This window comes from Streptomyces sp. NPDC091412 (genome assembly GCF_044756885.1).
Taxonomy (GTDB): domain Bacteria; phylum Actinomycetota; class Actinomycetes; order Streptomycetales; family Streptomycetaceae; genus Streptomyces.
The window spans coordinates 363,407-403,811 of sequence record NZ_JBIVTV010000006.1; the positions used below are offsets into that span (position 1 = coordinate 363,407).

39 protein-coding genes, 1 tRNA gene and 1 riboswitch (1 of these 41 only partly in view) are annotated in these 40,405 nt (G+C 72.2%); of the genes, 12 read left to right on the plus strand and 28 right to left on the minus strand.

Features of this window, described 5'->3' with window-relative positions; all coding sequences use genetic code 11:
* The 20 genes from ACIQMV_RS18830 to ACIQMV_RS18925 all read right to left on the minus strand — a co-directional run.
* On the minus strand, positions 1 to 1,800 hold the 5' portion of the coding sequence (locus tag ACIQMV_RS18830; RefSeq protein WP_402593937.1) for an FtsK/SpoIIIE domain-containing protein. The gene continues 327 nt to the left of window position 1, outside the view; the window shows 1,800 of its 2,127 coding nt (coding positions 1–1,800); its start codon is at positions 1,798 to 1,800; the stop codon falls past the left edge of the window.
* 85 nt (positions 1,801 to 1,885) lie between these two features.
* Positions 1,886 to 2,053 (minus strand): DUF6257 family protein, encoded by a 168-nt coding sequence (locus ACIQMV_RS18835; protein ID WP_402593939.1) that lies wholly within the window; start codon positions 2,051 to 2,053, stop codon positions 1,886 to 1,888.
* A 14-nt stretch (positions 2,054 to 2,067) separates the two neighbouring features.
* Positions 2,068 to 2,373 (minus strand): hypothetical protein, encoded by a 306-nt coding sequence (locus ACIQMV_RS18840; RefSeq protein WP_402593940.1) that lies wholly within the window; start codon positions 2,371 to 2,373, stop codon positions 2,068 to 2,070.
* Complete coding sequence (locus tag ACIQMV_RS18845) at positions 2,370 to 2,540, minus strand: hypothetical protein (protein ID WP_402593942.1); 171 nt, start codon at positions 2,538 to 2,540, stop codon at positions 2,370 to 2,372. Before ACIQMV_RS18845 ends, ACIQMV_RS18840 begins: the two co-directional genes overlap by 4 nt.
* On the minus strand, positions 2,540 to 3,670 hold the full coding sequence (locus ACIQMV_RS18850; RefSeq protein WP_402593943.1) for a hypothetical protein: 1,131 nt from the start codon (positions 3,668 to 3,670) through the stop codon (positions 2,540 to 2,542). Before ACIQMV_RS18850 ends, ACIQMV_RS18845 begins: the two co-directional genes overlap by 1 nt.
* Positions 3,667 to 3,888 carry a hypothetical protein gene (locus tag ACIQMV_RS18855; RefSeq protein ID WP_402593944.1) on the minus strand — a complete coding sequence of 74 codons (222 nt, stop codon included), beginning with the start codon at positions 3,886 to 3,888 and terminating at the stop codon, positions 3,667 to 3,669. Before ACIQMV_RS18855 ends, ACIQMV_RS18850 begins: the two co-directional genes overlap by 4 nt.
* Positions 3,885 to 4,427, minus strand: a complete 543-nt coding sequence (locus ACIQMV_RS18860) for a hypothetical protein (protein WP_402593945.1) — start codon at positions 4,425 to 4,427, stop codon at positions 3,885 to 3,887. Before ACIQMV_RS18860 ends, ACIQMV_RS18855 begins: the two co-directional genes overlap by 4 nt.
* Positions 4,428 to 4,585: 158 nt before the next feature.
* A complete protein-coding gene (locus tag ACIQMV_RS18865; protein WP_402593946.1) occupies positions 4,586 to 5,203 on the minus strand; it encodes a hypothetical protein in 618 nt (205 codons plus the stop codon).
* Positions 5,200 to 5,637: a hypothetical protein gene (locus ACIQMV_RS18870; RefSeq protein ID WP_402593948.1), complete on the minus strand. Its 438-nt coding sequence runs from the start codon at positions 5,635 to 5,637 to the stop codon at positions 5,200 to 5,202. The genes ACIQMV_RS18865 and ACIQMV_RS18870 overlap by 4 nt, the downstream gene beginning before the upstream one ends.
* On the minus strand, positions 5,634 to 5,975 hold the full coding sequence (locus ACIQMV_RS18875) for a hypothetical protein (protein WP_402593950.1): 342 nt from the start codon (positions 5,973 to 5,975) through the stop codon (positions 5,634 to 5,636). The genes ACIQMV_RS18870 and ACIQMV_RS18875 overlap by 4 nt, the downstream gene beginning before the upstream one ends.
* Positions 5,972 to 6,136 (minus strand): hypothetical protein, encoded by a 165-nt coding sequence (locus ACIQMV_RS18880; RefSeq protein WP_402593952.1) that lies wholly within the window; start codon positions 6,134 to 6,136, stop codon positions 5,972 to 5,974. Before ACIQMV_RS18880 ends, ACIQMV_RS18875 begins: the two co-directional genes overlap by 4 nt.
* Positions 6,137 to 6,141: 5 nt before the next feature.
* A complete protein-coding gene (locus ACIQMV_RS18885; protein ID WP_402593953.1) occupies positions 6,142 to 6,525 on the minus strand; it encodes a hypothetical protein in 384 nt (127 codons plus the stop codon).
* Between the two features lie 73 nt (positions 6,526 to 6,598).
* Positions 6,599 to 7,150: a hypothetical protein gene (locus ACIQMV_RS18890; protein WP_402593955.1), complete on the minus strand. Its 552-nt coding sequence runs from the start codon at positions 7,148 to 7,150 to the stop codon at positions 6,599 to 6,601.
* Entirely contained in the window at positions 7,147 to 7,494 is a 348-nt protein-coding gene (locus tag ACIQMV_RS18895) for a hypothetical protein (protein WP_402593957.1), read from the minus strand. The genes ACIQMV_RS18890 and ACIQMV_RS18895 overlap by 4 nt, the downstream gene beginning before the upstream one ends.
* A gap of 59 nt (positions 7,495 to 7,553) precedes the next feature.
* Positions 7,554 to 9,194, minus strand: a complete 1,641-nt coding sequence (locus ACIQMV_RS18900) for a DEAD/DEAH box helicase (protein ID WP_402593959.1) — start codon at positions 9,192 to 9,194, stop codon at positions 7,554 to 7,556.
* A 359-nt stretch (positions 9,195 to 9,553) separates the two neighbouring features.
* Positions 9,554 to 12,217, minus strand: coding sequence for a bifunctional DNA primase/polymerase (locus ACIQMV_RS18905; RefSeq protein WP_402593961.1), 2,664 nt, complete (start codon positions 12,215 to 12,217; stop codon positions 9,554 to 9,556).
* Entirely contained in the window at positions 12,214 to 12,444 is a 231-nt protein-coding gene (locus tag ACIQMV_RS18910) for a hypothetical protein (RefSeq protein ID WP_402593963.1), read from the minus strand. The genes ACIQMV_RS18905 and ACIQMV_RS18910 overlap by 4 nt, the downstream gene beginning before the upstream one ends.
* On the minus strand, positions 12,441 to 12,872 hold the full coding sequence (locus tag ACIQMV_RS18915; protein ID WP_402593964.1) for a hypothetical protein: 432 nt from the start codon (positions 12,870 to 12,872) through the stop codon (positions 12,441 to 12,443). The genes ACIQMV_RS18910 and ACIQMV_RS18915 overlap by 4 nt, the downstream gene beginning before the upstream one ends.
* Before the next feature lie 14 nt (positions 12,873 to 12,886).
* A complete protein-coding gene (locus ACIQMV_RS18920) occupies positions 12,887 to 13,213 on the minus strand; it encodes a hypothetical protein (protein WP_402593966.1) in 327 nt (108 codons plus the stop codon).
* Entirely contained in the window at positions 13,210 to 13,509 is a 300-nt protein-coding gene (locus tag ACIQMV_RS18925; protein WP_402593968.1) for a helix-turn-helix domain-containing protein, read from the minus strand. Before ACIQMV_RS18925 ends, ACIQMV_RS18920 begins: the two co-directional genes overlap by 4 nt.
* A 282-nt stretch (positions 13,510 to 13,791) precedes the next feature.
* On the opposite strand from ACIQMV_RS18925, the gene ACIQMV_RS18930 reads away from it, so the two are divergent.
* The 3 genes from ACIQMV_RS18930 (at position 13,792) to xerC (ending at position 16,213) form a co-directional block, all read left to right on the plus strand.
* Positions 13,792 to 14,217: a helix-turn-helix domain-containing protein gene (locus ACIQMV_RS18930; RefSeq protein ID WP_402593970.1), complete on the plus strand. Its 426-nt coding sequence runs from the start codon at positions 13,792 to 13,794 to the stop codon at positions 14,215 to 14,217.
* Positions 14,218 to 14,375: 158 nt separating this feature from the next.
* A complete protein-coding gene (locus tag ACIQMV_RS18935) occupies positions 14,376 to 14,597 on the plus strand; it encodes a hypothetical protein (RefSeq protein WP_402593972.1) in 222 nt (73 codons plus the stop codon).
* A gap of 5 nt (positions 14,598 to 14,602) precedes the next feature.
* Positions 14,603 to 16,213, plus strand: a complete 1,611-nt coding sequence (gene xerC / locus ACIQMV_RS18940) for a tyrosine recombinase XerC (protein WP_402593974.1) — start codon at positions 14,603 to 14,605, stop codon at positions 16,211 to 16,213.
* Positions 16,214 to 16,634: 421 nt separating this feature from the next.
* Here the strand turns inward: xerC and ACIQMV_RS18945 are convergent, their stop codons facing one another.
* Complete coding sequence (locus tag ACIQMV_RS18945; protein ID WP_402593975.1) at positions 16,635 to 17,390, minus strand: DUF4118 domain-containing protein; 756 nt, start codon at positions 17,388 to 17,390, stop codon at positions 16,635 to 16,637.
* A gap of 197 nt (positions 17,391 to 17,587) precedes the next feature.
* Between ACIQMV_RS18945 and ACIQMV_RS18950 the strand changes: the two genes are divergently transcribed.
* The 5 genes from ACIQMV_RS18950 to ACIQMV_RS18970 all read left to right on the plus strand — a co-directional run bounded on the left by ACIQMV_RS18950 (position 17,588) and on the right by ACIQMV_RS18970 (position 23,321).
* A complete protein-coding gene (locus ACIQMV_RS18950) occupies positions 17,588 to 19,375 on the plus strand; it encodes an APC family permease (protein WP_402593977.1) in 1,788 nt (595 codons plus the stop codon).
* Between the two features lie 124 nt (positions 19,376 to 19,499).
* Positions 19,500 to 20,630 (plus strand): dihydrofolate reductase family protein, encoded by a 1,131-nt coding sequence (locus ACIQMV_RS18955; RefSeq protein WP_402593979.1) that lies wholly within the window; start codon positions 19,500 to 19,502, stop codon positions 20,628 to 20,630.
* 99 nt (positions 20,631 to 20,729) lie between these two features.
* A tRNA-Met gene (locus ACIQMV_RS18960) sits at positions 20,730 to 20,803 on the plus strand.
* Positions 20,804 to 21,033: 230 nt separating this feature from the next.
* A riboswitch (cyclic di-AMP (ydaO/yuaA leader) is annotated at positions 21,034 to 21,190 on the plus strand.
* Between the two features lie 11 nt (positions 21,191 to 21,201).
* Positions 21,202 to 22,260, plus strand: coding sequence for a M23 family metallopeptidase (locus ACIQMV_RS18965; RefSeq protein ID WP_402593981.1), 1,059 nt, complete (start codon positions 21,202 to 21,204; stop codon positions 22,258 to 22,260).
* A 116-nt stretch (positions 22,261 to 22,376) separates the two neighbouring features.
* A complete protein-coding gene (locus tag ACIQMV_RS18970) occupies positions 22,377 to 23,321 on the plus strand; it encodes an aldo/keto reductase (protein WP_402593983.1) in 945 nt (314 codons plus the stop codon).
* An 18-nt stretch (positions 23,322 to 23,339) separates the two neighbouring features.
* On the opposite strand, the gene ACIQMV_RS18975 is transcribed toward ACIQMV_RS18970, so the two are convergent.
* From ACIQMV_RS18975 to ACIQMV_RS18990, 4 genes are all read right to left on the minus strand, one after another.
* Positions 23,340 to 24,674 (minus strand): PrsW family intramembrane metalloprotease, encoded by a 1,335-nt coding sequence (locus ACIQMV_RS18975; protein WP_402594012.1) that lies wholly within the window; start codon positions 24,672 to 24,674, stop codon positions 23,340 to 23,342.
* A gap of 19 nt (positions 24,675 to 24,693) precedes the next feature.
* Positions 24,694 to 25,518, minus strand: a complete 825-nt coding sequence (gene trmB, locus ACIQMV_RS18980; protein ID WP_141360014.1) for a tRNA (guanosine(46)-N7)-methyltransferase TrmB — start codon at positions 25,516 to 25,518, stop codon at positions 24,694 to 24,696.
* Between the two features lie 68 nt (positions 25,519 to 25,586).
* Positions 25,587 to 26,807: an L-2-hydroxyglutarate oxidase gene (gene lhgO / locus ACIQMV_RS18985; RefSeq protein WP_402593985.1), complete on the minus strand. Its 1,221-nt coding sequence runs from the start codon at positions 26,805 to 26,807 to the stop codon at positions 25,587 to 25,589.
* An 85-nt stretch (positions 26,808 to 26,892) separates the two neighbouring features.
* The gene (locus tag ACIQMV_RS18990; RefSeq protein WP_398229075.1) at positions 26,893 to 28,317 is read right to left on the minus strand and encodes an MFS transporter; all 1,425 of its coding nucleotides are present in this window, start codon (positions 28,315 to 28,317) and stop codon (positions 26,893 to 26,895) included.
* Positions 28,318 to 29,000: 683 nt separating this feature from the next.
* Between ACIQMV_RS18990 and ACIQMV_RS18995 the strand changes: the two genes are divergently transcribed.
* Entirely contained in the window at positions 29,001 to 31,100 is a 2,100-nt protein-coding gene (locus ACIQMV_RS18995) for an asparagine synthase-related protein (RefSeq protein WP_402593988.1), read from the plus strand.
* Here the strand turns inward: ACIQMV_RS18995 and ACIQMV_RS19000 are convergent.
* Positions 31,087 to 33,189, minus strand: a complete 2,103-nt coding sequence (locus ACIQMV_RS19000; protein ID WP_402593990.1) for a sigma-70 family RNA polymerase sigma factor — start codon at positions 33,187 to 33,189, stop codon at positions 31,087 to 31,089. The two genes, ACIQMV_RS18995 and ACIQMV_RS19000, sit on opposite strands and share 14 nt — an antisense overlap.
* A gap of 183 nt (positions 33,190 to 33,372) precedes the next feature.
* Positions 33,373 to 34,140, minus strand: a complete 768-nt coding sequence (locus tag ACIQMV_RS19005; RefSeq protein ID WP_402593992.1) for a TetR/AcrR family transcriptional regulator — start codon at positions 34,138 to 34,140, stop codon at positions 33,373 to 33,375.
* 396 nt (positions 34,141 to 34,536) lie between these two features.
* Here ACIQMV_RS19005 and ACIQMV_RS19010 point away from each other — a divergent pair, with 396 nt between their 5' ends.
* Together ACIQMV_RS19010 and ACIQMV_RS19015 are read left to right on the plus strand one after the other, a co-directional pair.
* A complete protein-coding gene (locus ACIQMV_RS19010; protein ID WP_402593994.1) occupies positions 34,537 to 35,913 on the plus strand; it encodes an NAD(P)/FAD-dependent oxidoreductase in 1,377 nt (458 codons plus the stop codon).
* Between the two features lie 234 nt (positions 35,914 to 36,147).
* Positions 36,148 to 37,824 carry a SpoIIE family protein phosphatase gene (locus ACIQMV_RS19015; RefSeq protein WP_141360021.1) on the plus strand — a complete coding sequence of 559 codons (1,677 nt, stop codon included), beginning with the start codon at positions 36,148 to 36,150 and terminating at the stop codon, positions 37,822 to 37,824.
* Between the two features lie 66 nt (positions 37,825 to 37,890).
* On the opposite strand, the gene ACIQMV_RS19020 is transcribed toward ACIQMV_RS19015, so the two are convergent.
* Positions 37,891 to 39,162, minus strand: coding sequence for an MFS transporter (locus ACIQMV_RS19020; RefSeq protein ID WP_402594013.1), 1,272 nt, complete (start codon positions 39,160 to 39,162; stop codon positions 37,891 to 37,893).
* 176 nt (positions 39,163 to 39,338) lie between these two features.
* Here ACIQMV_RS19020 and ACIQMV_RS19025 point away from each other — a divergent pair, with 176 nt between their 5' ends.
* A complete protein-coding gene (locus tag ACIQMV_RS19025; protein WP_402593996.1) occupies positions 39,339 to 39,902 on the plus strand; it encodes a MarR family winged helix-turn-helix transcriptional regulator in 564 nt (187 codons plus the stop codon).
* Positions 39,903 to 40,405: the final 503 nt, after the last annotated feature.

A 40,405-nucleotide genomic window follows, 5' to 3' on the forward strand; every position in this document is an offset into this window, starting at 1 on the left:
CTGCCGCAGGGCGCGTCCGCGCTGGCACAGCTCGGAGAACGCGGGCCCGTCGAGGAAGTCGGCCCGCACGGTCACGAAGCTGGCGGGCCCGGTGACCAGGACGCCGGTGCCCTTGTGCTCCTCGGAGAGCACGGAGGCGTCGGCGCCCTGGGCGGCCTTGCCCTTGCCGAGGACCATGTCGCTGGACGTCTGGTCGACGACCTGCGTCGAATACCGCAGGGTGATGATCTCCCGCAGCTTGGTGGGCACGCTGTCGGCGTCGGGGCGCTGCGAGGCGTAGTTGCTGATGAACCCGGCGGCGGGGCCGCGGCGGGCGATCCTGCAGAGGTCGTTGATGACCTGCTCGCGGTCGTCCTTCTCCATCGCGGTGAAGTACTCCTGCAGCTCGTCGATGGTCACGAAGATGACGGGCAGGTTGTACTTCTCCACGATCGCCGGGGTGAGCTTGCCTTCCGGGCAGACGGAGACGGGCAGGCCGCGCAGCAGGGCGAAGCGGCGTTCCATCTCGGCCAGGAGTTCCTTCAGCATCGCCTTGAGCGCTTCGACGGCGTCGTCTTCGGCGCCCATGACCAGGCGGTGCGCGACGGCCTTGGCGGGCATCCAGTCGGCGCCGCCCTTGCCGTCGGCGACGTAGTGCCGCACGTAGGGGTCGAGGAGGCCGGCCGCTGTGAGCAGGCGCTGCGTGAACGTCTTGCCGCGGCGGGGGAGGCCGCCGAAGAACAGGGACTGCCACATGACGGGCACAGTGATGCGGTTGCCGCGGGCGTCCTGCCCGAACGGGATCGGGTCCCACACGGAGAATGTCTCCAGCTTCTCCAGCGGCGACTTCACCGGTTCGCCCAGGTAGGGGTCATCGTCGGCGACCCACATGGAGACGCGTCCGGCGTGGCCGCCGCCGGCCGCGCGGACGCGGGAGGCGATGACTTGGATTTCGTCGACGCCGAGCTCGGCGGCGATGGCTGTGCGCTTGGCGAGGACGTCGGCGGCGGTCTTCCCGCCGCCGCGGGGCAGGTCGAAGACGACGGCCCAGCCGCGGCCGTCGCGCACGGGGCCCATGACGCAGGTGATGCGCGGTCCGTCGTCGTCCTTCCCGGCCTTGAGCAGGCCGACGGCGCGCAGGGCATCGTTGAGCTGCTGCGCGTTCATGTCGACCCGCAGCGGCGGCGTGGGGTTGTCGAGCAGCTGGACGTCTTCGCCGCGCCCCAGGTGAGCGAGCGGTACCGCGGCGGCGGCGACCATGCCGGCCTGCAGCAGCGGCGGGGCGAGGTACCAGCCGACCGCGGCGGCCGCGACGGCGGTAGCGGCGGCTCCCCACCGCCAGCGGCGGGCCAGGGTGCGCTCCCGGTGCAGCAGCGCGTAGCGGACGGCAAGGTCGACATCCTCGGGCTGCTGCCGGGTCTGCGCCCGCAGGGCCTTGACGGCGGCGCTGCGGTCGGAGGCGACCAGGGTGGGCCACAGGCCCCGGGCAGCTCGCCACAGGCCCTTAACTGCCAGCCACGCCATGCGCACCGCGTACTTCGGCACGCGGAGCGAGTGGTAATAGGCGTGCCACACGCACAGCCTGCCGAGGGCCGTGGTGTTGGCGGTGAGGGACCGCCAGGACCGGGCCCACGGCGGGAGGATCGGCACGTCAGGCACGGTGAGCCAGTCCGCCAGGGGGTTGTCGGGCCGGTCGACGGCCTCGACCTCGGTGGACTCGGGCTCGGGGGCGGGGTCGGCCGACGGTTCGGGCGCGAACTTCAGCAGCTTCACCTGCGGTTCGGCGTGCCCGTTGACGGCCCCGATGAGGGTCTCGGTCATGATGGGGTGCTCCTGCTGTCTGTGAGGCGGTCAGGGGCCCGGGGCGGCCGGTCGCGTGGCCGTGGACGGCCGCCCCGGGGCGCGGCTATTTGTCGCCGTTGGCGCGCTTGCGGGCGCGTTCCTTGATGCGCTCGATGCCGCGGTCGATGTCGGGCTGGTGGGTGATGCCGGCGGCCGCGCGGCGCACGCCGCGGACCTCAAGGCGGACGATCTGCGCCTTCTCCCAGCCCGTCAGCTTCGGTTCCTTGGCCATGGTGTTCCTCCTGGTCAGCGGTGCTTGAGGTAGTCGCGCCAGAGGCTGCGCAGGATGAGCACGCAGATGGTGGCGCACGGTGCGGCGATGGCGATGGCGAGGAAGCCGACCGCCAGGCCGATGGAGCCGGCGCACACGGCGAAGCCGAGGCCGACCCACTTGCCGACGTTCGCGGGCTCCTTGTGCGGGTGCTGGCAGGCCTGCGGCTGCTGCTGGTTGAGCAGCTGTTGCGCCTGCAGGACGGCGGCGATGAGTTCGATCTGCCGCGTGTTGTCGGCGGCTTCGACGGCGTCGCGGGCGGCCTTTTCCAGGTTGCTCATGCCGTCCACCTCCGGGTGATGACGGGACGCGCGAGGACGCCGAGGACGAACGCGAGGACGGCGGGCTGCGCGGCCAGGTGCGCCAGTGTTGCGGCGGCGAGCGGCAGCGCGGCCGGCCAGCAGGCGAGCAGGAGCCCGAGGAGGGCGCCGAGGATGAGCCAGCGCATCACGCGTATCCCCCGTTCCCCTCGTCGCGCGTCACCGGCGCCTGGGGCTGCTGCTGCGCCTTCTTCTCGGCCCGGGACAGGGCGGTGCGCACGTAGGGCTCGTCGACGACCAGGCGTCGGTGCCGGGCGATGTGCTCGACGATGTCCTTCGCCTTGGCGTCGCGTCCGAGGGCTGATGCGGCTTCCTCGATGGCGCCCTGCAGATTCACGGGCGGCAGCGCGTTGACCTGCTGATGCGCGGGCGCATCACCGCGCTGCACCTCGTACTCGGGGGGCCGGGTGCCGAGGACGAGCGCGACCTGGACGGTGTCGACGACGACCCCGTAGGAGACGAGCAGGGAGGCCAGTTCGGCGGGGGGCGCATCAGGTCGCGCATCATGGGCGAGGCGGATCGCATCGACCGTGTCCATCTCGGCGAACTCGCGGCGCAGCGCCTCGGTGGCGGTGGCCGGTCGGGACTGGGCGGGCGGCTCCTCGACGGCGGCCGGGGTGGCCGCGCCGTACATGGCGGCGAGGGCCGCATCAGCTCCGTCCCGAACGCGGTGGCGCTGGACGTCGACCAGGCCCGCGCCGAGCTCGGTGTCGCCGACGCCGACGTACTTGGCGAGCCGCCAGTACCGGCGGACGGCCAGCTTGCGCTTCCATGCGCCGGGGTGGCCGTCGGCGACGGCGCGTTGGAAAGCGAGCTGCCGGGCGGCGTCCGCGTTGTGGCGCTGCACCTCGGCGTCCACGCCGGTGGTGTAGACGACGATGCTGCGGGCGATGAAGCCGAGGCCTTCGGCTGCGCCGGACATGGCGAGCGGGGTCACGGCGTAGACGGCGGCTTCGCGGGTGCTGCTGGCGATGGTGAGGCCGATGCAGCTGGCGGACGCGGGGGCGAGCCACATTCCGCCGCGGACGACGGCGGGGGAGGGCTGTCCGAGCATGGTTCGGCCCAGCATGATCAGGGCGAGGATGAGGGTGAGGCCTTCGCCGGCGGCGACGACGCCGGCCGCGGTGGCCTGTCGGTGGAACTCGGCGGCGGCGTTGGTGTAGGTGCCCCAGGCGCCGAAGCCGCCGACGGCGACCATGATGACGGCGGCCGCGCCAAGGACGGTGGCCTGGCCGCGGGTGAGGGTTCGGGTGCTCACTGGCTCTCACCCCGTTCGGCGTCCAGCGCGGTGACGAGCTGGCGCAGCGCGAAGTCGAGGTCGACGGCGGCGGTCATCATCGCGCCGTACGAGTGGATGTTCTGGGGCGCGCAGCGGTCCAGGGACTCGCGGGCCATGCGCAGCGCCAGGTCGACCGTGTGGACGTCCGGCTCGCGGTCCTTGCCCGGGGTGAACAGCGCGTCGTAGGGGGTGCTCATCGGCGGCCTGCCTCTCCAGCGGCGCGGAAGACGCGGGTGGCGGTGCCTTCGGGCGCGTGGGGGAGGTCGACCGGGTAGGTGCCGGGGGCCACGACCATCAGGCGGGCGGCGTGGTGCTCGCAGCCAGCCACGCCAGCGTTCGTGAGGGCGAGGACGGTCACGACGACCGGTCCGCCGCAGGGGCTCGTGTCGTCGGGGAGCGCGGCCGGGCACTGGAGCGCGGGCGGCGTGGTGTCGGCCGGCCTGGCGGTCGGCTCGGAGCCGAGGGCGCGCAGCAGCAGGCGCAGGGACTCGCGCAGGGACAGAGCGCTGTCGCTGTCGAGCAGCTGCTGGGCGACGTTGATGGCCACGTCCAGGTCGCTGGGCTCGGTGGCCGGTGCGGGTTCGGGGGCCACGGCCAGGAAGGCGGAGACGTGGTGGTGCTGCTGCTGGCGGTTGGGGGCCGCGTTGATGTAGTCCTCGCGGCACAGCGCGAGCAGCTCGGTAACGCGCTCCGGGGAGCTTGCGCGCGCACTGAGGCGCGGGAAATGATCGGTCATGCCGACTCCTGCTCTGATCAGGTGTTCGGTGCGAAGGGTCGGGCGGTGCGCGCGCCGGGGGTTGCAGCCCCCGAGCTGCCGCCCGGCCCTTCTTGCTTGCCCTCAGTATTCAACAGCCTGAACAGATTGTCCAGGCTAGTGAACGCATCGGGTGTGCATCACGCCGAATCAGCAGGCTGGAAGTGGTGCAGCATCAAGTAGTCCTCGGGCCCGTAGACCGTCCCGCACCACCGGCATATCAGCCTCGTCTCGCCCGGCAGGCGGGAGATCACCGCCCCGCACACCACGCCTTCGCCGACCAGCGCGACGCACGCCCCGATCCGCTGCGGCTGCGGCTCCGGATCCCCGACGATCGAGCGGGCCTGCCCGTTCAGCTCCGCCACCTCGCGAGCGAGGTCACCAGCCGCCGGGTACTGCGCCACGATCCAGTCCAGCTCTTGCGCCAGCCACCGGCAGTCAGCCTCCAGGCGGGCGGGCGGGGGCGCCCCGCGGTGCGGCCACCGCAGCCGCCGGACGTCGGCCCGCCACGAGTGGATCACCTCGGTGGCACGGCCGAGGTGCACCGTGTCGAGGACGTCCTCATTGATCGGGGAGCGGGGGCCGGCCGCGGACTTGGTCGCGACGATCTCGCCCCAGCCGGAGCGGCGGGGCACCAGGCACTCGCCGACCTCGCGGTACAGGGCGGGGAGTTCGAGCAGCCGCGCGGCCAGCTGCTCCCGGTGCCGGTTGCACAGGTAGCCGCTGGCCGCGCGGTCGCACAGTTCGCACGTGCTCACGGGGTGGTGCTCTCCTTGGACTCGCCCTCGTTGCCGGCCGGGGCCTCGACACCGAGGATGTGCACCGGATCTATGGGCGGCCGGCGCATGTCGGCGGGGTACTGGGTGCAGCCGCCGCAGATGCCGCCGATGACGGGCGCGGTCGGGTGCTGCGTGCAAGGACGGTCGGGCCCCGGTTCGGCGAGAGCGTTCCGGACCCGCGCAGCGGGAACCTGCGCATGCGTCCAGCCGTACGGGGCGATGGACGCGCGGACGCGCTCGATGGTGGCCTGCGCCTGCTCCAGCTCCTCGGCGAGGCGGTCGCGGTCGGCCTCGATCTCCTGCGCCTTGGCCTTCCAGATGTCGCCGCGCCGCCACCCGCGGCTGGCGTTCTCGTACAGCTCGTCCAGTGCCTGGTCGTTGATGGTGCTCGCGGTGTAGCGCACGGGGCTCATGCCGTCCTCCGCTGGTGCTCGTAGTTCGTGCAGGTGTGGTCATGGGCGGTGCCGGTGGACGTCCACCAGCGTTCGCAGCAGCCGTCTTCCAGGTCGGCCCTCGCTTGGCTCGACCAGGCGCGGAGGCGGGCGGCCCGCTCGGCGCGCACGGCGGCCGCGCGGCGTTCGTGGGCGGCGGCGTACTCGCGGGCGACGGCGACGGCCAGGAGCAGGACGACGCCGAACAGGGCGATGGCGTACCACCAGGCGTCTGCACGGGCGCTGGTGACGGAGCAGTGGGCGGTGAAGGAGGCGGCGGCCAGGTACAGCCACCGCAGGACGCGGTCGGAGAGGGTCACGGCTGGCCTCCGTCTCGGGGCGGGAGGGGCCGGCCTTCCCGCCGCGCTTTCTCTTCGAGCGCCTCGGCGATCACGTAGGCGGGCACCAGGCCGCCGTAGCTGACGCGGAGCAGGGCGAGGGAGCGCTGGTTGACGTACTTGGGCTGCGGCTGACGCCGCACCCCGCTCACCGGGCACCGCCGGGCGCCTCGTCGGCCATGCGGCGCAGCAACGGGACGATCTCGCAGTGACAGCCGTCCTCCCACTCGGGCTCGACACAGCCGTGGTCGGGGCAGTGTTCGATGAGCTTGTCGGTGAGCGCGAGGGCGGCCGCCCGGTCGACGGGCGGCTGCTCGTCGGCCCACACGATCCGCGTGGCGCCGTCGTGCCCGTGGATGGCCACCGCGTCGCTCAGGCGCTCCCAGTGGACGGTGGACGGCCGGTCGCCTATCCAGCGCAGGGCCACGGTCCCGTCGGGCCACAGGACGCCGTCGGCGATGCGGCCGGTGCCGGAGACGCCGCTGATGTCGTGGTCTCGCTGGAGGTGAAAGAGGCGGGGCTGAGTGGTCATCGTCTGTGTCCCTCCGTGGTGTGATGGGCGGGCGGCCGCCCCTGATTCGCGCAGGGGCGACCGTCGCGCGTGGTCATCCGGCCTGCGGCAGAGAGGCACGCCAGGCCTCGACGACCTTCTTCGGAACGCGACCGACGGGCGGGCAGTCGACACCGTTCGCCGCGGCCCAGGCCCGGACTTCGGCCGCCGGGTAGCCGACGGGCTTCCGGGTCTTCTTCGGCTTGGCCGGCACCAGCTCGGCCTCACGCGTGCGGAGTTCGGCGAGGCGCTTCTCCAACTGCTCGGCCTCGGTCGTGATGGCAGTCAGCTCCTGGTCGGTGGCGTACCTCTTGCGGAGGCCTCCGAGGGCAGCGCGGGCGCGGGCGGCCTGGTCCTGAACCTCGGGGTCGGGGTGTTCGTCGCCCCACTTGAGGAGCTGGCCGACGGGGAGCGGCTGCGGTTCGTTGGTCGGGCGTGCCTTGAGGGGCAGGTCGGGGATGGAGGAGAGCTGCGGTACGGGCTGGGCCATGGGTTCGGGTCCTTCCTGGGTGTCATCGGTGAGGCGGAGGCGCCCTTGGCGGGCGGCTTCGGGGCCGCCTTGGGTGTCGATCTCGTCGAGCAGGCGGTGTAGGGCGGCGATGGTCATCGGCTCGCGGGGCAGCAGCCGACGTGCACGGTCGTGCCGGTCAGGCCGTGGCCGTACTCGCCGACGCCCGGGCAGGCGTCGTTCTGCGCCTTGTGCTCCGGGCAGTAGTCGCCGGACCGGTCGCACTGCCATCCCTGGGCGCGCAGGTGTGCGCGGGCGACCTCCAGCCGCTCAAGGCTGTTCTGCTCGGCGGACACCATGTACTCGCCGGTGGCCTCGGTACCGCAGTCGTCGCAGAAGACGGTGATGCGGGACGGGTAGAGCGGGCTGTCCGGGTCCCGCAGGATCGCCGAGACGACCTCGGGTGTGAGCGGGGTTCGGTTGGGGGTGGGCTGGTTCTCCATGGGTTCCTCCGTGGTGTGATGAGTGGAGGTCCGGGCCTGTTACCGGCAGGCCCGGACCGCTACGCGGCGGCGGGAAGGATGAGCTGGCCCAGGACCCGGCCGACGCGGTCCTGGTCGATGAGGTCGGCGACGTCACCCGCGGACGCACCGCGCGGCACAGCGAGGCCAATGCGCCGGCAGAGCCCGAGTTGCTTCGCGGTCGGCTTCCCGGACCGCCAGCGGGCCTGACGCACGACGAACGCGTGCGGGGCGAGGACCTTGGCCTGCTGCTCCAGCCAGGCCAGCGCCTCCGGAAGCGGGCGGGCGGTGTCGTCCTTGGGCGGCTGCACCCCGGCGGCCTCCGTCCAGCGGCGCATCCGGTACAGCCGGGTCCCGGGGTCCCGGACGAGAAACAGGAACATGGCGCCCGTCAGCCGGATGAACCACGTGCCGTCGGCGGTGCGCAGCCACCGGATCGCCGACGAGCCGAACAGGTTGATCTCCTCGGCCTCGACCCGGGCGGTCAGGACCCTGCGCTTCTCGGCGGCCGCGGCCTCCTCGGCGACCTGACGGAGCGTCTTGCCCTCCTCGGCCTGGCCGATCTCCCGCGCGGTCAGGTCGACCATCGAAGCGAGCTTGTGCCGGGTCGACGCGCCCATGACGTCCAGCAGCAGCGCATCGCTCTTGCCCGCCGCCGGGCGCAGCGCGCGGCCGGCCATCTGCACGTACAGGCCCGCCGACTTGGTGGGGCGGGCGATGACGGCACAGGACGTGTGCGGGGCGTCGAACCCTTCGGTGAGCACCATGCAGTTGGTGAGCACCTGCACGTCCCCGGCGGTGTAGCGGGCGAGGGTGGCCCGGCGGTCGTCCCGGCTCATGTCGCCCCACACCGGGGCCGCGGAAATGCCGACGGCCTCCAGCGCGGCGGCAGCGGCCTGGGCTGTTGCCACGGTCGGGGTGAAGACCACGCCGGGCCGGTCCGCCGCGTGGTCCAAGTACGCCTTGGCGATGGCGTCCAGCGCGCCGGAGTCCTCCAGGGCCTGGCCGAGTTGGCCGTCGACCAGGTCGCCGCCGCGGGTGCGGACTTTGTCGAGGTCGAGGGTGTCGACGGTGATGCGCTTGCCGCGGACGTCGCACAGGTAGCCGTCCGAGATCATGTCGAGGATGTCCAGGCGGAACACGACGTCCTCCCAGACCTCGGCCAGGCCGCCGTCCTCGCGGTGCATGGTCGCTGTGAACCCGGCGACGGGCACGCCGTCCCAGGCGCCGAAGTGCGCGAGGACCTCCATGTAGGTGCGGGCCGCGGCGTGGTGGCACTCGTCCACGATGACCATGCCGATGTTGCGGATGGCCTCGCGCCGCTTCGGTACGGCCAGGGTCTGGACGCTGGCCACGATCACGTCGGCGTCGTGGTGGTCGTCGCGCTGCGCCTTGACGATGCCGACGCGCAGCATCGGGTCGACGGCCAGGAGCTTGGCGGCGGCCTGCTCGAGCAGCTCCTCGCGGTGCGCGATCACGAGGACGCGGCGGCCGTTGAGGGTGTCGAGCATCTGGTGCGCCAGGTGGGAGAAGACGACGGTCTTTCCTGCTCCGGTGGGGAGGACGACGGCCAGCCGGTTGGTGCCAGCGGCCCAGCCCTTGCGCAGGGCCTCGATGGCGTCGACCTGGTAGGGCCGCGGGGTGAATGCCTGCGGTTCGGCGGTAGCGGTTGCGGTGCTCACGGTTCACCTCGGTTCGGTTGCTGGGCTGTTGCGGGGAGTGCGGGGACTTGGCGGGAGTCCTGCGGGGACTCCCGTGCGGTCCTTTGGTGGCGCTGATCAGCGGTTTTGCGGGGATGCGGGGACTTGCGGGGAGTTGGGGAATCCCTTGATGCCGGAGGCCTTCAGAAACGCTGTGCGATGACGTGCGGCACATGTGATGCGCGATGTATGTGGGATGCGCGCGCTATACAGGGGAGTGGGGCAGGCCCCCGCAAGTCCCCGCATCCCCGCATCCGTGCAGGTCGGCCCCTGTGCGGGGACCTGCGGGAGTCCCCGCAGAGGTCCCCGCCGAGTCCCCGCACTCCCCGCAGGACGGCCGGTCACGACTCGTGCCCGCCGGTGCCGCGGTCGGCGTGGACCTCGACACGCCACAGGTTCTGCTTCCTGTGGCTGTCGACGACCATCACGACCTTGTGGGTGCCGAAGTAGCGGCCAGCCCGGGCCTTCAGCCAGATGCCCAGCTGGTTCGCGCTCGGTGGCTCGTCGCCCTTGCGCGGCACGTGGTTGGGCAGGCCCTTGATGACGGCCCCGGTGGCCAGGGGTTCGCCGCCGTAGGTCTCCCGCCACATCTCCAGGAAGAGAGCCCACTCCTGGAGCTCGTCGTCCTGGTCCCGCGCTTCGTTGCGGTCGGCCATCCATCCCTCGACTCCGAGGAAGTCGAGCAGGCCGGCCATGAGGCTGGCCCACTCGCTGTAGTCGCCTTTGCGGACGCGGACCTGGGGCGTCCCCGCGGCGACCCAGGCCCGGACGAGGGTGACGAGGGCGGCGACCAAGGTGGACGCGTTGTGGCGCAGCCAGGGCCGGAGGTCGCCGACGGTGAAGTTGTCGCGCTGGTCAGGGTCGGGGCAGTCGGGGTCCAGGCGGACCCAGAGGACGCGGCGGCCGTTGTCCCCGCCGGTGCGGAGGGCGTTGCCGGTGACGATCCAGAGCCGATCGTTCGGCATGGTCACCTTGGACGTGGCACCCAGGACTCGGTCGCCCCAGACCTCGGAGGTCAGCAGGGCGGACAGGACCGGGCTCTTGATGATGCAGCCGTTCGGCAGGTTGTCGAGGACGACGACGGGCTGTCCGGTGCCGTACAGCTGCGTTGTGATCGACTTCCGTAGCTCGGTGTCGTTCTCGGGCCAGGCCGTGTCCGCGATGCCGTAGCAGTGCCGGAAGATGTCCTTCAACAGGGACTTGCCGGACCCGGCGGCCGTCGCGGTGAGTACGAACATCGGCGTCGGCCCGTGGAAGTACGGCCGCAGGATCGGCGTCAGCAGCGCGCCCAGGAAGTGCGCGCGGTCGCTGGCCGCGACCCAGGGGAAGTCCTTCAGCACCTGGTCGAGGACGATGCCCTTGGCCCTGTCGAGGCTGTCCCGCGTCACCTGGGGGGCGAGGCGGCGCAGCGGCACCCGGGGCTCCAGGTACAGGCCGGTTGCCCGGTCGTAGCCGAGGGAGTCGAGCAGCGTGCCGTCGGGGCGGATGACCGGCGAGGTGACGATGCCTCGAAGAACGGGCAGGGGCCAGTCCTTCCGGCCGAGGATCGTGGAGCAGCTCTTGGGCATGAGCAGCTCGCGCTCTTCCTCCAGCTGCTCGGTGGCCGGGTTCCGCTTCACGGTGAAGCTGGTGACGTGGTCGGCGAGGTAGGCGCGCAGGTTGTCGGTGCCCAGCTGCTGCACCACCGGGTCGTCGTTGTCGTCCCGGTACACCCAGCACGGCCCGCCGGACCGCTTGTACAGGTCGGGCAGACGGCCGTCGCCCATGAGCGCCAGGACCCCGTCGATGCCGTCGGCCTCGTTGGTGATGTCCAGCTCCGGACGAGACGGCACAGACCGCAGGTGCGGGCCACCCTCGAACCCCTCCTGGGCGTCCGGCGCGTGGTCGGGGTCGAGCGCCGACGATCCGTCGGCGAAGTGCTGCGCGGGCACGGAGGACAGGCGCCGGCGGGTCGGCTCGGTGCCGTAGCCGCGTCCACGCAGCTCGGCGGCGGCACGCTTGAAGTGTTCGGCTTTGGTGCCGCCCTGTGTCAGGTGGGTGTACGCGGCGAACTTGTCGTAGGGCGTCTCGGAGTCGAACGTCGTCGAGGTAGTGAAGACGTACAGGCGGTCGCGATCCGCGGCGTGGCCTGTGGTCGCAGAGATGCCTTGGGTCTTGCCCTTGCGCCTCCAGTACGTCGTCGAGCCGCGCGTGAAGATGGGGTCGAACTCGTCGCCGATGATGTCCGGCCAGTCGGTGCGGGCCTCGAAGTCATCACCGGGCCGGACGGCGCCAGCGGGCAAGTCACGCTTCGGCCGCGGGGCGGTCTTGGCCTTCTCCTCGGTGGGCATCGCGTCGACCGCGCGGCAGAGAGCGTAGATCGCCTCAAGGTCTTCCGGCCCTACGACGGCCATGGTGGTGGGGCCGCCGGCCAACCGAACGTAGGGCTTGCCGCTGGGATGTGTAGAACCGTGTGACGGAGCGATGACAACGAAGCCGCCCTCGCCGCGCGTCTCGATCAGGACCCGCACGATCTGCGTGCCGGGCTTCTCTGCGACGCGCTGACGTTCTTCCGGTGTGTACTCATCCTCACGGGCCAGGCGCCGCGCGAGCTTGGTGTTCGGGGCGGCGGGCCTTCCCTCGACGACGACCTTGTAGTGGACGCCGCCCGATGGGGACTCGTCTGCCCAGCCGGTCGTGACTGCCTGCCAGAGGTCGCCGAGCCCGCTGTTATTGGCAAGCTCGGTGACCTCCTCGAGGAGGCCCTCCCTGACGGCCAGGCCTTCGAACTCGATCAGTTCGATGTTCCCGGAGACGGCGCCGGTGACGACGCCGATGCCGGTACGCCGAACGTTTCCGAACCACTGGTCGTGGTCTTCGGAGGTAGACCGCGTGACCTTGTACTGGGTCCAGCTACGGACGTCAGGGGCCTTGGTTCCGTCGGACCTGACGGGAAGGACGCACAGGCCAGCGTCGTGCAACTCGCGGGCGGCGGCCCGGAGATCGGCGGTCTGTGGGTCGGTCAAGGGGTGCCCCCGTGGTGCTTGATCAGATGCTGGGTCTTGATGCCGTCGACGAACGGCTTCACGTCGTCGCCGAAGACGGGGCCTTCCTTCGGCTGCGGGCAGCCGGGGCGGGTGCACTCGTAGCGGGCGCGGACGTTGTCCATGTCCACGAACAGGGCGCCGTGGACGCGCTGGGGTTCGGCCGTGCGGCCCGGGGTGTCCCGGGCGTGCACGGCGGTGCTGTTCAACGCGCCGCCCGGGGGGCGACGGTGGCCTGGAACTCGGCGGCCAGGCGCACCTCTTCGTCGCGCTCGGTGATGGCAGCGCGCAGCTGGGCGAGGCTGTCGGCGGGGTCCTGGCCGTGAGGGAGGATCGCGAAGCTGGGCCAGAAGGCCACGAGCTCGCGCACCGTGCCCTCGGTGACCGCCTGCTGGCTGGAGTAGTAGAGGCGCAGCCCATTGACGGCAGCCAGCGCCTGAAGGCTTTCGCGGCGCAGGCCGGCCAGGATCCGGTCGAAGACGACGTCCGGGTCCCGATAGGTCTTCACCATGTCGGCGACGAGGTCGAGGCACTCGGCCACGTCCTGGGCGGCGTCGCGCTTGGCGGCCTCGATGGCGGCCAGTGCGCGCGCCGTCTTGGAGTCGGCGGTGGCCGCCGACGTGGGAAGCTGCTGCATGAGCTGCTCCGTTCCTACTTGCTGGCGCGGGTGGGGCTGTGCTGCTCAGACGGCGTCTCCGGCTGGACCCCGGGGGCGCCGTCGTCATAGGTGGCTGCTGCCGACTGGACCTCGACAGCAGCGGGGGCGGAGAGACCGAGGAAGGCGATCAGGTCGACCTTCCGCACGCGGAGCGCGCGGCCGAAGGGGACGACCTCGATGGGGAACTGCTCCTGGCGGATGAGCTGGTAGCCGGTGCCCTCGCTGATGTTCAGGGCGCCGAAGGCCTGCTTCGCGGTGGGCATCGCGGGCAGGTCCAGGACCTGCTCGGGGGAGAGAGGATTGACCTTCTTCACGCTCATGCGGTCTCGGCCTCCTTGTGCGAGGCGATCGAGATGAAGGCTCGGCCGGCGCGCTCCATGGGGATGAAGAGGACCAGGCGGTCGACGCCAAGGACATCGACGATGGCCTGGGCCTTGTCCTCCGGGACCAGGCGCTGCGCGCCGGACATGAGGGCGCCGACGGTGCCGTGGGCTACTCCGGCGGCGGCGGCCAGTTCGCGGCTGGTGATGGACTCACCAGTGCCGGTTCGCTCCATGAGCGTCTTGAGTCGGTCGCCGCTGACGACCGCGTACATGGTGGGTTGGGATTCGCTCACGTTCACCTCGCGGGACGATCCGTTCATCGCGCTGAACGGCGCGATGGGGTGAGCATTCCATGGGGTGAACGCTTTGTCCAGCTAGCTGAATACGCCGGGGGCGCAGGTAAGTAATCGGTCAATGACTCAGTGCGACCTAGCGCCATCGCCCAACGTGCTGAACAATCCGTGCAGCGCGCTAAATGAACGGTTCAACTGACCTGCCCGTACGCCTCAATGGCAGGCGCAGACCCTGAACGGCCCGAACGCACCAATGACCGCAGGAGTGGCAGGATGACCCCCATGGCCCCCAACGACACGACGACCAGCCGAAACGCCCCCACGCCTGAACGGCGAGCCGAGTTCGCAGACCTCATCAAGAGCCGTCGCGCAGAGTTGCGAATGGGGCTGGACGCGTTCGCAGCGCGGGCGGTCGACCCGGTCACGGGGGTGCGCGTAAAGCGTGGGTGGATCTACCGCCTGGAGAGCGGTGAGCCAGTCATCCCCCCGCAGGTCGAGGAGTTGCGCGCGCTCGCGGAGGCCTGCGAGCTCGCCCTGGAGGTGTTGCAGGACGCGGCCAGCTCGCAGTTCTTCGGTGTCGACCCGCTCCGCAGCGGATCCAGCGAGGCCACGGCCTATGTGCGCAAGCTGGACAGCATCCCAGCCGACCAGCGTGAACGCCTCTTGCGGCTCATCGACACACTCGTTCCACCGGGTGACGACGCGTGACCTGAAACCTTCCGAGGTGCATCACTCTGAGTGAGTTTAAAGAGCTGCCTGTAGACCAGTGAGGTCTCTGGTGCGATCATGTCCGGACACCTTTTTGACCGTAAGGGTGCTGGCAGGCGTACAAACTCGAACACACGAACGAGGATGGGGGAGGCCGCATGCGACCCCGGGTTTGGTACTTCTTTTCGGACGATCTGCCCGACGGTGAACTTATCGTTCCGATCGTCTCTGATCATGGCCTGGCCTTTGCCGTGCGTCCCGATGCAGGGATGGACAAAGACATGCTCGCCCGGCTGAACGAGGCAGCGGACCATGTAATGAGCGTGGGGCTTGCCCACCTGGACGTCCGTCAGGGCAAGCCTCCTGAGCGAAGGGAGTAGACCTCATGCCGTCAGCACGTCGGGCAGGGAGCATCTATCGACGCTGCGAGTGCCGCGGCGGCGACGGCAAGCTGCTGGGCAGCGCATGCCCGCAGATGAAGAAGAAGAGCCACGGCTCTGTCGGTCTCCGCCAGGAGCTCCCGCCGGATGCCGAGGGCAAGCGCCGGACCTTCCGGCGCACCGGGTACGACGGAGTCACCAAGGCCCAGGGCGACCTCTCCCGCCTCCAGGCCATCCTCGAACTGCCCGGCGATGACGAGACCGAGCAGCAGCGCGTAGGTGACTTCCTCGCCGACATCGCCAGCCGCCGCGTCGATATCCCTCAGGTCGACGAGGTGAAGCGGCGCCTGGGCGTAGGCGTCCCACTTGACGGTAAGGCCACCGTGGGGGAGTGGCTCGACCGGTGGATGGCCGCCAAGAAGACGCGCAGTACGACGAACGCGGGCTACCGATCCCACATCAAGGTCCACCTGAAGCCGCACATCGGGCACTACCGCCTCGACCGGCTCAACGTCGGCCACGTCCAGGAGATGTTCGACGCCATCGCGGACGAGTCCGACGTGATCCGCGCAGAGAACCAGGCACGCCGAGAGCAGGAGCAGCGGGCGAAGTGGTCCCGGCCCGGGCGGCCGCCGGCCAAGGAACGCGAGCGGCTCGCCGCCGAGCGAGCGAAGCTGGCCGAGATGAAGCCGTACCGCAAGGCGAACGGCGTGGCGACGCGGCACGCGATCCGCCGGACCCTGCGCTCGGCCCTCAATAAGGCGATCGGCGAGCAGCTCATCACCTTCAACGCGGCCAAGCATGTCGAGCTGGGTAGCTCCGCACGGCCCAAGGGCCTGCTGTGGACCGCCGAACGCGTACAGCGCTGGGGGGAGACCGGCGCTGTACCCAGCCCGGTCATGGTGTGGACCCCGGAGCAGCTCGGGCACTTCCTGGACACCGCTGAGGACGAGTCCACCCTGTACGCCTTCTACCACCTGGTCGCTCACCACGGCCTGCGCCGCGGCGAGGGCGTGGGCGCCGACTGGGCGCACGTCCACCTCGACATCGACCCGCCCCGGATCGACGTGCTCACCGAGATCGTGGTGGACGGCTGGACGCCCATCGAGACGGCACCCAAGACGGACAGCTCCATGTCCGCGGTGATGCTCGACCGGGAGACCGTGCGCGTGCTGCGGGAGCACCGGGCCCATCAGGAAGCGCGGAAGGCCGAGCGGCTGAAGGCCGGCAAGAAGTGGACGGAGACGGGCAAGGTCTTCGTGGACGAGGACGGCAGCTGGCTGCACCCCGACGCCGTGTCCAAGGAGTTCAAGAGGCTGGTGGAGCTGGGGAACCTGCCGCCAATCAACCTGCGCGACCTCCGGCACGGAGCGGCCGCGCTCGTGAAGGCCGGCGGCGGCGACATCGATGACGCCAGCAAGAAGTTGAGGCACTCCACGATCGTCCTGACCGCCGACACGTACATGTCCCTGTTCCAGGAGTACGAGCAAGACCTGACCGAGCGTGCCGCAGCTGCTGTGCCGCGCGCTCGCCGGGAACGTGGATCGGCCCCTGCCGAGGGCTCTGTACCGCGGCAGGGGCCGAGAGCAGCGTCGCAGCCAGCAGACACTGAATAGGACCCCTTCACGGTACGGGCCAGCGCTGACAATCGGTAGGCCTAGGCGTAGAATCAACGGACAGGCAAAGGGCCTCTGACCTGCGGGTCGGGGGCCCTTCCTGCTGGCCCGATGCTGGCCCGAACGCCACGCAACAGCGTGATGCGCGGTGGGGTGAGATGGGGTGAGAGGCGTCCAGCGCGGGGGCTGGAACAGCCGTTGACCTGCACTCCTTGGGGTGAGACGGGGTGAGGCCAACGCGGTGGGGTGAGACGCTTCCAGAGATCATCAGACTTTTAATCCATTGGTTGTGGGTTCGAGTCCCACAGGGCCTACGGCCGCAGGAGGAGGGCAGTCCCCTCCGACCTGCTTCGCAGCGCCCGGTTCGGCTTCGGTCGGTCCGGGCGCTGCGGTGTTTTCGCGGCCCGGGGCGCGGCGTGGGTCAGGCTGTGGTCCTTGGGGTTCTCCAGGTGGTCTGGAGGGCGGCGCCCACTTGGTCGGCCAGGGTGACGGCGACCAGGCGGGCCTCCAGCGGCGGGGTGTGACCGGGGGTCGGGCGGAGGAGGAAGCGGCCGTGGAAGTGGCCGCCGGCGAGGACGCGCAGTTCGATGTCCTGGTCGGGCATGCCGAGTCGGTCGACGTCCCACGTTCTGCGCCCGAGGGTGAGGGAGCCGTCGGATTCCAGGCGGGGGGCGTGGCCGAGCAGGGTGCCGTACTCGAAGCGGCAGCCGCTCAGGTGGAGCAGGCCGACGAGTTGCGCGCGCACGGCCTCCACCACCGCGTCGGGTGAGGTCGCCTCCCTGGCCAGCTGGGCCGCGTGGTGGATCTGGGCGAGGTAGTCGGCGTCGGTGATGGTGACGACTTCCAGGCGCCGGGCGCGGGCCGCCAGCTGGGAGATGGTCAGGGCGACGGCGAGCAGCACGACGGCGGTGGTGACGTCGGCGGTGCTCGTGATCGTGAGCCGCTGGTAGGGGACGGTGAAGAAGAAGTCGAACCAGACGGCCGCGGACACGGCGGCGAGGACTCCGGCCGTCCGGTTGCCGAGGGCCGCCGCCGCGACGACGACCACGACGAGGACGAGGGCGACGACGGTGTTGGCCAGGCCGGCGCGGAAGGGCAGCAGCACCGCGCTGACCGCGAGCGGTGCCACGAGGGCGGCGACGATCGCGAGGGGCCCTCTGACGAGGTGGACGGACATCGTGGGCACCTCCTGCCTGCCTCTTCCGGTGTAGCAGGACGAGAGTGACCTGGGACGACCTTTAACGCCTCTCTTGCGCCATATTCGGTGGTTTGCGCGGGATCCTGCCTCTGAGGTTCCGAAGGCGACGTGAGGGCGGTGGAGCCGTGGGCGCGAGGGCCGAGGACGCGGGTCGGCGGCGTACCGCCGGGCGGGCCGTGGGGAGACGGCAGGAGCGGGACCGGCTGACGGTGCCGCAGGGGCTGGCCGCGCTGTCCCTGGACGCGCTCGCCTCGGTGGCCTACGGGCCGGAGGCGATCGTGGTGGTGCTGGCGGTGGCCGGCAGCCAGGGCCTGGGTTTCACCCTGCCGGTCACGCTGGCGATCGTAGTGCTGCTGGCGGCGCTGACGTTCTCCTACCGGCAGGTGATCGCCGCGTTCCCGAACGGGGGCGGCGCGTACGCGGTCGCGGGGCGCCATCTGGGCCGGCGGCTCAGCCTGGTCGCCGCGGCCTCGCTGATCATCGACTATGTGCTGAACGTGGCGGTGTCGGTCTCCGCCGGCGTGGCCGCGCTCACCTCCGCCTTCCCCGCCCTGTACGGCGACCGGGTGCCGCTGTGCGTGATCGTGCTGGGGCTGATCACGGCGGTCAACCTCTACGGGGTCGCCGAGTCCGCCAAGGTGATGATCGCTCCCACCGTGGTGTTCGTCGCGGCGATCGCCGCCGTCGTCGTGGCCGGGCTGGTGCGCCGGACACCGGTGGTCCCGCCCGTCCATCCGACGGCCTCGGCCGTCTCCGCGGTCGGAGTCCTGCTGCTGATGCGGGCGTTCGCCTCGGGCTGCTCGGCACTCACCGGTGTGGAGGCCATCGCGAACGCCGTCCCCACCTTCCGCACCCCGAGGGCCCGGCGGGCGCAGCGCACCGAGGTCGCGCTCGGCGCGCTGCTCGGGGCCATGCTCATCGGGCTGTCGCTGCTCATCGGCAAGTTCCATGTCGCACCGAGCGGTACCAAGACCGTCCTGGCGCAGCTCACCGAGGCGTCCCTGGGCCACAACGCGGGCTTCTACGTGGTGCAGTTCGCCACCATGACGCTGCTCGCGCTCGCGGCCAACACCTCCTTCGGCGGCATGCCCGTCCTGGCCTCCCTGCTGGCCCGCGACAACCATCTGCCGCACGTCTTCGGGCTGCGCGCCGACCGGCAGGTCTACCGCTACGGCGTCGTCGTGCTCGCCGCCGCCGCCCTGGTCCTGCTGGTCGTGGCCGAGGGCGACACCCAGAAACTGGTGCCGGTCTTCGCCATCGGCGTGTTCATCGGGTTCACCCTCTCCCAGGCCGGCATGGTCCGGCACTGGCACCTGGACCGGGGCTCCGGATGGCGGTGGCGGGCGGCCGTCAACGGCCTCGGGGCACTGCTGACCTTCGCGGCCCTGGTCATCGAGCTGGTGTCGAAGTTCGGTGAGGGCGGCTGGCTGGTCTTCGCCGCGGTCGCGGTCCTGGTGGCCGTGTTCGAGTCGGTGCACCGCACGTACCGGCGTATCGGCGCGGCCCTGCACCTCGGCGAAGTCCCCGCACGGCCGGAGCCGTGCCACACGGTCGTCGTCGTTCCCGTCGGCGCCGTGAACCTGCTCACCAGCGAGGCCATCAGCGCCGCGCTGTCACTGGGCGACGAGGTCCGCGCCGTCACCGTCGTGCACCCCGAGGACCGTGACGCCCCCTCCGCCGACGAGGTCCACGCCGCCTGGAACGCCTGGCGGCCCGGTGTCCCCCTCACCGTGCTGCACAGCCGCACCCGTTCCCTGACCCGGCCCTTCGTCGACCATCTGCGCGCGCTGGCCGCCCAGGAGCGGCAGGACCGGATCGTGGTCCTCATCCCGGAGATGCACCTGCCCAGGCCCTGGCAGCGGCTTCTGCAGAACCAGCGCGGTGCCGTCCTGGACCGCGCCGTCCGCCGTCACACCGATGCCGTCATCTGCCGCCTCCGGTTCCGCATCCACCTCGGTCACTGACCCTCACCGGCCGGCGGCGGCCCTCCCGCTCCGCGTGCGCGGCTCCGCCACGGTGGGGCCCCGCCCGCGACCGGCGGGGTCGGTCACACTGGGAGCCAGTCCGCCGCCGAGAGAGAGGGCGTCGATGCCCCACCCGTACGTCCTGCTGTCCGCCGCCATCTCGCTCGACGGCTACCTGGACGACACCGGTCCCGAGCGCCTGCTGCTCTCCAGCCCCGCCGACTTCGACCGGGTCGACGAGGTGCGGGCGTCGGCCGACGCGATTTTGATCGGCGCCGGCACCCTGCGGGCCGACAACCCGCGGCTGCTGGTGAACTCCCCGGAGCGGCGGGCCGCCCGCCGTGCCGCAGGGAAGCCGGAGTACCCGCTGAAGGTCGCGGTCAGCGCCTCCGGCGAGCTGGACCCCGGGGCGCCCTTCTGGCACACCGGCGGCGAGAAGGTCCTCTACACGACCGACGAGGGCGCGCTGCGGCTGCGGCGTACGGGCCTGGCCGCCGATGTCGTGCCGCTGGGCGCCGAACTCGGCTGGCCCCGGCTGCTCGAGCACCTGCACGACGTGCGCGGGGTGCGCCGGCTCATGGTCGAGGGCGGCGGGACCATCCACACACAACTGCTCCAGCAGCAGCTCGCGGACGAGGTGCAGCTCGTGCTCGCCCCGCTGTTCGTGGGGGACACGGACGCGCCCCGGCTGTTCGGGCCCGGGACCTACCAGGGCGGGCGGCTGCGGCTGGTGGAGACGCGGACCATCGAGGACGTCGTCCTCGTGCGTTACGAGCCCACCGCTCCCGGCACCGCCGGCCGCGCCGTGCCCGCGGACCGGCACTGGCTCCGGCTCGCCTGCGCGCTGGCGGCCCAGTGCCCGCCGTCCCGGACCGCGTTCAGCGTGGGCGCCGTGGTGGTCGCCGCCGACGGGACCGAACTCGCCCGCGGGTACTCGCGGGAGGGCGGCGACCCGGTCGTGCACGCGGAGGAGGCGGCGCTGGCCAAGGTCGACCCGGCGGATCCGCGGCTGCCGGACGCCACGGTGTACAGCAGCCTGGAACCGTGCGCCCGCCGCGCCTCCCGGCCGCGTCCGTGCGCCCGGCTGATTCTGGACGCCGGGGTGCGACGGGTGGTGACGGCGTGGCGGGAGCCGGACACGTTCGTCGAGGGCGCCGACGGGACCGGGGTGCTGGTGGCGGGTGGCGCGGATGTCGTCGTGGTGCCGGAGTTCGAGGAGCGGGCCAGGGAGCCGAACCGTCATCTGCTCGGCTGAGCGGGGCCTCGCCGTACGCCCGGGAACCGTGTGACGGGCGGTGGAAGGTGAGGTGGGTGCGAGCAGCCTTCCGGATGGCATATACTGGTGACACAACGACGCGGGGTGGAGCAGCTCGGTAGCTCGCTGGGCTCATAACCCAGAGGTCGCAGGTTCAAATCCTGTCCCCGCTACTGAAGGCTCAGGGCCGGAATCCGATCAATGGATTCCGGCCCTGAGTGTTTCCCGGACACACGGCTCTCCTTCGAGATGCGGTCAACTCGCCCGGTTTTCGGTGGTCATGGACCGTAAGGTCGCGCCGGAAGGTTTAGCGATCAAGCCGAACGGCTTGGAATCCGAGCCCCGAGTCTATTAACGTTCGATAACGCAGCACGGTCGTCCCAGCCGTCACAAGAGGCGGCTCCGTGCGCGCACGCCGAATCCCGCAAGGGAACCGGGGAACCACCAACTTGGGGTGAATCGCGCGTAACCGCCGTGTACGCATGGCTTGTTTACGCGCGTAGGAGACCTTCCCGCTCCGAACCCGTCAGCTAACCCGGTAGGCGAGACGGAAGGAAAGGAGTGCGCCTTCGTGGCGTCCAACCCGCCTGCCCCGGAAGCCCCGTTCGCGCCGAGCCGGCAGCACGGAGAGACCTTCGGCTACGACAGCCGCCGCGCCGACGAGGGCCCCTGGGAGGAGTGGAACCCCACCGCGGAGTCCATCCGTCCCGTGCGCGGCCGGCACCGTGTCGCCAAGCAGCGCGGCGGCGGACTCGCCCGCAGCTCCACCGTTCTCGGTGTCGGCGTCATCGCCGCCGTCGGCGCGGGCGGCATGGCGAGCGCCAACAGCGGCAAGCCGCCGGTGTCCATCTCGCTGCCCGACCTGCCCTCCGTGGGCTCCCTGTTCGACGACTCCTCCAACGCCGCCCCCGTGGGCTCGGCGACGGCGCTCAGCGGCGTCGGCGTGACCGCCGCCGAGGCCGAGGAGGGCACCTCGGACGCCGGCGAGGTGCTGCGCAACCGGATCATGGCGCAGGCCGAGCAGCAGCAGGTCCAGATCGAGGCCAAGGCCCAGGCTGATGCCGAGGCCGCCGTCGCCAAGAAGGCCGCCCAGGAGGCGGCGAAGGCGCGGGAGACGGCCGAGGCCAAGGCCGCCGCCGAGAAGAAGAAGGCGGAGGAGGAGGCCAAGCGGAAGGCCGAGGAGGCCGCGCGGAAGGCCGAGGAGGCCCGGCTGGCCGAGCTGGCCAAGCAGTACGCGCTGCCCACCTCCTCGTACACGCTCACCTCCACCTTCGGCCAGGCCGGTTCCATGTGGTCCTCCGGCTACCACACCGGCCTCGACTTCGCCGCGCCCACGGGCACCCTGCTCAAGGCGATCCACACCGGCACCATCACCGAGGCCGGCTGGGCCGGCTCCTACGGCTACCGCACGATCCTCACCCTCGAGGACGGCACCGAGCTGTGGTACTGCCACCAGTCGTCGATCAGCGTCAGCGTCGGCCAGAAGGTCAGCACGGGCGACGTGATCGGCCGCGTGGGCGCCACCGGCAACGTCACCGGGCCCCACCTCCACCTGGAGGTCCACCCGGGCGGCGAGTCCACCGGAGTCGACCCGCTGGCGTGGCTGCGCGGCAAGGGCATCAACCCCTGACGAACATGGACCGGTCTCACCCTTGACGAGCCTGTGAGACCGGTTTGCGCAACCTTTGCGGCCGGATGCGGCCCGGTCCGGAATGGGCCGCTCCGGCGCGGTTGTTGATGTTGGACATGACTTCTCTACGCAAACTGGGTTCGTCCGATCTCGAGGTCTTCCCGCTCGCCCTCGGCGGCAACGTCTTCGGCTGGACCGCCGACCAGGAGCAGTCCTTCGCCGTCCTCGACGCCTACACGGCCGCCGGAGGCAACTTCGTCGACACCGCCGACTCCTACTCCGCGTGGGTGGAGGGCAACCAGGGCGGCGAGTCCGAGACGATCATCGGCAAGTGGATCAAGGAGCGCGGCAACCGCTCCGATGTCGTCATCGCCACCAAGGTCAGCCAGCACCCCGACTACCGGGGTCTGAGCGCCGCCAACATCAAGGCCGCGGCCGACGCCTCCCTCAGGCGCCTGGGCACGGACCACATCGACCTGTACTACACGCACTTCGACCAGCCGGAAGTCCCCGTCGAGGAGATCATCGGCGCGCTCGACGAGCTGGTCAGGGCGGGCAAGGTGCGGCACATCGCCGCCTCCAACATCTCCGCCGAGCGACTCCAGGAGTCCCTGGACTTCTCCGACCGCGAGGGCCTGGCCCGCTACGTGGCGCTCCAGCCGCACTACAACCTGGTCTCGCGCGACACCTACGAGGGCGGGCTGGAGAACGTCGCCGAGCGGTCCGGCCTGGCCGCCGTTCCGTACTACGCGCTCGCCTCCGGCTTCCTGACCGGCAAGTACCGGCCCGGTGCGACGGTGGACAGCGCGCGGGCGCAGGGCGCGGCCAAGCACCTCGAGACCGAGCGCGGCCAGAAGGTCCTCACGGCCCTGGACGAGGTCGCCCGGGCCCATGACGCCGAGGTCGCCACGGTGGCCCTGGCGTGGCTCGCCGCGCAGCCGACGGTGACCGCCCCGATCGCCTCGGCGCGGACGGTGGAGCAGCTCCCGGCACTGCTCGGGGTCGCGGAGCTGCGGCTGACGGAGGAGGAGCTCGGGAAGCTGACGCGGGCATCGGCGTAACGCCCGTCCCCCGGGCCGCTACGGCTGGGTCCGGTATGGGTTGTACGAGGGATACGGCGCCGCCGGTCCGTACGACCCGTACCCCAGCGGCCGCGGGTGCACCCCGTACACCCCGTAGCCCGGCCAGGCCGGCGCGGCCATGGGCGTCGTCATCCTGGCCGCGTGGTCCAGCGCGGGCTGCGCCACCTCCCGCCTGCGCCACAGCTCGTGCAGCAGCTCCCGCTCCCGTACGGCGAAGTCGGCGCCGGTCCGCCCCCGACGCCCGCGGTGCCGGAGGAACGCCAGCGAGGTCGCGTACGCCTCGTACTGGGCGACCGTGCGCGCCGCCGTCCTGCCGAGGTGGCGCCGGGCGTGGTCGCGGGCCAGTCTGCGCGCCCGCATGGAGGCCAGGGCGAACGGTTCGGCCGGGGTGAGCCATCCGGCGGCGGTGTACGCGGGCAGCTCCTCGCGCACGGTCCTCAGCTCGCGCTGCCGGGTCCAGACGACCAGCCAGGTCAGCAGCCCGAACGCGGGCACCATGAAGGCGGCGTACACCGCGAAGAAGCCGTACTCGCCGAAGGTCGCCGAGCCGTTCCACAGGGCGTGCATGCCCATCGCGAGCAGCAGCCCGGCCGGCGGCGGCAGCAGGCGGCGCAGGCGGCGGTTCCCGGACATCGCGGCGATGCCGAAGCCGATGCCGGTGAGCACGGTGAACATCGGGTGCGCGAACGGCGACATGATGACGCGGACGAAGAAGGTCGCCGCGGTGACGGAGGCGATGCCCCGGTCACCGGTGAGCTGGTCGGTGCCGAAGGCGTTGCCGAGGTAGAGGATGTTCTCGGTGAACGCGAAGCCGGTCGCGGTCACCCCGGCGATGACGACCCCGTCGACGATGCCGGTGAAGTCGCGTCTGCGGAAGAGGAAGACCAGCAGGACGGCGGCGGCCTTCGCGGACTCCTCCACGACCGGCGCTATCACGGTCGCGCCCAGGGTGTCCGCGCCCGCGGGATCGGCGGTCGCCGTGGCGATCCAGTGGGTGGCGAAGCTGTTGGCGACGATCGCGATCAGGGCCGCCGCGCAGGCACCCCAGGCGAAGGAGAACACCAGGTTCCGCCAGGGGCCGGGCTCGACCCGGTCCAGCCAGCGGAAGGCGGCCGTCAGCAGCGGTACGGGCAGCACCGCGAGCCCGAGCCCGACGAGGAACCCCTCGGTGCCGGTCTGCCGGCGCACGAGAGCGAGGATGACCAGCCCGGAGAGGGCGAGCAGGGTGACGAGGGCGCCGTACCTGACCCATCGCCGCTGCCACCAGTGCGCGTGGCGGGACGTGCCGCCGGGAGCGCCGGGAGGTGTCGGGTACGGGGGGCAGGTGACCACGGCATCGGCCCTCACGAGGTCACCTGGGCACGCGGCGGAAGAGCAGATCGTTCACCACATGACCCTTCTCCAGTCCCTGGCCCTCGAAACGGGTCAGCGGCCGGAAGCCGGGACGTGGCGCGAAACCGCCGTCGGCCTGGGTGTTCTCGAAGTCCGGGTGTGCCGTCAGCACGTCGAGCATCTGCTGCGCGTACGGCTCCCAGTCCGTCGCGCAGTGCACGACCGCTCCGGGCCTGAGCCGGGCGGCGGCCAGCGTCAGGAACTCCGGCTGGATCAGCCGCCGCTTGTGGTGCCGCTTCTTCGGCCAGGGGTCGGGGAAGTAGACGCGCAGCCCGTCGAGGCTGTCGGGGGCGAGCATCTCGCGCAGCAGGATGATGGCGTCGCCGTTGCCGACGCGGACGTTGCCGAGTCCGTGCCGGTCGGCGAGGCTCAGCAGGTTGCCCTGGCCCGGGGTGTGCACGTCGACGGCGAGGATGTTGGTGTCCGGGTCCTCGGCCGCCATCCGGGCGGTGGCCTCGCCCATCCCGAAGCCGATCTCCAGCACGACCGGGCGCGTGTTCCCGAACAGCTCGGCGAGGTCGATCACCCGCTGCCCGTCGATGTCCAGCCCCCAGGCCGGCCACAGCCGCTGCAACGCGTCCGCCTGTCCCGCGGTCACCCGGCTCCGGCGCGGCTGGAAGCTGCGGATCCGCCGCTCGAAGTGCGAGCCGGCCGGATCGGCCTTGGGCCCGTCGGGGAAGCGCGGCTCCCCCTTGGCCCGGGTGTGCCGCACGGACACGCCGGGCGTGTGCCGGGGCAGCTCACCGGGGGCGGGAGCCTGGGGGGTGTTCAGCGAGTCAGTCACAGTGGGAACGATTTTACGTGGGGCCGGCACGAACCAGCCCTCAAGGATGACGGGACCCGGTGCGCCCTTCATGCCGATGCCAGGACGGCGAGGGCCCTCCTCGCCACCTCGCGCCCGATCGGCAGCGAGGCGGTCGCCGCGGGACTGGGCGCGTTGAGCACGTGCACCGTCCGGGCGCCCTCCTGGATCAGGAAGTCGTCCACCAGCGTGCCGTCCCGCAGGACGGCCTGCGCCCGCACCCCGGCGGCGGCCGGCACCAGGTCCTCCTCCCGCACCCCCGGCATCAGCCGGCGCACCGCCTGCGTGAAGGCGCCCTTCGACACCGACTGCCGCAGCTCCCCGGCCCCGTACCGCCAGTGCCGGCGGGCGATCCGCCACGACCCGGGCCAGCCCAGCGTCCCCGCCAGCTCCCGCGGCCGTACGACCCCCCATCCGTAGCCCTCGCGGGCCAGCGCCGGCACCGCGTTGGGCCCGATGTGCACACCGCCGTCGACCCCGCGGGTGAGATGTACGCCGAGGAAGGGGAACGCCGGGTCGGGCACCGGATACACCAGTCCCCGCACCAGCTCCGGCCGTGCCAGCTCGTAGTACTCCCCGCGGAACGGCACGATCCGCACCCCGGGCTCGTCCCCGGTCAGCCGCGCCACCTCGTCGCAGTACAGCCCCGCGCAGTTGACCAGCACGCGCGCGCGGACGACGTCACCGCGCTCCGTCAGGACGGCCGCCCCCAGCTCCGGGCGCCGGTCCACCCGCACCACCCGGGCCCCGTACCGGATCTCCGCGCCGGACGCCTCCGCCAGCTGCCGGGCCACCGCCGTGAAGTCGCAGATCCCCGTCGTCCCCACGTGGATCGCGGCCAGTCCGCGGATCTCCGGCTCGTACTCCTCGATCTGCGCGGGGCCCAGCTCGCGCACCGGAATGCCGTTCTCCCGGCCGCGCTGCACCAGTGCGTGCAGCCGGGGCAGCTCCTCCCGCCCGGTCGCCACGATCAGCTTGCCGGTCACCTCGTGCGCGATGCCGTACTCCGCGCAGAACTTGACCATCTCGGCGGCGCCCCCCGCCGCGTACCGCGCCTTCAGCGAGCCCGGCCGGTAGTAGATCCCGCTGTGGATCACCCCGCTGTTGCGTCCCGTCTGGTGCCGGGCCGGGCCCTGCTCCTTCTCCAGCACGGTCACGCGTGTGCCCGGCGCGGCGCGCGTGATCGCGTACGCCGTCGACAGGCCGACGATGCCACCTCCGATCACCAGCACGTCGCAGTCGTAAGCGATGTCCGGCCGCACCTGCTCCACCTCCCGCCTCGATAGTGCACTGCGCCACTGACAATGCCCTCGAACCGGCGGGACCGCGCGGCCGGGGTGCCCGGCCGGGCGGGGTTCAGGCCGGGGTCATCAGCAGCGGGCGGGCCCGCTCGCGCAGCTCGACCACGCGCGGCTCGTCGCGGTAGGGCTCGAGCCGGTGCAGGAGGTCCTTGACGTACTCCGTGGTGCGCGCGGAGGAGATCCGCCCGGCGACCTCCACGGCCCGCACGCCCTGCTCGCAGGCCGCGTCCAGATTGCCGGACTCCAGTTCGGCGACGGCCGAGACGACCAGTCTGAGGCCGTGCGAGCGGACGAATTCCTCCGTCGGCTTGGACAGCGCCTGTTCGGTGAAGCGGCGGACCTGGCGGGGTGCCTTCAGGTCCCGGTAGCACTCGGCGGCGTCGGCGGCGAACCGGTCGTAGCCGTAGAAGCCGAGCCAGGACGGGTCGTTGTCCCCGTCACGGGAACGCTCCAGCCAGCCCTCGGCCGCCTTCAGGGCGGCGCCGGCCGCCTGGGCGTCGCCCGCGCGCGCGTGGGCGCGTGCCTCGACGAGCCGGAAGAAGCTCATGGTGCGGGCCGTGGCCAGGCCCCGGTTGCGCTCCAGGGCGGCCTGCGCGAGGTCGACGCCCTCGTCGCCGAAGCCGCGGTAGGTCGCCTGGAGGGACATGGAGGCCAGGACGTAGCCCCCGAGGGGCACGTCGGCGGCGGCACGGGCCAGGCGCAGCGCCTGGATGTAGTAGCGCTGTGCGGCCTCCTGCTGGCCGGTGTCGAAGGCCATCCAGCCGGCGAGCCGGGTCAGTTCGGCCGAGGCGCCGAACAGCGCCCTGCCGACCTCGTCGGAGTACGAGGCGAGCAGCAGCGGCGCCGCCTCCACGCGTAAGCACTCCGGCACCATCGACGAACGCCAGTCGCCGCCTCCGTACTTGGAGTCCCAGCGCCTGGCGTCCTCGGCGGCCTCCCGCAGCTTCCGCACATCGCTGTGGCCGACTTTGATCGGTGCGCCGGAGGCCTCCGCAGGGCCCGCCTCGCGCGCCACCGAACTGTCGGCCGGGGTTATCAGCCAGCGCGAGGCGGGCGTTGCGTATGCGCTCACTGCGAACGATCCGGCGAGCGACTGCCAGATGCCGCCGGAACCGGCCCGGCGGCCGGCGAGGTCGAGCCGGTACAGCTCCGTCGCCGACTTCACCGCCTGGCCCACGTCCCTGGGGAAGGCGAGGCCCACTTCGGGTGCGGGATCCGCGTCCGCCAGGCCGATCTCGTGGAGCGGCACCGGGCGGCCGAGCTTCTGCCCGATGGCGGCCGCGATGAGGTGCGGCGCCGCACCCTGCGGCACCATCCCCTTCGAAACCCAGCGCGCCACCGAGGTCTTGTCGTAGCGAAGTGTCAACCCGCGCTGGGCGCCGAGGTCGTTGACGCGCCGCGCGAGTCCTGCGTTGCTGATTCCCGCGAGGGCGAGAACGGCGCCGAGCTTTTCGTTCGGCCCGCGTTGCTCCCTGGACATGCGCCACCCCTCGACACAGACGGCTGCCGCGCTGGCATAACCACGCGGCATTCGTAAACCCAGCGTAGTTCGCCGCATCCCAAGCGTTAAGGGGCATTCTTCCGGATGGCGGGATTGTGGCCCGCACGGAAGTGCGGTCCCTGCACGCAGGGTTGCGGCGTGCCCCCGATGTGTGGCCGTGCGCCCGTCCGTGCGCTCTTCTCCGGCCACCGGGGGAGCGGTTCCATGGTCCCGCGTGGGTCGGCCCGCTGTACTGGATCCAGTGGGCTGGGGGACACCGCCGCCTTCATCCCCGCGGGTGGCGGAACGGTCCGGGGGGCGAACTCCGCCTCCCGGACCGCGTGTTGTCTGCGCGGCGCGCAGAGCGAGTACGGAGCGTGCGCACACGTGTCCCCATGGCGCGGAATTGGCCGAAAATCGATCCCGCTTCCCAGCGCCGACTACGGCTCCCACCACGGTACTTGAGGGCGCGAAGGGTGTTGCGGGGAGCGCATCAGGGGGCGCATTCGAGTCGCGGAAGCCTTGCGCGGTACGGGCGTTCGCCAGCACCACTGCAGGCGCACGGGGGCGTGTGCGGTGCACCGAAGGCGGCTCCGCCTCCCCTCCGGCGCGCCTCCTTCGTGGCAGCATGGTGACCCGGTTCGTTGCGGTGCACTGGGTGCCCACAGGCGGTGGAGGCTTCGATGCGGTGGTTGGTGGGATGGAGCAGCACCGCCGCGGGCGTCACCGGACTCGGCTCCGCCGGTGCCACCGGACAGGACGGCCAGACCCTGCACCCGGTGGGCTCCCAGCTCCTGTGGGGCGACCCCGACCCGCTGTGGGCGGTCGGCGACTGGCGTCCGGACGAGGTCCGCGTGGTGCAGGCCGACGCCCGGACCAGGATCGCGGTGCTCGGCATCTGCGGGGCCTCCGACGAACAGCTGCGGGTCGGCCTGTTCGCCGCGCGCGGGGGCGCGCTCAGGCATCTGACGGCCTGGCCGGGAAGCTACACCGCCGTCGTGCAGGTGGGCCGCCGCATCACCGTCTGCGGCGATCTCGCCGGAGCCCGCCCGGTGTTCCACACCCCGTGGGCCGGCGGCACGGCGTACGCGACGGCCGCGCTGCCGCTGGCCGACCTCATCGAGGCCAACCTCGACTTCGGGCACCTGGCCGCCCTGCTGGCCGCCCCCGACGTACCGGCCGCGCTGGACGACTCCACGCCCTACGAGGGCGTACGGCGCATCCCGCCGGGGCACGCGCTGATCCTGCGGGCGGGGGCGCGTGAGGTCGCCGGGTACGAGCCGGTCGCCTCGCTCGCGGTGGCCGCACCGCCGGCCGACCCGGACAGCGCGGTCGACGCGGTGCGCGACGCGCTGGTGGAAGCCGTCCGCGCCCGGCTGTCCGCGCCCCGGCACGTGCCCGACATCGACCCCGGCCCGGTGCCCGGCATGGGCCCCGCCGAACGTCGCGCGGCCCGCGGGATGCCGGTGCCGGGCATCGGGGCCGATCTGTCCGGCGGACCGGCCTCGGGCACGCTCGCGTTGCTGGCCGCCGGGCTTCCGGGCCGGCCGGGCACCCTCCTGGGCCACGGCACGGGAGCGGGGGAGCGCCTGCTCGCGGTCACCTTCAACGACCTGACGGCCGACGGGCGCGAGGCCGAACTGGAACGCGCCGGGACGCTCGCGGCCAACCCCCGCCTGCACCACGTGGTGGTGACCGGCGGCGAGGACGTGCTGCCCTACGCCGAGCTGGACGGCCCCCTCACCGACGAACCCGGCCCGTCCCTGATCGCGGCGGCACGGCACCGCGCACGGCTCGCCGCGGGCAGCGCGGACCACTTCACCGGCCACGGCGCCCGGCAGGTCCTGGACGCCCACCCGGCGCGCCTGGCCGACCTGCTGATGGACCGCAAGCGCCGCCACCTGGTCCGGCCCGTCGCCGCGCTCGCCAAGGCCGACGGATCGGTCATGGTCCCCGCGCGCGTGTACGGCGCGGCGCGGCGGCTGGCGCGGACGCCCTACAGCACGGGACTCGACCTGCTCGCCGAACGGCTGATGCACCGCCGCTTCGACGAGCCCGGGGGCACCGTCGGGGCGTCACTGGCCGCACTCACCTGGGCGAGACCCGGGCCGGCGGCCCGGTGGCTGACCGGAGAGGCACTGGCTGAAGTATCGGTTCGCCTGCAAGGGGCGACGATCCGCTCGGGGGTGGGGCCCGGGCAGCGGCCGGGCGACTACCGCGCGCGTGCCGCCCTCGCCCGGCAGGCGGCGGACCTGCGGGTGCTGGAGCAGGCGGCCGAGGTCCGCTCCCAGCGGCTGCACACACCCTTCCTGGACAACCAGGTCGTCCGTGCCTGCCGGGCCCTGCCCGAGGCCCTGCGGGTGCAGCCGGGCGCCCGTGCGGTGATCCTGCGCACGGTCCTCCAGGGCGCCGGGGTGGGCGACCTGCCACGCGGCTGGGGCGCCCCCTCGCACGCCTCGGCCGCGGCGGCGTCCCGCACCGGCCTGCGCGTGGCCGTGAACGACCTGGTGGACCTGTTCGCCACCCCCCTGCTCGCCGAGGCCGGCCTGGTGGAGGCGCGTGTGGTCCGCAAGGCCCTGCGCGCGGCGGCGCAGGGCGAGCCGCTGCCGCTGGACGGCCTGGCGGAGCTGGTGTCCCTGGAGCTGTGGCTGCGGCGCCTGCTGTCCCGCCGCGGCACCTGCTGGACCGGCACACCCGCGCGTGCCCGCGCGGTACCTGCGGGCATCGCCCCGCAGCGGGGCGCGCTGGCCTCCGGCGGCCGGCCGAGCCCTAGCGGCAGGTGAACCCGGACTCGGCCCAGTCCGCGAGGGCCACGGTGTCGAAGGCGCTGTGCGGCTCGACGACCAGCCGTACGGTCCGGTGGCCGGCGAGGCTCACATGGACGGGGACAGCCGGGTCGCCGCCCGCGATCGTCCCCGAGTTCCACACGCGGACGCCGTCGGCGTACACCGAGAAGGAGACCCGGCCGAGCCCGGCCGTCAGATCGTCGACGCCGACCACGGCGTCGTAGGCGGAGCACTCCCGGTTGAGGTCGATGGTGACGGAGGACTCGCCGTGCACGGTCACCCCGTGCGCGTACCGCTTGCCGGCGATCCACAGGCTGTGGCGCTGCCACACCCAACTGCTCGCGCCGAGCCGCATCTCGGGGCGGGTGCCGTCTCCGGTGATGTCGTACCTCAGCTCGTTCCACGGGTAGACCACCGGCGCGGGCGGAGGAGTCGGCGTCGGCGGGGGAGTCGGCGTCGGCGGGGGAGTCGGCGTGGGGGTGGGCGCGGGCTCCTTGGCCGGGGTGGGCGCGGGCTCCTTGGCCGGGGCGGGCGTCGGCGACGGTGACGGCTCGGGTGCCGGTGTGGGGACGACGGCGGGGGGCGGCGTCGCCGCGGCGGGAAGCACCGGAGGCTCGACGCCCGGTGTCGGCTTCGGCTTCGGTGCGGGCCTCGGCGGCTCGGGCTTCGGCTTCGGTGCCGGCCCCGGCGGCTCCGGCGTCGGGGCCGGTGCGGGCGCAGGAGGGGGCGCCGGTGTCGGCGGCTGCGGCTCGACGACCGGGACGGACGCGGCGGGCCGCGCCTCCGGCTTCCCGGCCGGGGCCTCCTCGCCGACCAGCGCGAGCGCGACCGCCGCGGCGGCCACGGCGACCACACCGGCCGCGATCCCCGCCTTGATCGGCGCGCCCAGCCCCTCCGAGGCCGCCGCGCCGCCGCCACCGGAGGCACCCCCGGACGCGGTACTCGCGGCCCCTGCCGCGCCCGCCGCGCCCGCGCCGCCGGCGACGATGCCCAGCGCCTTGGCGTACCCGGCGGCGCCGAACCAGCCGATGACGGCGACCGGGACCACGGCGGGGATGCCGCCGGCGACCTCCGCGATCTGCGTGGCCGCCAGCCGGCACTTGGCGCACTCCTCCAGGTGCTTGCGCAGCCCCCGCTCGGCACGGGTGCGCAGCTTGCCGCGGGCGTAGCCGCCGAGTTGGTCGGCGTATCGGGCGCACTCCTCGTCGGCGGTGAGGGCGGCACTGACATGGGCCTGGAGGTAGGCCTGCCGCAGACCCTCCCGGGCCCGGCTGGCCAGCACCCGCGTGCCGTTGGCGTCCAGCCCGAAGAGCGTGGCGACCGCGCTCGGCGACTCGTCCTCGACCTCCGTGTGCCACAGCACGGCCTGCCACCGCTCGGGCAGCGAGCGGAAGGCCCGCATGGCCATCGACTGCTCGGCCCGGTGCATCGCGCGCACGTCGGCGCCGGGGTCCAGGCCCGCTCCGAAGGAGCCGGTGGACGCGGCGTCCTCCGCCGGCTCCGCGGCCCGCCCCGCCTGCGCGGCGAACACGGCGAAGTCGTCGACCAGTTGCTCGCGCCGGGCGGTGCTGGCCCACCGCGCGGCGACCCGCCGGACGGTGGTGAGCAGATAGGCGCGTACGGCGTGCTCGGGGCCGGAGCCGCCGCGCACCGCCTGGAGCACCCGGGCGAACACCTCGGCGGTCAGGTCGTCGGCGGTGTGGGAGTCCCGGCAGCACGTGCGCGCGTACCGGCGTACGGCGTCGGCGTGGCGCCGGTACAGCTCCTCGTACGCGCTGTCGTCGCCCGCGCGCACCCGCCCGATCAGCTCGGCGTCCGACGGCGGCAGGTCCGCCGAGAGCACAGGCTCCGCGGCGGACGGCGGCTCGCCCGCCTCGAGCCGCTCGCGCTGCGCCGGTACGCCGCCGTGTGCCGGGGAGCCGCCCTGGACCGGTACGCCGCCCCGTGCCCGGGGGCCTCCCTCGGCCCGCCCGGTGCCGCGCGGAACCCCGGACGGTCCGCCCTGGGCCGGCACCTGCGGAGAATCCGGCCCGGCCGTCCGCGACCCGCCGTCACCGACGCCGTCATCACGCCCGTCAACGCTCATCGCGCAAACGCCCCCGTAGCCGGCCAGACCGTCCCGATCACCGGGTCAGACTGCCACACCGGCCACCGCCGGGCCCCGGCGGCAGGGATCCTCCACCCGTCCGTGGGGCCCGGTCGTAGCCGGGTACCGTCCTCACCCGTAAGAGGACGGCCCGCCGGACACGTCTCACGCGAGGGACACGGCTCACGCGGGCCGCGAGCGCAACCCCTCCAGCAGGATGTCCAGCAGCCGGGCCGAAGCAGCCGCCTGCTGCGCCGCGTCCGGCAGCGAGGGCGCCGCCGTCGCGATGACCAGCAGCACGTCCGACACCGACACGTCCGGCCGCAGTTCGCCCGCCGCGCGCGCCCGCTCCACGAGCCGGCCCACGACCTCCAGCAGCGCCGCCGCCCCCGCGTCGTCCTCCACCGCGCCGGACTTGGGCGCCGCCCCGTCGGCGACGAGCCTGAGCTCCCCGGAGCCCGGCTGGGCGCGCTGCTGCGGCACCCGGGGGTCGGCCCGGTCCTCGGTGACCGAGACCCGCAGCACCTGCGGCGGCAGCAGCCGCCCGGCGCCGGAGGCCACCGACGTCCGCAGGAAGCGGGAGAGCGCCGACCACGGCTCGTCCTCCTGGCCGAGCGCGGCCCGCGCCTGGTCGGCCAGCCGGGAGGTCTCCTCCTCGGCTATCCGCCGCACCAGGACGTCCTTGCTCGGGAAACGCCGGTACACCGTGCCGACGCCGACCCGGGCGCGCCGCGCCACGTCCTCCATCGGCGCGCCGTACCCCAGTTCGCCGAAGACCTCGCGGGCCGCCCGCAGCACGTGCTCGAGGTTGCGCTGTGCGTCCACGCGCAGCGGCGCCGTCCGGCCCGTCCGGGGCTCGTCCCCGTGCGCGTTGCCCGCCGCAGCGCCCATCGCCCCGCCACCGGGTGCCATGGCGGACGCGGTGGACCAATGAGTGCCCTGAATGTGCATATGTGATCCCCCGGTAATGACGTCTCCCCCCGGAGACTCTCCCCGTCCCTGATTCCGGAGTGCGCGGAACGGGATCACGCACGATCGGGCCCGCCCCCGAGAGCCGGTGGTACTCGGCGGGCTCGCTCGGATCACATCCCCCACACCCCGTCGACACACGAACATAGTTGAGAGGGAGTCAATTCAGAAGGGGCAGGTTCCGCACAGAGCGCCCCCCGATCGGAGTACGAGCCGCATACGTCCGTATTGCGCCCCCTTCCGTCTCCCGGCGAACACCCACTGACCTGCGCCCTTTCCTCGCACGTCGATAATTCGGCCAACCCCGCGCCGCTCCGGCCGACGGTCACACAATTGGTCGGGGCTGTGGACAAACGAGAGCGTCGGGTGCGTCATGGGATGGTGAAGGAACGTGCGCGCATTCTCGTTGTCGGCGGCGGCTACGTCGGGATGTACACGGCCCTGCGCCTGCAGCGGCGGTTGAAACAGGAGCTCAGTCGGGGCGAGGCGGAGATCACGGTGGTCACGCCCGATCCCTATATGACGTATCAGCCCTTCCTGCCCGAGGCCGCGGCCGGCGCGATCTCCCCCCGGCACGTCGTCGTCCCGCTGCGCCGCGTACTCGACCGGTGCCGCATCATCGTCGGCGAGGCCACCTCCATCGACCACGCGCACCGCACCGCGACCCTCACCACCCTCGCCACGGAGGAGACCGGCGGCACCGAGAAGCTGACGTACGACGAACTCGTCCTCGCCCCGGGATCCGTCTCGCGCACCCTGCCCATCCCCGGCCTGATCGACTACGGCATCGGCTTCAAGACCGTCGAAGAGGCCATCGGCCTGCGCAACCACGTCATCGAGCAGATGGACATCGCCTCCTCCACCCGCGACCCCGCGATCCGCGACGCGGCCCTCACCTTCGTCTTCGTCGGCGGCGGGTACGCGGGCGTGGAGGCGCTCGGCGAACTGGAGGACATGGCCCGCTACGCCGCCCGCTACTACCACAACGTCAAGCCCGAGGACATGAAGTGGATCCTCGTCGAGGCCTCGGACCGCATCCTGCCCGAGGTCGGCGAGGAGATGGGCCGCTACACGGTCACCGAACTGCGCCGCCGCAACATCCAGGTCCTCCTGCGGACGCGCCTCGAATCGTGCGCCGACCGGATCGCCGTCCTCAGCGACGGACAGCGCTTCCCGACCCGTACGGTCGTGTGGACCGCGGGCGTCAAACCGCACCCGATCCTCGCCGCCAGCGACCTGCCGCTGAACGACCGCGGGCGCCTGAAGTGCACCGCGCAGCTGACCGTCGAGGGTGTCGAGCACGCCTGGGCCGCGGGCGACGCCGCCGCCGTCCCCGACGTCACCACCGGCGAACCGGGCAGCCTGACCGCCCCCAACGCCCAGCACGCGGTCCGTCAGGCCAGGCTCCTGGGCGACAACATCAGCCACTTCCTGCGCGGCGAGCCCCTGGAGACGTACGCGCACACGTACGCCGGCTCGGTCGCCTCACTCGGACTGCACAAGGGCGTCGCGCAGGTCTACGGGCGCAAACTGAAGGGCTACCCCGCCTGGTTCATGCACCGCGCCTACCACCTCAGCCGGGTGCCCACGGTCAACCGCAAGACCCGGGTGCTCGCCGAATGGATGCTGGCGGGACTCTTCAAACGGGAGATCGTCTCCCTGGGTTCACTCGAACATCCCCGGGCGGAGTTCGAACTCGCGGCCGGTGGAAAACATCCTCTCGACCCGAACATCAACCCGAAAGGGTCGTCCTGACCGGACCGGGGAACTCCGCCGCACGCCCCGGCGTCCAACGGATGTCGGCGCGGTCGGCCACACCACCCAACCGGCCCGCGGCCGAGGACGGGCAGTCGCCCGCCCGGCACGGATGACGCATTCCCGCTGTGCCGCACCCCCGGGACAGTAAGAATGTGCGGTCACCGCCGCGCGGCCCCTGACCCCCGGCCGGGCCCGGAGCTGGCCTGAGACGACGACACGAGGCAAGGATTCGTGAACTTCACGCGCTGGAGCGCCCGGCTCCCCGGAATCAACGGAACGCAGCGCCGCACGGCGGCTCGGCCCGATCTCGCGACCGTCCCGGACCGGCGGGCGGACGGCACCGTACCCCCGGCCCGCGCCGAACAACTGACCGACGAGACGGTGCCGGTGCCCGCCGTCGACGAACTCCCCGCACGCGAGGTCCTCGACCGCGTCCCGGCCCTCGTCGCCCTCGTCCACGGCACCGACCACCGCATCGCCTACGTCAACGACGCCTACGCGGCGGCCTTCGGCGTACGCCCGCTCGGCGGACCCGCCCGCGAGGCCCTGCCCGAACTGCGCGAACTGGGGCTGCTCCCGCTCCTGGACCAGGTGCTGCGCAGTGGCAGGCCCCGCACCCTGAAGTCCCGCAAGGCACCCGACGGCCGCTCGTACACGTTCACGTGCACACCGGTCGCCGAACCGAAGGACGACGGCCGCGGCGTTCTGGTCTTCGCCACCGACGTCACCGACCACGCCGACGCCGCCGAACGCCTGCGCGCCAGCGAGCGCCGGCAGCGCGAGACCGCCGTCACCCTCCAGCGCTCGCTCCTGCCCCAGGTGCTGGAGCAGCCCGACGACCTGCGCATCGCCGCCACCTACCGGCCGGGCGGCACGGAGGCCGCGGTCGGCGGCGACTGGTACGACGTCATCACCCTCGGCGGCGGCCGCACGGCACTGGTCATCGGCGACGTGATGGGCAGAGGGGTGCGCGCGGCCGCGGTCATGGGCCAACTGCGCACCGCAGTCCGTGCCTACGCCCGCATGGACCTGCCCCCGCACGAGGTCCTGCAACTCCTGGACGGCCTCGCCGCGGACATCGACGCCAACCAGATCGCCACCTGCGTGTACGCCGTCCACGACCCCAACGAGGGCCGGCTGGTGTACGCCTCCGCCGGGCACCTGCCGATCCTGGTCCGCGACGAGAACGGCACCGTGCTGCGCGCCGACGAACCCACCGGCCCGCCGCTCGGCACCGGCGGCTGGGTGCACGCCTCCGGCTCGGTCCCGCTGAGCCCCGGCTCCACGGCGGTCCTCTACACCGACGGCCTGGTGGAACGCCGCGACGAGGACCTCGACGAGGGGATCGCCGCGCTGGAACGCGCGCTCGCCGGCGCCACCGGCTCCCCGCAGGTGGTCTGCGACCGCCTGGTCCGCTCGGCCGGTGTGCAGGCCGACCACGACGACGACGTGGCCGTCCTCGTCCTCCAGCACCCCGCCCGCACCGGCCCGGACGGCGAACTCTTCCGCAACGCCGCACTGGAACTGCTCGGCGGAGTGGAAGCGGCCCCGCGCGCGCGTGCGTTCGCCTCCGGCGTCCTCGCCAGCTGGCGCTTCCCGCCCGATCTGCACGACCTGGGCGTCCTCGCCGCCAGCGAACTGGTCGCCAACTCCCTCCAGCACGGCACCCCGCCCATGCGACTGCGGCTCCGGCGCACCGACCGCCGCCTCATCGTCGAAGTCACCGACGGCGACGACCACCTCCCCAGGCGCCGCCGCGCCGACCCGGGCGACGAGTCGGGCCGCGGCATCGCCATCATCGCCACCATCGCCACCAACTGGGGTTCACGCAGAACCCCGGGCGGCGGCAAGGCGGTGTGGTGCGAGTTCACCCTGCCGGAGACGGCGGGCCGGCGGGGCCGGCGCTGAGGCGAACCGTCCGCCGGGCAGCGGGGGTCCGGGGCGCGGCCCCACGACCGGCCGGCGGGCGCGGGCTCAGGCCTCCGCGCCCACCGGCTCCGCGGCCACGCCGCCCCGAGCGACCACCCGGCTCCGAGCGGCCCACGGATGGTCCTGCGCGGGGCTGAGCCCCCGCCCCAGCCGCAGCGCCAGGACGGTGATCAGGAGCGAGAACAACAGGAACGTCACCACGTACGGCCCCGGCAGCGAGGCCGCCAGCGGCCCGCCCGCGGCCGGGCCGAGCGCCAGCGCGAGCTGCTTCACCAGGGCGAAGGCCGAGTTGTACTGCCCAGCCATCCCCTCCGGAGCGAGGTCCGCCACCAGCGGCGCGACCGTCGGCGACAGCATCGCCTCACCGAGCCCGAACAGGGCGTACGTCGAGATGAACGCGGCCGTGGCCATCGCCCGGCTGCCGTGCCCGAGTCCCGCGTACGCCGCCGCGGCCCACGCCACGGCCCAGATCAGCCCCACGGCCGCGATCATGCGCGACCGCCGCCGCCGCTCCACGAACTTCAGCACGGCGAACTGCGCCACCACGATCATCAGCGTGTTCGCGGCGAGCGCCGTCCCCAGCGTCGACGTGGCCATGCCCGCTGCCTCCACGCCGTACGCGCTCAGGCCCGACTCGAACTGCCCGTAGCAGGCGAAGAACAGTACGAAGCCCAGCACGCACAGCTGCACCATCGCCCGGTTCCCGACGAGCTGCCTCCAGCCGTCCCCCGCCGGCTGTCCGGCCCGCGCCGAGCCGTCGGGGAGCCGCGGCGAGTGCGGCATCCGCACCGTCGACATCAGCACGACCAGCAGCAGGAACACCGCCGCCTCGATCGCGAACAGCAGTGTGAAGGAGGAGACCCGGGTGGTGTCGACGAGGTGCCCACCGATGAGACCGCCGACGCCCAGCCCGAGGTTCTGGAGGAAGAACTGCATCGCGAACGCCCGCGACCGCGTCTCCGCGGTCGAGCAGTCCACGATCATCGTCGCCAGCGCCGGCTGCATCACGGCCTGCCCCGCGCCGAGCGCCGCCGCCGACAGCAATACGGTTTCGGCTCCGCCCGCCAGCCCCAGGCTCAGGGCGCCGAGCGCGGCCGTGACCAGGGCGGCGAGCAGGACCGGCAGCGGGCCGCGCCGCACGATCGCCCGGCCGGCGAACGGCAGCACGATCAGCGCGGCCACGGCGAAGACGGCGAGGACGATCCCCGCCGTCATGGCTCCCAGACCCCGCACCTGCGCCACATAGACGTACAGGTAGGGAACGGTGAAGCCGAGCCCGAACGCGCTGAGTGCGTTGCCCACGTGGATCCGGCGCATCGCTGCGCCCATCGCCCTGGTCACGTTCACCCTCTCTTAAGCAGGTAGCAAGTAGTGGACATGGGTGCTTGAAGTGGTCAGTAGTTAGTACCGAAGACTTCGAAGCTAAAGTTAGAAGCTAAACAGTACACCTGGAAGGACTTCAACGCCAAGCAGTTCCGTGCCATACTGCGGGCATGGGCGACAACCCCGGCGGCACCGACGGCATCGGCACTGAGCCTGCGCTCGAAGAGCAGATCGCCGCCTACCAGCGCGAGTTCCAGGACCTCGACCCCCAGGTCGAGCAGATCGTCTCCGCGCTGTCCCGGCTCAACCGGCGGATGAACGTGGCCTACGGCCGGCAGACCGCCGCGCTCGGCATCAGCAACGCCGACTGGGAGGTGCTGAAGGCCCTCGTCCTCTCCGGCGCCCCCTACCGCCTGGGCCCGAGCGACCTCGCCAAGCGCCTCGGCCTCACCCCGGCCGCGATGACCCACCGCATCGACCGGATGGTGGCCGAGGGTCTGGTCGACAGGGAGCGCGACGAGGCCAACCGCGTCCGGGTCATCGTGGAGCTGACGTCCGAGGGCCGCGAGAAGTGGCTCGAGGTCATGCGGCTGGCCACGGTCTTCGAGGGTGACCTCCTCCAGGACCTGTCCCCGGCCGAGCGCACGGCCCTCGGTGAGGTCCTGACCCGGATCCTGCGCCGTGTCGAGCACGCCCAGCCGGACGCCGGCGGCCGGCTCTCCGACCTCGACTGAAAACCCCGGCGGGGACGCTTGACAGTCGCCTGCCGGATCCGTAATGTTCTCCGGGTTGCCGCGGAGCCGTAAGGGTTCCTCGTCGACACCTCCGCCGCATGAGCGGCACTCAAACCACCAGCACGATCTCCCATCCGGGATTGTTTTCGGCGTGCCCGAATTCAATTCGAGTGGGACTTGTCGATCTTGATTCGGCGCCCCGAGGGCCCGATTGGGAATCGCCGAGAGGATCCGCTAAGGTTTGAGACGTCGGAACGGCCCAACGGCCGCGAAGACAAACCCCGCTGACTGGGGGTCAGGCCGAGAAAGGATCTGATAGAGTCGGGACCGCCGGAAAGGGAAACGCGAAAGCGAAAACCTGGAAAGCGCCGAGGAAATCGGATCGGAAAGATCTGATAGAGTCGGAAACACCGAAGGGAAGCCCGGAGGAAAGCCCGAGAGGGTGAGTACAAAGGAAGCGACCGTTCCTTGAGAACTCAACAGCGTGCCAAAAATCAACGCCA

Excerpts from the sequence above, each read along its gene's own strand:
- ACIQMV_RS18835 (WP_402593939.1), bottom strand. The coding sequence starts at position 2,053 with ATGGCCAAGGAACCGAAGCTGACGGGCTGGGAGAAGGCGCAGATCGTC.
- ACIQMV_RS18840 (WP_402593940.1), bottom strand. The coding sequence starts at position 2,373 with ATGAGCAACCTGGAAAAGGCCGCCCGCGACGCCGTCGAAGCCGCCGAC.
- ACIQMV_RS18845 (WP_402593942.1), bottom strand. The coding sequence starts at position 2,540 with ATGCGCTGGCTCATCCTCGGCGCCCTCCTCGGGCTCCTGCTCGCCTGC.
- ACIQMV_RS18855 (WP_402593944.1), bottom strand. The coding sequence starts at position 3,888 with ATGAGCACCCCCTACGACGCGCTGTTCACCCCGGGCAAGGACCGCGAG.
- ACIQMV_RS18860 (WP_402593945.1), bottom strand. The coding sequence starts at position 4,427 with ATGACCGATCATTTCCCGCGCCTCAGTGCGCGCGCAAGCTCCCCGGAG.
- ACIQMV_RS18870 (WP_402593948.1), bottom strand. The coding sequence starts at position 5,637 with ATGAGCCCCGTGCGCTACACCGCGAGCACCATCAACGACCAGGCACTG.
- ACIQMV_RS18885 (WP_402593953.1), bottom strand. The coding sequence starts at position 6,525 with ATGACCACTCAGCCCCGCCTCTTTCACCTCCAGCGAGACCACGACATC.
- ACIQMV_RS18890 (WP_402593955.1), bottom strand. The coding sequence starts at position 7,150 with ATGACCATCGCCGCCCTACACCGCCTGCTCGACGAGATCGACACCCAA.
- ACIQMV_RS18895 (WP_402593957.1), bottom strand. The coding sequence starts at position 7,494 with ATGGAGAACCAGCCCACCCCCAACCGAACCCCGCTCACACCCGAGGTC.
- ACIQMV_RS18915 (WP_402593964.1), bottom strand. The coding sequence starts at position 12,872 with ATGCAGCAGCTTCCCACGTCGGCGGCCACCGCCGACTCCAAGACGGCG.
- ACIQMV_RS18920 (WP_402593966.1), bottom strand. The coding sequence starts at position 13,213 with ATGAGCGTGAAGAAGGTCAATCCTCTCTCCCCCGAGCAGGTCCTGGAC.
- ACIQMV_RS18930 (WP_402593970.1), top strand. The coding sequence starts at position 13,792 with ATGGCCCCCAACGACACGACGACCAGCCGAAACGCCCCCACGCCTGAA.
- ACIQMV_RS18935 (WP_402593972.1), top strand. The coding sequence starts at position 14,376 with ATGCGACCCCGGGTTTGGTACTTCTTTTCGGACGATCTGCCCGACGGT.
- xerC (WP_402593974.1), top strand. The coding sequence starts at position 14,603 with ATGCCGTCAGCACGTCGGGCAGGGAGCATCTATCGACGCTGCGAGTGC.
- ACIQMV_RS18945 (WP_402593975.1), bottom strand. The coding sequence starts at position 17,390 with ATGTCCGTCCACCTCGTCAGAGGGCCCCTCGCGATCGTCGCCGCCCTC.
- ACIQMV_RS18955 (WP_402593979.1), top strand. The coding sequence starts at position 19,500 with ATGCCCCACCCGTACGTCCTGCTGTCCGCCGCCATCTCGCTCGACGGC.
- ACIQMV_RS18970 (WP_402593983.1), top strand. The coding sequence starts at position 22,377 with ATGACTTCTCTACGCAAACTGGGTTCGTCCGATCTCGAGGTCTTCCCG.
- ACIQMV_RS18990 (WP_398229075.1), bottom strand. The coding sequence starts at position 28,317 with ATGTCCAGGGAGCAACGCGGGCCGAACGAAAAGCTCGGCGCCGTTCTC.
- ACIQMV_RS18995 (WP_402593988.1), top strand. The coding sequence starts at position 29,001 with ATGCGGTGGTTGGTGGGATGGAGCAGCACCGCCGCGGGCGTCACCGGA.
- ACIQMV_RS19000 (WP_402593990.1), bottom strand. The coding sequence starts at position 33,189 with ATGAGCGTTGACGGGCGTGATGACGGCGTCGGTGACGGCGGGTCGCGG.
- ACIQMV_RS19005 (WP_402593992.1), bottom strand. The coding sequence starts at position 34,140 with ATGCACATTCAGGGCACTCATTGGTCCACCGCGTCCGCCATGGCACCC.
- ACIQMV_RS19010 (WP_402593994.1), top strand. The coding sequence starts at position 34,537 with ATGGTGAAGGAACGTGCGCGCATTCTCGTTGTCGGCGGCGGCTACGTC.
- ACIQMV_RS19020 (WP_402594013.1), bottom strand. The coding sequence starts at position 39,162 with ATGCGCCGGATCCACGTGGGCAACGCACTCAGCGCGTTCGGGCTCGGC.
- ACIQMV_RS19025 (WP_402593996.1), top strand. The coding sequence starts at position 39,339 with ATGGGCGACAACCCCGGCGGCACCGACGGCATCGGCACTGAGCCTGCG.